47 protein-coding genes, 3 tRNA genes and 1 pseudogene (2 of these 51 cut by a window edge) are annotated in these 57,671 nt (G+C 71.2%); 24 read left to right on the forward strand and 27 right to left on the reverse strand.

Features of this window, described 5'->3' with window-relative positions; genetic code table 11:
• The 3 genes from IF78_RS0114650 to IF78_RS0114660 all read right to left on the reverse strand — a co-directional run.
• A protein-coding gene (locus tag IF78_RS0114650) for an alkaline phosphatase family protein (protein ID WP_037640444.1) crosses the window boundary here: on the reverse strand, positions 1–638 show its start. It extends 1,162 nt beyond the left edge of the window; only the first 638 of its 1,800 coding nucleotides appear in the window; its start codon is at positions 636–638; the stop codon falls past the left edge of the window.
• A gap of 187 nt (positions 639–825) precedes the next feature.
• Positions 826–2,763 (reverse strand): amylo-alpha-1,6-glucosidase, encoded by a 1,938-nt coding sequence (locus IF78_RS0114655; RefSeq protein WP_031477055.1) that lies wholly within the window; start codon positions 2,761–2,763, stop codon positions 826–828.
• Complete coding sequence (locus IF78_RS0114660) at positions 2,760–4,232, reverse strand: MGH1-like glycoside hydrolase domain-containing protein (protein ID WP_037640445.1); 1,473 nt, start codon at positions 4,230–4,232, stop codon at positions 2,760–2,762. Before IF78_RS0114660 ends, IF78_RS0114655 begins: the two co-directional genes overlap by 4 nt.
• A gap of 120 nt (positions 4,233–4,352) precedes the next feature.
• Here IF78_RS0114660 and IF78_RS0114665 point away from each other — a divergent pair, with 120 nt between their 5' ends.
• The 3 genes from IF78_RS0114665 (at position 4,353) to IF78_RS45000 (ending at position 11,433) form a co-directional block, all read left to right on the forward strand.
• Positions 4,353–5,555: an ROK family transcriptional regulator gene (locus tag IF78_RS0114665; protein WP_031477059.1), complete on the forward strand. Its 1,203-nt coding sequence runs from the start codon at positions 4,353–4,355 to the stop codon at positions 5,553–5,555.
• 431 nt (positions 5,556–5,986) lie between these two features.
• The gene (gene ppdK / locus IF78_RS0114670) at positions 5,987–8,707 is read left to right on the forward strand and encodes a pyruvate, phosphate dikinase (protein ID WP_031477060.1); all 2,721 of its coding nucleotides are present in this window, start codon (positions 5,987–5,989) and stop codon (positions 8,705–8,707) included.
• Positions 8,708–9,216: 509 nt separating this feature from the next.
• Positions 9,217–11,433: a S8 family peptidase gene (locus tag IF78_RS45000; RefSeq protein WP_158751371.1), complete on the forward strand. Its 2,217-nt coding sequence runs from the start codon at positions 9,217–9,219 to the stop codon at positions 11,431–11,433.
• 389 nt (positions 11,434–11,822) lie between these two features.
• Here the strand turns inward: IF78_RS45000 and IF78_RS45005 are convergent, their stop codons facing one another.
• The 7 genes and pseudogenes from IF78_RS45005 to IF78_RS0114705 all read right to left on the reverse strand — a co-directional run bounded on the left by IF78_RS45005 (position 11,823) and on the right by IF78_RS0114705 (position 16,321).
• Entirely contained in the window at positions 11,823–12,491 is a 669-nt protein-coding gene (locus IF78_RS45005) for a class I SAM-dependent methyltransferase (protein ID WP_158751373.1), read from the reverse strand.
• A gap of 5 nt (positions 12,492–12,496) precedes the next feature.
• Entirely contained in the window at positions 12,497–12,988 is a 492-nt protein-coding gene (locus tag IF78_RS0114685) for an NUDIX hydrolase (RefSeq protein WP_031477067.1), read from the reverse strand.
• Between the two features lies 1 nt (position 12,989).
• On the reverse strand, positions 12,990–13,322 hold the full coding sequence (locus IF78_RS0114690) for a MazG-like family protein (protein ID WP_037640446.1): 333 nt from the start codon (positions 13,320–13,322) through the stop codon (positions 12,990–12,992).
• Positions 13,323–13,423: 101 nt separating this feature from the next.
• Positions 13,424–13,548: pseudogene (locus tag IF78_RS50425) on the reverse strand (LAETG motif-containing sortase-dependent surface protein); the annotation flags it as partial.
• A gap of 11 nt (positions 13,549–13,559) precedes the next feature.
• Positions 13,560–13,847, reverse strand: a complete 288-nt coding sequence (locus tag IF78_RS0114695; protein ID WP_031477072.1) for a hypothetical protein — start codon at positions 13,845–13,847, stop codon at positions 13,560–13,562.
• A 72-nt stretch (positions 13,848–13,919) separates the two neighbouring features.
• Positions 13,920–15,719, reverse strand: a complete 1,800-nt coding sequence (locus IF78_RS0114700; RefSeq protein WP_031477073.1) for a SulP family inorganic anion transporter — start codon at positions 15,717–15,719, stop codon at positions 13,920–13,922.
• Positions 15,716–16,321, reverse strand: a complete 606-nt coding sequence (locus IF78_RS0114705; protein ID WP_031477074.1) for a carbonic anhydrase — start codon at positions 16,319–16,321, stop codon at positions 15,716–15,718. Before IF78_RS0114705 ends, IF78_RS0114700 begins: the two co-directional genes overlap by 4 nt.
• Positions 16,322–16,510: 189 nt before the next feature.
• Between IF78_RS0114705 and IF78_RS0114710 the strand changes: the two genes are divergently transcribed.
• The 4 genes from IF78_RS0114710 (at position 16,511) to IF78_RS0114725 (ending at position 20,870) form a co-directional block, all read left to right on the forward strand.
• Positions 16,511–17,410: a winged helix-turn-helix domain-containing protein gene (locus IF78_RS0114710; RefSeq protein WP_031477075.1), complete on the forward strand. Its 900-nt coding sequence runs from the start codon at positions 16,511–16,513 to the stop codon at positions 17,408–17,410.
• Complete coding sequence (locus IF78_RS0114715; protein WP_031477076.1) at positions 17,407–18,891, forward strand: sensor histidine kinase; 1,485 nt, start codon at positions 17,407–17,409, stop codon at positions 18,889–18,891. The genes IF78_RS0114710 and IF78_RS0114715 overlap by 4 nt, the downstream gene beginning before the upstream one ends.
• Positions 18,892–19,132: 241 nt before the next feature.
• Positions 19,133–20,290, forward strand: coding sequence for an alkaline phosphatase PhoX (locus IF78_RS0114720; protein ID WP_031477077.1), 1,158 nt, complete (start codon positions 19,133–19,135; stop codon positions 20,288–20,290).
• Between the two features lie 91 nt (positions 20,291–20,381).
• Complete coding sequence (locus tag IF78_RS0114725; protein WP_031477078.1) at positions 20,382–20,870, forward strand: excalibur calcium-binding domain-containing protein; 489 nt, start codon at positions 20,382–20,384, stop codon at positions 20,868–20,870.
• A gap of 50 nt (positions 20,871–20,920) precedes the next feature.
• Here IF78_RS0114725 and IF78_RS0114730 read toward each other — a convergent pair whose 3' ends face one another.
• Positions 20,921–21,169 (reverse strand): hypothetical protein, encoded by a 249-nt coding sequence (locus IF78_RS0114730; RefSeq protein ID WP_031477079.1) that lies wholly within the window; start codon positions 21,167–21,169, stop codon positions 20,921–20,923.
• On the reverse strand, positions 21,166–22,500 hold the full coding sequence (locus IF78_RS0114735; RefSeq protein ID WP_078662441.1) for a S8 family peptidase: 1,335 nt from the start codon (positions 22,498–22,500) through the stop codon (positions 21,166–21,168). The genes IF78_RS0114730 and IF78_RS0114735 overlap by 4 nt, the downstream gene beginning before the upstream one ends.
• A gap of 259 nt (positions 22,501–22,759) precedes the next feature.
• Here IF78_RS0114735 and IF78_RS0114740 point away from each other — a divergent pair, with 259 nt between their 5' ends.
• Positions 22,760–23,686 carry an oxidoreductase gene (locus tag IF78_RS0114740; RefSeq protein WP_031477081.1) on the forward strand — a complete coding sequence of 309 codons (927 nt, stop codon included), beginning with the start codon at positions 22,760–22,762 and terminating at the stop codon, positions 23,684–23,686.
• A gap of 73 nt (positions 23,687–23,759) precedes the next feature.
• Here IF78_RS0114740 and nirD read toward each other — a convergent pair whose 3' ends face one another.
• Genes nirD through IF78_RS0114755 form a run of 3 tightly spaced genes read right to left on the reverse strand, consistent with a single transcriptional unit; the run spans position 23,760 to position 27,912 of the window.
• Positions 23,760–24,110 carry a nitrite reductase small subunit NirD gene (gene nirD, locus IF78_RS0114745; RefSeq protein ID WP_031477082.1) on the reverse strand — a complete coding sequence of 117 codons (351 nt, stop codon included), beginning with the start codon at positions 24,108–24,110 and terminating at the stop codon, positions 23,760–23,762.
• The gene (gene nirB, locus IF78_RS0114750) at positions 24,107–26,695 is read right to left on the reverse strand and encodes a nitrite reductase large subunit NirB (RefSeq protein ID WP_031477083.1); all 2,589 of its coding nucleotides are present in this window, start codon (positions 26,693–26,695) and stop codon (positions 24,107–24,109) included. Before nirB ends, nirD begins: the two co-directional genes overlap by 4 nt.
• Positions 26,695–27,912, reverse strand: coding sequence for an NAD(P)/FAD-dependent oxidoreductase (locus IF78_RS0114755; protein WP_031477084.1), 1,218 nt, complete (start codon positions 27,910–27,912; stop codon positions 26,695–26,697). The genes nirB and IF78_RS0114755 overlap by 1 nt, the downstream gene beginning before the upstream one ends.
• A gap of 305 nt (positions 27,913–28,217) precedes the next feature.
• Here IF78_RS0114755 and IF78_RS0114760 point away from each other — a divergent pair, with 305 nt between their 5' ends.
• Complete coding sequence (locus IF78_RS0114760) at positions 28,218–29,000, forward strand: sulfite exporter TauE/SafE family protein (RefSeq protein WP_031477085.1); 783 nt, start codon at positions 28,218–28,220, stop codon at positions 28,998–29,000.
• A gap of 73 nt (positions 29,001–29,073) precedes the next feature.
• Here the strand turns inward: IF78_RS0114760 and IF78_RS0114765 are convergent, their stop codons facing one another.
• A complete protein-coding gene (locus tag IF78_RS0114765) occupies positions 29,074–30,009 on the reverse strand; it encodes an NAD(P)-dependent oxidoreductase (protein ID WP_031477086.1) in 936 nt (311 codons plus the stop codon).
• 97 nt (positions 30,010–30,106) lie between these two features.
• On the opposite strand from IF78_RS0114765, the gene IF78_RS43630 reads away from it, so the two are divergent.
• Positions 30,107–30,556, forward strand: a complete 450-nt coding sequence (locus tag IF78_RS43630) for a winged helix-turn-helix transcriptional regulator (RefSeq protein WP_037640447.1) — start codon at positions 30,107–30,109, stop codon at positions 30,554–30,556.
• Here IF78_RS43630 and IF78_RS0114775 read toward each other — a convergent pair.
• Positions 30,494–31,147, reverse strand: coding sequence for a class F sortase (locus tag IF78_RS0114775; protein ID WP_031477088.1), 654 nt, complete (start codon positions 31,145–31,147; stop codon positions 30,494–30,496). The two genes, IF78_RS43630 and IF78_RS0114775, sit on opposite strands and share 63 nt — an antisense overlap.
• 135 nt (positions 31,148–31,282) lie before the next feature.
• Entirely contained in the window at positions 31,283–31,801 is a 519-nt protein-coding gene (locus IF78_RS0114780; protein WP_031477089.1) for a hypothetical protein, read from the reverse strand.
• 333 nt (positions 31,802–32,134) lie between these two features.
• Here IF78_RS0114780 and IF78_RS0114785 point away from each other — a divergent pair, with 333 nt between their 5' ends.
• Positions 32,135–32,677 carry an MOSC domain-containing protein gene (locus IF78_RS0114785; RefSeq protein ID WP_031477090.1) on the forward strand — a complete coding sequence of 181 codons (543 nt, stop codon included), beginning with the start codon at positions 32,135–32,137 and terminating at the stop codon, positions 32,675–32,677.
• A gap of 56 nt (positions 32,678–32,733) precedes the next feature.
• Here IF78_RS0114785 and IF78_RS0114790 read toward each other — a convergent pair whose 3' ends face one another.
• Together IF78_RS0114790 and IF78_RS0114795 are read right to left on the reverse strand one after the other, a co-directional pair.
• Positions 32,734–33,663, reverse strand: a complete 930-nt coding sequence (locus IF78_RS0114790) for an aminoglycoside phosphotransferase family protein (protein ID WP_031477091.1) — start codon at positions 33,661–33,663, stop codon at positions 32,734–32,736.
• A gap of 126 nt (positions 33,664–33,789) precedes the next feature.
• Positions 33,790–35,436 (reverse strand): M4 family metallopeptidase, encoded by a 1,647-nt coding sequence (locus IF78_RS0114795; RefSeq protein ID WP_031477092.1) that lies wholly within the window; start codon positions 35,434–35,436, stop codon positions 33,790–33,792.
• Positions 35,437–35,547: 111 nt separating this feature from the next.
• On the opposite strand from IF78_RS0114795, the gene IF78_RS0114800 reads away from it, so the two are divergent.
• Positions 35,548–35,973: a gamma-glutamylcyclotransferase family protein gene (locus tag IF78_RS0114800; protein ID WP_031477093.1), complete on the forward strand. Its 426-nt coding sequence runs from the start codon at positions 35,548–35,550 to the stop codon at positions 35,971–35,973.
• A 147-nt stretch (positions 35,974–36,120) separates the two neighbouring features.
• Here IF78_RS0114800 and IF78_RS0114805 read toward each other — a convergent pair whose 3' ends face one another.
• On the reverse strand, positions 36,121–38,313 hold the full coding sequence (locus IF78_RS0114805) for a molybdopterin oxidoreductase family protein (protein ID WP_031477094.1): 2,193 nt from the start codon (positions 38,311–38,313) through the stop codon (positions 36,121–36,123).
• A 370-nt stretch (positions 38,314–38,683) separates the two neighbouring features.
• On the opposite strand from IF78_RS0114805, the gene IF78_RS0114810 reads away from it, so the two are divergent.
• The 3 genes from IF78_RS0114810 to IF78_RS0114820 are packed head-to-tail and all read left to right on the forward strand — an operon-like array spanning position 38,684 to position 42,289.
• Entirely contained in the window at positions 38,684–40,252 is a 1,569-nt protein-coding gene (locus IF78_RS0114810) for an amino acid adenylation domain-containing protein (RefSeq protein ID WP_031477095.1), read from the forward strand.
• The gene (locus IF78_RS0114815; protein WP_031477096.1) at positions 40,249–41,496 is read left to right on the forward strand and encodes a ferredoxin reductase domain-containing protein; all 1,248 of its coding nucleotides are present in this window, start codon (positions 40,249–40,251) and stop codon (positions 41,494–41,496) included. The genes IF78_RS0114810 and IF78_RS0114815 overlap by 4 nt, the downstream gene beginning before the upstream one ends.
• A 25-nt stretch (positions 41,497–41,521) precedes the next feature.
• Positions 41,522–42,289 carry an enoyl-CoA hydratase-related protein gene (locus IF78_RS0114820; protein WP_031477097.1) on the forward strand — a complete coding sequence of 256 codons (768 nt, stop codon included), beginning with the start codon at positions 41,522–41,524 and terminating at the stop codon, positions 42,287–42,289.
• Between the two features lie 56 nt (positions 42,290–42,345).
• Here the strand turns inward: IF78_RS0114820 and IF78_RS0114825 are convergent, their stop codons facing one another.
• A complete protein-coding gene (locus tag IF78_RS0114825) occupies positions 42,346–43,047 on the reverse strand; it encodes a SanA/YdcF family protein (protein WP_031477098.1) in 702 nt (233 codons plus the stop codon).
• Positions 43,048–43,270: 223 nt separating this feature from the next.
• Between IF78_RS0114825 and IF78_RS0114830 the strand changes: the two genes are divergently transcribed.
• The 6 genes from IF78_RS0114830 (at position 43,271) to IF78_RS0114855 (ending at position 50,813) form a co-directional block, all read left to right on the forward strand.
• Positions 43,271–44,191, forward strand: a complete 921-nt coding sequence (locus IF78_RS0114830) for a sirohydrochlorin chelatase (protein WP_031477099.1) — start codon at positions 43,271–43,273, stop codon at positions 44,189–44,191.
• A gap of 101 nt (positions 44,192–44,292) precedes the next feature.
• The gene (locus tag IF78_RS0114835; RefSeq protein WP_031477100.1) at positions 44,293–44,685 is read left to right on the forward strand and encodes a nuclear transport factor 2 family protein; all 393 of its coding nucleotides are present in this window, start codon (positions 44,293–44,295) and stop codon (positions 44,683–44,685) included.
• 85 nt (positions 44,686–44,770) lie between these two features.
• Positions 44,771–46,024, forward strand: a complete 1,254-nt coding sequence (locus IF78_RS0114840) for a deoxyguanosinetriphosphate triphosphohydrolase (RefSeq protein ID WP_031477101.1) — start codon at positions 44,771–44,773, stop codon at positions 46,022–46,024.
• Positions 46,025–46,182: 158 nt separating this feature from the next.
• Positions 46,183–47,448, forward strand: coding sequence for an NAD(P)/FAD-dependent oxidoreductase (locus tag IF78_RS0114845; RefSeq protein WP_031477102.1), 1,266 nt, complete (start codon positions 46,183–46,185; stop codon positions 47,446–47,448).
• Positions 47,449–47,486: 38 nt separating this feature from the next.
• Entirely contained in the window at positions 47,487–49,391 is a 1,905-nt protein-coding gene (gene dnaG, locus IF78_RS0114850) for a DNA primase (protein WP_031477103.1), read from the forward strand.
• Between the two features lie 114 nt (positions 49,392–49,505).
• The gene (locus tag IF78_RS0114855) at positions 49,506–50,813 is read left to right on the forward strand and encodes an RNA polymerase sigma factor (protein WP_031477104.1); all 1,308 of its coding nucleotides are present in this window, start codon (positions 49,506–49,508) and stop codon (positions 50,811–50,813) included.
• 52 nt (positions 50,814–50,865) lie between these two features.
• On the opposite strand, the gene IF78_RS0114860 is transcribed toward IF78_RS0114855, so the two are convergent.
• From IF78_RS0114860 to IF78_RS0114875, 4 genes are all read right to left on the reverse strand, one after another.
• Positions 50,866–52,794: an ABC transporter ATP-binding protein gene (locus tag IF78_RS0114860; protein ID WP_031477105.1), complete on the reverse strand. Its 1,929-nt coding sequence runs from the start codon at positions 52,792–52,794 to the stop codon at positions 50,866–50,868.
• Positions 52,794–54,527 (reverse strand): ABC transporter ATP-binding protein, encoded by a 1,734-nt coding sequence (locus tag IF78_RS0114865; protein ID WP_031477106.1) that lies wholly within the window; start codon positions 54,525–54,527, stop codon positions 52,794–52,796. Before IF78_RS0114865 ends, IF78_RS0114860 begins: the two co-directional genes overlap by 1 nt.
• Positions 54,528–54,688: 161 nt before the next feature.
• Positions 54,689–56,140, reverse strand: coding sequence for an FGGY family carbohydrate kinase (locus tag IF78_RS0114870; RefSeq protein WP_031477107.1), 1,452 nt, complete (start codon positions 56,138–56,140; stop codon positions 54,689–54,691).
• Between the two features lie 185 nt (positions 56,141–56,325).
• A complete protein-coding gene (locus IF78_RS0114875; protein WP_031477108.1) occupies positions 56,326–56,634 on the reverse strand; it encodes a YtxH domain-containing protein in 309 nt (102 codons plus the stop codon).
• A gap of 158 nt (positions 56,635–56,792) precedes the next feature.
• Between IF78_RS0114875 and IF78_RS0114880 the strand changes: the two genes are divergently transcribed.
• From IF78_RS0114880 to IF78_RS0114890, 3 genes are all read left to right on the forward strand, one after another.
• Positions 56,793–56,865 (forward strand) — tRNA-Asn (locus IF78_RS0114880).
• Positions 56,866–56,870: 5 nt separating this feature from the next.
• Positions 56,871–56,943: transfer RNA gene (locus IF78_RS0114885), tRNA-Asn, on the forward strand.
• Between the two features lie 181 nt (positions 56,944–57,124).
• Positions 57,125–57,198 (forward strand) — tRNA-Ile (locus IF78_RS0114890).
• A gap of 151 nt (positions 57,199–57,349) precedes the next feature.
• Here the strand turns inward: IF78_RS0114890 and IF78_RS45010 are convergent.
• Positions 57,350–57,671: the 3' portion of a tyrosine-type recombinase/integrase gene (locus tag IF78_RS45010; RefSeq protein WP_051827837.1), read on the reverse strand. It continues 1,568 nt past the right edge of the window; only the last 322 of its 1,890 coding nucleotides appear in the window; its start codon lies beyond the right edge, outside the window — the gene reads right to left on this strand; its stop codon occupies positions 57,350–57,352.

Below are 57,671 nucleotides of genomic sequence, written 5' to 3' on the forward strand. Positions count from 1 at the left end.
AGGGCGCCTCTCGACGCGTCCGCCTTGCGGCGGGCCAGGACCTCGCCGACGCGGATGGTGGCCAGGGCGACGAGGGCGATCAGGGCGACGACCAGGAGGATCAGGCCGATCGTGAGGAGCGTCGTGGTCGTGCCGCCGAGGGAGTCCTTCATGTACGACTGGGCGTCGTCGAGGAGTTCCCAGTCCAGGACTACGTTGAAGTGCCTGCCCAGGAATTCGTTGTAGCCCATGTCGAGGACGTTCAGGGCGGTCAGGGCGCCGAGGGCCGCGCCGGTGGTCGCCGCGACGATCAGGCGGGGGCGGCGGGGGAGGGTGAGGAGTACGGCGGCGCCGATGATGGCCTCCGCGGGGAGGCGCATGAACTCCGTGGCCTTGAGGTTGCCGAGGGTGTTCGGCATTTGCAGGCAGACGTGGATGAGGACGGCGGCGAGGGCGGTGAGTGTCCAGCGGAGGTACTTCCTGAACTCGCCAGCTCCGGGTGCCGGGTCGCTTTCGTCGTCGAGTGCGGGCGGCCCCTGTGGGGCATCCTCGCCGTCGGCGGCTGCCACTACGTCGTCGGTCTCGGCGTCCGCGGTTGCCTCGACGGGCAAGTCGTCCTTCTTGCCGGGCAGTTGACGTAGGCGCGTGAAGACGGGCACCCGAAGGTCCTTCCGTGCGAGGCCCCTGGTGGAGTGGTGTGGCGGGCCGCGCTGGGGAGGCTGGGGGCCCGCCGTCATCCCGTACGGTCGGCCCCCGGCCGGTGTTCAGCCCTGGTGCCCCAGCGCTCGGCAAACGCTGGGCAAACACCAGGCCAACAGGCCCGCCGCCCTCCTCCCGCGCTCCCTCCTACGCCCCTCCCACCGCCGTCAGCAGCGCCAACGGGGCCGCCGCCGAGCGGGATTCGCGTACGCAGGCGTGCGGGTACGGCACCGGTTCCGTGTGCGTGTCGCGGCCGTAGCCCGCGAGGACCTCCGGCAGACGGTGGCCGGTCGTCGTCGCCGCGTCGACCAGGGCGTGGGCGACCGTGCGGGCCTCGTCGTGGAGGCCGTAGCGGGCCAGGCCCAGCGTGATCAGGGCGTTGTCGTGCGGCCAGACCGAGCCTCGGTGGTAGGAGAGGGGGTGGTACGCCGGCTGGCCGGAGGCGAGGGTGCGGACGCCCCAGCCCGAGAAGAAGTCCGGTTCCAGGAGGCGGCGGCCCACCAGTTCGCCGTACTCCTTGTCCAACAGGCCGGACCAGAGCAGGTGTCCCGCGTCCGAGGCCAGGGCGTTCACCTGGTGGCCCGCGCCGTCCAGCGCCAGGGCGGGGAACGCGTGCTCCGGCATCCAGAAGTCCCGCTGGAAACGGTCCCGTAGGTCGCCGGCCGCCTGTTCCAGGAGGGCCGCGTAGGTCTCGTCCTGCCACACCGTGCGGGACAGCCACGCCGTGCGGCGCAGGGCGTCGTACGCGTAGCCCTGGGCGCCCACCGCCATCACCGGTCCGGCGGGGCGGGTGCCGTCGGCCGAACAGATGGCGCCGGGGGAGTCCTTCCAGTTCTGGTTGGCGAGGCCGCCCTCGTCGGCGCGGTACACCAGGTAGCCGCGGGAGGTCAGGCCGCCGTGGTCCAGCATCCAGCCGATCGCCGCCCGCGCGTGCCGCTCCAGCCGGCGGGCCGGTGCCGTGTCGCCGGTCTGCTCGACGTACGCGCCCAGCAGGATCAGGAACAGCGGCGTCGCGTCCACCGAGCCGTAGTAACGGCCGTACGGCACCTGCCCGAAGTGCGCCAGCTCGCCGTGCCGTACCTCGTGCACGATCTTGCCGGGCTGGGCGACCGACTCGGGGCCCGTCTCCGTCGCCTGGGTCGCGGCCAGTGCGGGGAGGGTGGCGGCGGCCAGCTGCGGGCGGTAGGGGAGGGCGAAGAGGGAGGTCAGGAGGGCGTCTCGGCCCAGGAGGGTCAGGAACCAGGGGGCGCCGGCGGCCGGGACGCGCAGTTCCTCGCCGTCGGGGCCCGTCGCCGGGACCTGCAGCGAGGCCAGATCGGCCAGGCCCCGGGCGCACGCGGCGGCCAGCTCCGGCCAGCCGGTCGGGAAGGCCACGCCCTCCACGAACTCGCCCTCCAGCGCCAGGAGTTGATCGTTGCGGGCGGCGGGGGAGTGCGGTACCCGCAGCGCCCGTTTGTCGCCGTGCGGGCGGGCCATCACCCGCAGGGTCAGTTCCGTCGTGCCGTGGGGTTCCAGCTCCAGGGCCCAGACGAGGCGGCGGGCACCGGTGCCGGTCTCCTCGACGCCGTCGGGGGCGGGGTCGGCCGTCACGGTCGTGATCGAGCGCCACTCGCCGCGCTGGTAGGTGAACTCCACGCCGTGGTCCAGGACCTGGCGGGAGCGGGTGGCGCCGGTCTTGGCGTAGGTGCGGTGGTCGGAGCGGAGCTCGAACTGGTCGGTGAAGTCGGCGTCGGCGGTGACGGCGAGGTGGACCGTCGTCGGCACCGGGCGGTTGCTCGTCACGCGCAGGGACTCCACGAACGAGCCGTCGCCGACGGCCTGTTCACGGAAGAGCGTGTACGCGGGCGGTTCGTTGCGGCCGCCGCGCGGGACCAGGACGCAGCGGGCGGTGTCCCCGTCGGCGACCGGGCTGAGCGTCTCGGGCACGGCCCCGTCGACCGTGAGCTGCCAGCGGCTCAGGTGCCGGGCGTCACGGACGAACAACCCCTCCGGGGAGCCGACGCCCCGTACGCCGCTGATGTCCCCACGGTCGCCCACGGCGGCGAACGTGCCCCCGTACACGAGCAGATGATGGCGGTCCGTCATCCCCGGTTACCTCCCTTGAATCCCGTCATCGCAGTGGCTTCGGTTTCCGGCTGTGGGCCGGTCTCGCTGTGCAGCAGGTCCAGCGCGAGCGCCGCGGTCCAGCCGAAGCCGGTGGCTCCGCAGGCCTCGCCGGTGTACGGGTCGACGTACTCGGCGAAGTCGGAGGCGGCGGCGAGCTCCAGCACCGCCGCGCGCAGGGCGTCGGCCCGCTCCCGCTCGCCGTGCGTGCGCAGCCCGCGCTCCAGCAGCCAGCTCGTGTTGAACCAGGCCGGGCCCCGCCAGTAGCGGTGCCGGTCGAAGGCCTCGCCGAGGAGGTCGTACGACGGGGCGAGGCGGGTGGTGTCGCCGAGCCCGAAGTGCCGTCCGTGGGCCGTGCGGACCAGGGCGGCGGCGATGTCGCGCGGGAGGGTGGGGAGGAGGAGGGGGATCAGGCCGGAGACGCTGCGCTCCGGGATCAGCTCCCCGACCGGGCCGCCGCTCCTCCCCTCGCCCCGCCCGTCGCTTCGGCCGCCGCTGCGCACGTCGCGGCAGAAGAACATCCCCTCCGCCGGGTCCCACATCCGCTCGATCAGCGCCGCCGTCAGGCGCTCGGCGCGCGCGTGCCGGGCCGTGGCCGTCGCCCCCAGCTCCCCCGCGATCCGGGCCAGCGCGTGCTCGGAGGCGATGAGCAGGGCGTTGAACGCCGGGTCCTCGACCGCGAAGTCGCTTGCGCCATCGGCGTATCCGCCGTCCCGGTAGTCGGTGGCCAGCCGCACATACCGCCCGTAGTCCAGATCCGTCGGCCGGTCCTCGGCGGAGCCGTGGTCGAGGTCGGCGCGGCGGAAGGAGCGGGCCGGGGCGGGCGTGACCCTGCTCAGGGGCGCGTCCCAGCAGGGGCTGTTGTCCATCCCCTGTTCCCAGGGGTGCACGACGGACGCGAGACCGCCTCCGCCCAGGTCGCGCCCGTGCAGCAGATAGCGGTGCCAGGCGGCCAGCCGGGGATACACCCGGGTGAGGAAGCCGCGCGCACGGGACAGTCCCGGGTCGGCACGGTGCACCAGCCACGCGGCCAGCGCGTGCACCGGTGGCTGCACGATGCCGGAGGTCTGTACGGTGCGCGGGGCGCCCGCAGCGCGCCCCGCGGTCGAGGAGCGCCAGAAGTCGGGGCTCGGGAAGTAGGCGTCGAGCGGCACGGAGGGGTTGAAGACGATGTGCGGCACGCGCCCGTCACCCCACTGGGCGTCCAGCAGCGTCTCCAGTTCCGTCTGCGCACGGTACGGCGAGATGTGCCTCAGGCCGATCGCGATGAACGCCGAGTCCCAGGACCACTGGTGCGGATACAGGCTGCGCGAGGGCACCGTCGAGGTGCCGGTCCAGTTGGCCTCCAGCACCTGCGCGGCCCTGACGTGCGGTGAATCCGCCGCAGGGGGCGGATCGTATGCGATGTCACGCTCCGTGGGACGGGCTGTGAGCTGGGCAGTGCGATCCACTCGGGGCTCCCCGAAAGACGTCCGGCCGACCGGTTCGGTCATGGCTACCGTAGAGTTACGTCTATTTAACACGCAAAACTCAATATGTAATGCAGAGTTGAGAAACACAAGGGGGTGTGCATGAGCGCACGGGGTCAGACCGGCGTCGGAGAACTGCTCGGACTGGTGCGGAGCGGACGGGCCGTCACGCGCGGAGCGCTCCAGCAGGCCACCGGGCTGTCCCGTGCCACCGTCGGCCAGCGCCTCGACCGGCTCTTCCGCGCGGGCTGGCTGCGCGAGGGCGCCGGGGGTCCGGTGGACTCCCCGCTCGGCGGCCGTCCCTCCATCACCCTCGAGTTCGACGACGCCCACGCCGTCGTCCTCGCCGCCGACCTGGAGACCCGGCACGCGCGCGCCGCCGTCCTGTCACTGACCGGCGAGATCCTCGCCGAGCACACCGGCACGCTGGTCATCGAGGACGGGCCGGACGCGGTGCTGGGTGAGCTGGGCCGCTGGTTCGCCGAGCTCCTGGAGAAGGCCGGCCACCGCGCCGAGGAGGTCTGCGGCATCGGGCTGGCGGTCCCGGGCCCGGTCGACACCGAGACCGGCCGGGTGGTCCAGCCGCCGATCATGCCGGGCTGGGACGGCTACGACATAGCGGGGCGCCTCGCCAGAGCCTTCACCGAGGCCACCGACGCCGCCCCGGTCCCGGTCCTGGTGGACAACGACGCCAACCTCATGGCGTACGGCGAACAGCGCACGGCTTTCCCCGACTGCTCGGCGTTCGTCCTGGTCAAGGTCTCGACCGGCATCGGCGCCGGAGTCGTCGTCGGCGGGTCGATCTACCGGGGCATCGACGGGGGCGCCGGCGACATCGGGCACATCCGGGTGCCGGCGGGCGCCGACGCGCTGTGCCGGTGCGGTTCGTACGGCTGCCTGGCCGCCGTCGCCAGTGGCCGTGCCGTGGCCCGGCGGCTGGCCGAGAGCGGGGTGCCGGCGGCCTCGGGTGCGGATGTGCGGGACCTGCTGGCGTCGGGGGACCCGGGGGCGGCCGCGCTGGCGCGGGAGGCCGGGCGGCAGGTCGGGGACGTGCTGGCGACGGTCGTGACGCTGCTCAACCCCGGGGTCCTGATGATCGCCGGAGATCTGGCCGGAACGCCCTTCCTCACCGGCGTACGGGAGTTGCTGTACCAGCGGGCGCTGCCGCGCTCCACCGCTCATCTGGACGTCGTGACCTCGCGGCTGGGGGAGCGGGCGGGGCTGGTGGGTGCCGGAGCGCTGGTCGTGGAGCATCTCTACGCGCCGGAGCGGGTGGAGGAACGGCTGCTCGCGATGGGGCTGTGAGCTGGGATGTGTGACGGGCGCGTTTCGGTCCTGGGGCGTGTCCGGAGCATGTCCGCATGGTGAAATCCGGTCGGCTGTGGCAGCGTGATTCTCGCCACCCTTGATAAGGGTTGCGCTCAGATGAGCGGATCTTGAGCGGTTGCACTTCTCCAAGGGGTGGCACTCGGTGCCACCCCTTGATCGTTCATCGATCGAAATCAGACGTGCAGGATGGCTGCTCATCTGAGCGCAAAACCGTACCCGTGGAAGGTCTTGCGTTCAAGAAGTGAAAACATCCGTCCGTCACCGCTTGCCAAGCCTTGACTTTCGATCCACTGGCGGACGACTGGTTACGGGCGCATGACACGCGAGTAGACGTACCCAGGCGCCTTCGATCTGGGTATGTTCCTCGCCGTCAGGGCAGCCACCGCGTCCTCGAGGGAGTCGAGACCGTGTCGGAAAACAAAGAACCCCACGTAGCGAAGTTCGTTTACGACTTCACCGAGGGAAACAAGGACCTCAAGGACCTCTTGGGTGGCAAGGGCGCCAACCTCGCCGAGATGACCAACCTGGGACTCCCCGTTCCCCCGGGCTTCACGATCACGACGGAAGCCTGCAAGGTCTACCTCGACAGCGGCGAGGAGCCGGCGGCACTGCGTGACGAGGTGAGTGCGCACCTCGACGCCCTCGAGACCAAGATGGGCAAGAAGCTCGGCCAGGCCGACAACCCCCTGCTGGTCTCCGTCCGTTCCGGCGCGAAGTTCTCCATGCCCGGAATGATGGACACGGTCCTCAACATCGGGCTCTCCGACAAGTCCGTGAAGGGCCTCGCCGACCAGGCCGGCGACGAGCGGTTCGCCTGGGACTCCTACCGCCGTCTCATCCAGATGTTCGGCAAGACGGTCCTCGGCGTCGACGGCGAGCTCTTCGAGGAAGCCCTCGACAAGGCCAAGGAGGCCAAGAAGGTCACGGTCGACACCGACCTGGAGGCCGCCGACCTCAAGAAGCTGGTCACCTCCTTCAAGAAGATCGTCAAGAAGGAGGCCGGCCGGGACTTCCCGCAGGACCCGCGCGAGCAGATGGACCTCGCCATCAAGGCGGTCTTCGACTCCTGGAACGGCGACCGGGCCAAGCTGTACCGCCGCCAGGAGCGCATCCCGCACGACCTCGGCACGGCCGTCAACGTCTGCTCCATGGTCTTCGGCAACCTCGGCCCGGACTCCGGCACCGGCGTCGCCTTCACCCGTGACCCCGCCTCCGGCCACCAGGGCGTGTACGGCGACTACCTGCAGAACGCCCAGGGCGAGGACGTGGTCGCGGGCATCCGCAACACCGTTCCGCTGGCGGAGCTGGAGACGATCGACAAGAAGTCGTACGACCAGCTGATGCAGATCATGGAGACGCTGGAGAACCACTACAAGGACCTCTGCGACATCGAGTTCACCATCGAGCGCGGTCAGCTGTGGATGCTCCAGACCCGCGTCGGCAAGCGCACGGCGGGCGCGGCCTTCCGTATCGCCACGCAGCTGGTCGACCAGGGCGTGATCGACGAGGCGGAGGCGCTGCAGCGCGTCAACGGCGCCCAGCTCGCCCAGCTGATGTTCCCGAAGTTCGACGAGGAGGCGAAGGTCGAGCAGGTCGGCCGGGGCATCGCGGCGTCGCCGGGTGCGGCGGTCGGCAAGGCGGTCTTCGACTCGTACACCGCCGTGAAGTGGTCGCGCTCGGGTGAGAAGGTCATCCTGGTCCGCCGCGAGACCAACCCCGACGACCTGGACGGCATGATCGCGGCCGAGGGAATCCTGACGTCGCGCGGCGGCAAGACCTCGCACGCCGCCGTGGTGGCGCGCGGCATGGGCAAGACCTGCGTGTGCGGCGCGGAGGAGCTCGAGGTCGACACCAAGCGCCGTCGTATGACCGTCCCCGGCGGGCACGTGGTGGAGGAAGGCGACGTCATCTCCATCGACGGGTCGTCCGGCAAGGTCTACCTGGGCGAGGTTCCGGTGGTCCCGTCCCCCGTCGTGGAGTACTTCGAGGGCCGCATGCACGCGGGCGCCCAGGACGCCGACGAGCTGGTCGAGGCGGTGCACCGCATCATGGCCTTCGCCGACCGCAAGCGCCGGCTGCGGGTGCGCGCCAACGCGGACAACGCCGAGGACGCGATGCGCGCCCGTCGCTTCGGCGCCCAGGGCATCGGCCTGTGCCGCACCGAGCACATGTTCCTCGGCGACCGCCGTGAACTGGTCGAGCGCCTCATCCTGGCGCACACCGAGGACGAGCGCGAGGAGAGCCTTAAGGCGCTGCTCCCGCTGCAGAAGCAGGACTTCGTCGAGCTGTTCTCGGCGATGGACGGCCTGCCGGTGACGATCCGTCTCCTGGACCCGCCGCTGCACGAGTTCCTGCCGGACATCACCGAGCTGTCGGTCCGCGTCGCCCTCGCCGAGTCCCGCCAGGAGCCGCACGAGAACGAACTGCGGCTGCTCCAGGCCGTGCACCGCCTGCACGAGCAGAACCCGATGCTGGGCCTGCGCGGTGTGCGCCTCGGCCTGGTCATCCCCGGCCTGTTCACGATGCAGGTCCGCGCGATCGCCGAGGCCGCGGCCGAGCGCAAGAACGCCAAGGGCGACCCGCGCGCCGAGATCATGATCCCGCTCGTCGGCACGGTCCAGGAGCTGGAGATCGTCCGCGAGGAGGCCGACCAGGTCATCGCGGAGGTCGAGGCGGCGACCGGCACGAAGCTCAAGCTGTCGATCGGCACGATGATCGAACTGCCGCGCGCCGCGCTGACCGCCGGTCAGATCGCCGAGGCGGCGGAGTTCTTCTCCTTCGGCACCAATGATCTGACTCAGACGGTGTGGGGCTTCAGCCGGGACGACGTGGAGGCCTCGTTCTTCACGGCGTACCTGGAGAAGGGCATCTTCGGTGTCTCCCCGTTCGAGACGATCGACAAGGACGGCGTGGGCTCGCTCGTCGCCGCCGCGGCGAAGGCGGGGCGTGAGACCCGGCCGGACCTGAAGCTCGGCGTGTGCGGCGAGCACGGCGGCGACCCCGAGTCGGTGCACTTCTTCCACGAGGTCGGCCTCGACTACGTCTCCTGCTCGCCGTTCCGGATCCCGGTGGCGCGGCTGGAGGCGGGGCGGGCGGCCACGCAGTCGGAGGGCAGCGACCACCGGTAGGGGCAACGCCGGTCAGCGGCAGGCCCTACGGCCACCGGTAGGCCGTACGGCCACTGAAACTCCGGAGTCGTCGCCCGTCCCCGACCCTCAAGACCGATGGGCGGCGACTCCGGTGCACTAAAGAGGGCGGCACCCTGTGCGGGGGTGCTGCCCTCTCCTGCATCAGCTGCGGAGGCAAACTCCCGCCGGCGTATCGGCCGCTGACGCCGATGGTGCCGCGGTCGAGGGCTGACACAGGCTCTTAGTGGCTCGCGCCCGGCGGATGCAGGCCGCGGGAATCCGCACGTCGGCGTAGCGTGCCAGGTCGGCCCGCCAGGAGGGTTGGCCAAGTAATTCCGTAGCACGGTCGTCGGAATCCCCGCGCGACCTGCACCGCCCGTCGGGCGGCGGGGTTTGGTACGGCCGCGGCCCTGGGCCTGTTCCGGTGCGGCGGAGCAGTGTGTCCCGTGCGACTCGTTGCCCCGCGCCAGGAGGGCAGGGGCACGGCGCATCAACCAGGGGGGTACGTGATGAGTTCTCACCCGTCGGACGCCTTCGCGGGCGGACTGGGGTACGTGGACAAGTCCAGCGGCCGGCGCAAGGTCTTCCGCCCGTCCACGGGCGAGGCCATGGTGCGCCTGGAACCAGGCATCACCAGGGAGGCCGTGGAAACTCTCGTGGAGAGTGGTCCGCTCCTGGAGATCAGTGAGGGTGTCAACCGGGCACGGGGGTTCGCTGCGGTGCGGCTGGACCCGGCCGCGGGCGGCGATGCCGCAGCCCTGACCGCGCAGCCGGCCGTCACCGACGCCCTGCCGGTGATGATCGACGAGGACGGTGCGACGAGGTACTTCGTCCCCGGTGAGCTCACCGTCCGTTTCGACGACACCGTCGACTCCGAACGGGCGACGGCGCTCATCTCCAGGCAGGGCAGCGCCGTGGTCACCGTCCAGCGCACTCCCGGGTACTACACGGTCACCGTTCCGCAGGGCCAGGACCTGTTCGCTGCTGTCCGGGCCTACTCCGCCCTGCCCGAGGTACGGTTCGCCGAGCCCTCCGAGGCGGGTTTCAATGACGCGTTGTACCTGCCCGACGACGTCGACTTCGCCCGCCTGTGGGGCTTACGCAATGCCGGGCAGCCCGTGCGCGGCGTGCTGGGCACCGCCGGTACCGACATCCGGTCCACGGACGCCTGGGACGTCACCCGCGGCGTGCCGGACGTCGTGATCGCGATCATCGACACCGGCGTCACCCTCACCCACCCCGACCTCGCGGCCAACCTGCTGCCCCAGGGCGGCGAGGACTGGGACTTCGCCGACGGCCCCGACCGCGTACCCGAGGACCACGACGGCCACGGCACGCACGTGGCCGGCACCGCCGCGGCCGTGGACAATACCCGCGGAGTGATCGGCGTGGCACCGGACTGCCGCATCATGCCCCTGAGGATCGACCTCACCACGGGCATGAACCAGAACCGCGCCGACGCCATCGCCTACGTCGGCCGCCAGGCGCGGGCGCACCGCGAGCGCCGCTACGTCATCAACTGCAGCTGGCGCACCAGCGGCGACCACGCGGGCATCCGCACCGCGATACGCGAGACCGTCGCCGAGAACGTGGTCATCGTCTTCGCAGCAGGCAACGACAACGTCGACACCGCTGTCACGCCGCGGTACCCCGGCGTCTACTCCGAGGTCATCGCGGTCGCCGCGCTGGACAGCCGGAACAAGAAGGCGTCGTTCTCCAACTACGGTACGACCGTCGACATCAGCGCCCCCGGCGTCCACACCTGGTCCACGTACCGGGGCGGCGGATACGCCTTCCTCAGCGGTACGTCCATGGCCGCGCCGCATGTCGCCGGTGTCGCCGCCCTGGTCTGGTCGCGCAACCTCGAACTGACCCAGGAACAGGTCCGGGCCGTCGTGGAGAGCACCTGCGACGACACGAACCAGGACAACCCCGGTTACGCCGGAAAGCTCGGCCGCGGGCGCGCCAACGCCTTCCGCGCGGTCACCAGTCGTCTGATCGCCTTCACCCCCGAACGGGCCGGTGCGGAGATCGGCGGATTCGACGTGTGGGACGGACGGGACCAGGCGATCGCGTTCGACTACGACCACAGCGGCAGGCAGGACCACCTGGTCTTCTACCGTCCTGGGACGGGCACGCTGTGGATTTTGAAGCACGGGGCCGGGAACAACTTCACCCCCGTCTACGCGGAGGGTTCGCCGGGCAAGGGCATCAGCGGCTACGACCTGGCCGACGACCGGGACCGGGTGTTCGCGTTCGATTACGACCACAGTGGCAAGCTCGACCACCTGGTGCTCTACCGTCCTGGGACGGGCACGCTGTGGATTTTGAAGCACGGGGCCGGGAACAACTTCACCCCCGTCTACGCGGAGGGTTCGCCGGGCCGGGGCATAGGGGGCTACGACCTGGCCGACAGCCGTGATCAGGTGTTCGCGTTCGATTACGACCACAGTGGCAAGCTCGACCATCTGGTGCTCTACCGCCCCGGTACCGGCACGCTGTGGATTCTGCGCCATGAGGCCGGAGGGGGCTTCACTCCCGTGTACTCCGAGGGTTCGCCGGGCCGGGGCATAGGCGGCTACGACCTGGCCGACAGCCGTGATCAGGTGTTCGCGTTCGATTACGACCACAGTGGCAAGCTCGACCATCTGGTGCGATTCTGCGCCACGAGTCCGACGACACCTTCGGTCAGGTCTACGCGGAGGGTTCGCCGGGCCGGGGCATAGGCGGCTACGACCTCGCCGACAACCGGGACCGGGTCCTGGCCCTGGACTACGAGCACAACGGCAAGGCCGACCACCTCGTCCTCTACCGGCCCGGCGCCCGCGTCATCTGGAACGTCCGGCACAGCGGAAACGTCTGACGCCGGCCGAGCGCGGGAGTGCTGCACGGCCTCGAAGGGCTTCGGCTCTCCGATGCCGCGCAGCCGCGGGTCGAGCACCCGCGCCCTGCACCGAAGTCGATGGCCTGAGAAGGACTCGGCCCGCTCGGCCGGGATCGCCGCGTGGCGGAGCTGGGTGCCGAGATCGGTGGCCTGTGCACGACGTGACGAGACGGGTAGCTATGTCGCAGACCGAGGGCGCTCGGCTCGGCCCCGCCCGCTGAGTGCCCCCACCTACCCGCGCCGCAGGGCCCTCACGACGACCGAACCCCAGAACGCGTTCACCGGATCCGCGGGCCGGAACACGTAGTCGACGGCATAGCCGTACTCGCCGAGGAGGCGGGCCCACCCGGTCAGTGAGTACATCCACCGCACCGTCCACATGGACCGAGCCGGCCCCGTCCGCACCAGCATGCGTCGCCTGCCCTCCGGCATGCCCGGTGAGCGGGTCAGGCAGGAGAACACCAGGCGTCCGCCGGGGCGGAGGCGGTCGGTCAGGGCGGGCAGGATGCGGTGCGGGTCGGCGAACCACAGAGCGCCGAAGTTGGAGAACGCCGCGTCCAGGAGGGGGAGGCGGGAGATGATCGGCACCGCGTCACCCAGCCACCACTCCAGGGTCCGTATGTGTCCGAAGCTGGTCATGGCGTGGTGGATGCGCACCGGAGACACGTCGATCCCGATGCCGCGTGCGAGGCCGTGCTCGGTGAGGCCGGCGAGCTGTGCTCCGTGACCGCAGCCGAGCTCCGCTACGGTCGCGCCGGTCAGGGGCCCGAGGAGTTCCGGACCGGGGCCGGGGGCCGTACGGAACGTCCAGGCCATGGCCTTCGGGCGAGCCCGGTTCGGGCGGCCGATTCCGTCCCAGGTGGCGGCGTTCAGGCGGGCGTCGGCGGCGTGTTGCGTCATCGCGGTCACAGGGGCCGCCCTTCCCGGAGACACACGACGGTTCCGCAGCGGGCGGCGGTGTGCAGGGCGGTGAGTGTCGGCAGGTGTGCCGACAGGGGCGTCGTCTCCAACTCGGGCAGGGAGAAGAGGCCGTCCTGGTTGTGTTCGGGGCTGCGTCTGATGGTCTGCCCGGTTGCGAGGGTGCCGCCGTGGAAGAAGAAGTCGATCGCCGGGCCTGTTCCCTTCACGTCGGCTCGGTGGTCGTAGCCGAGGAATCGAAGAGGCTGGTCGAGGACGATGCCGGTCTCCTCGTACAGTTCTCGGCGCGCGGCGGTCGGCGGGTCCTCCCCGTGGTCCAGCATTCCGCCCGGCAGCCACCAGGTTCCAGCCATCGGCCGGTCCTCGGCGTAGCGGAGCAGCAGGATGCGGCCATCGGGGTCCAGGAGCAGCACGCAGGACGCGACGACGGCCTGCGGAAGGGTTCGGATCCACTCCTCGCGCGGCCGCACTCGCTCCACGTCAGCCCTCCCGGACGGCGACGGTGCGGGCCGCGGCCTGCTTCAGGTGTTCGGTGAACACGGCCTCGGGGTCGGGTACGCCGAGGCGGTGCAGCGTCACCATCGACGTGATGATCACGTCGCAGACCTCCGCCGTCACGTCGTCCCAGGTATGGCTCGCTCCCTTCCGCGGGTTCGTGCCGGTCGCTCCGATGACGGCCTGGGCGGCTTCGCCGAACTCCTCCCCGATCTTCAGCACTTGGAGTACGCGCCGCTCGGCGGCGGGCACGTGCGCTGTGGAACGGTCGAGGAACGCGGCGAGTTCGGCCGTGGTCTGCCACGCGGTCGTGTCCAACGTCGTTGTTCCTTCCCTCGGTTGGGCGAGGCCGGGTCAGCCGCCCACCCGAAGGAACGTAGCGCGACGCAGAGGGGCACCGGCAGGGCGTCAGTGGGGCGTCAGCGGGGCGCGCGACGCCTGCGCACCGCCAGCAGCACCCGCCCCCGGCGAGCAGGGCGGCCGCACCGCCCGCCGCGATGTACGGCGTGCTGTCGTCGCCCCCGGTCTCGGCCAGGTCGGTGCCGCCCTCTCACGTCAGGCGCGGTCCGACTCGTTCATCCCCTCCGTGGCCGCGACCCGGTCGCCACGGCGGCCCAGAAGGGAGCTTCCCGCGACCACCAGGCCGACGGCGACGACCTTGGCGGCCGCGTGGTAGCCGCCCGCCATCTCCTCCGGGGCGCCGGGCAGCCGGAAGAAGCCCCACGCCGCTACGAGACACCCGAAGGCGATCAGTCCGACAGCCCCCCAGGTGCCGAGCTCCGCCCACCAGGGCCCGGAGCCGTGACCCCGTTCGTCGGTCTGCTCGGCGTCCTTGCCAGTCAAGGTCTGTTCTCCTCCGCGTGTGGTGGTCACGAGGAGAGACGGGAGGACGGTGCGGTGGGTTCACTGACCCGCTCAGCCCACCAGCGGCGGGCGCTCCGCGTACTCGTCGTAACCGCCGGGCAGCGGGCGCGTGTCCAGGTAGAACCACTGGGCGTCCGGGCCGGGGGCCGAGGCCGCGGTCGGTGTCGGGCTCGGTGTCGGCTCGGGTGTCCTGGCCGCCGGTGCCTCCGCCTTCGGCGGTCCCGGCATCAGAAGCTCCACGCGCAGTCCCATCCCCCGCTGCTGTGCCGTGAACTCCTCCACCTGGTTGCGGCACGCGTGGTCCAGATGTGTCACCCCGGTCAGGTCCAGGCGGATGCGAGGCTTGCCCGAGGCCGCCGCGGACTCCAGGGCCTCGATGACCTGGGGAAGGCGTAGGAAGGTCGCGTTGCCCGCCATGACGACCTTGGCCGTGTCGTCCTCGATGTGCTGCCGGATGACGGTCTGGGACATGCGCAGGGCCGCGAGGACGATGCCGGCTGCCAGGCCGAGCAGGACGCCCTCCAGCAGTGCCGTCGCCACGATGACCAGTGTCGTCACCGTCATGACGACGAACTCGCCCCTGTCCTGGCGCCACATCTTCGGGAACTCCTCCGGCGCGAACAGCTTCCAGCCGCTGTGGACCAGGACCCCTGCCAGCACCGAGATCGGGATCAACGCCAGCACCTGCGGCAGCAGCAGGGCGAAGGCCAGCAGCCACAGGCCGTGCAGGGTGCGGGAGATGCGGGTCTTCGCGCCGGCCTGGACGTTGGCCGAGCTGCGGGCGACGACCGCGGTGATCGGGAGGGCGCCGAGGACGCCCGCGACCGTGTTGCCGGCGCCCTGGGCGATGAGTTCGGTGTTGTAGCGGGTGCGCGGACCGCTGTGCATACGGTCCACGGCGGCCGCGGTGAACAGGCTCTCCGCGGAGGCGATGACCGTGAAGGTGAGGATGGAGCCGATGATCGCGGTGTCCGCGAGGCCCGCGAACTGCTCGGCTCCGGGGACCTGTACGGCCGCCAGCAGATTGCCGACCTGGAGCGTCTTGACGTCCACCCCGGGCAGCGCCGCGACGGCGATGCCGATGCCGACCGCGACCAGCGCGGCGGGGATCCGCTTCGCCGGGCCCGGCACCTTCTTCCATACGAAGCTCAGCACGATCGTGGCGACGCCGAGCAGCGTGGCGATCATCGCCTGGCGGTTGGTGAGGATGTCGGCGAACAGGGCCGGGATGCCCGCCATGTTCTCGATCGGCGTGCCGGGGGCCTTGCTGTCGGCCATCGGGTAGGCCTGGCTGAACATCAGCGGCAGCCCGATGCCGGCCAGCATGCCCTGGACGACCGCGATGGAGATCGCCTGGAACATCCGGCCGAGGCGTACGACGCCGAGGACGATCTGCAGGATGCCCGAGAACAGCACGATCACGCCGAGCATGGCCACGCCGTGCTCCAGCACCGTCTCCGCGACGAGCGCGGCGAGCCCGGCGGCCGGCCCGCTGACCTGGAGCGTGCTGCCCCGCACCACGCCGACGACCAAGCCGCCGATCACCCCGGAGATGATCCCGAGCTCGGCGGGGACACCGGAGGCGACGGCCACGCCGATGCACAGGGGCAGGGCGACGAGGAAGACGACGAGGGAGGCGGTGATCTCGTTGGCGAGGTCGGGCTTGGCGGCGCCGGGCTTCGCCGACGGGGCGGTGGGGCTCTTCGCCGCGGCGCTCTTCGCCGGGGCGCTCTGCGTCGGGACACTCCTCGCCGGGGCTCCGGCGGTCGTCGGCGCGGCCGTCTGCGTGCGCCCCTTCGTGAGCCCCCTCGTCCGCCCGGACCCGCGCCCTCGCGCATGCGCCCCGCTCATCCGCTATGCACCCGGAACAGACCGTCGCCCTCCAGCTCGTGCACCTGCCCGGTGTCCACCTCGTAGTACCAGCCGTGCAGCCGCAGCCGCCCCGCGTCCAGCCGCTGGCGTACGACGGGGTAAGACCGCAGTACGGCAAGCTGGTTGACGACATTTCCCTGCGCCACGTCGGGCAGCGACGGGTCGTCGGAGGCGGTCGTGAGGACCGGTGCCAGTTCGGGGCGGGCCAGTCGCAGCCAGGCGTCCACGCCGGGCAGCGCGGAGAGGTCGTCGCCGGACTTCAGCGCCCCCATCGCGCCGCAGTGTGAGTGACCGCACACGATGATGTCCTGAACGCCGAGCACCTCCAGTGCGTACTCGACGGTGGCGGCCTCTCCCGACGCGCCGGGGCTGCCGTACGGCGGCACGATATTGCCCGCGTTGCGGAGTTCGAATATCTCTCCGGGCCGTGCCCCGGTAATCAGTGCGGGTATGACCCGCGAGTCCGAGCAGGTAATGAAGAGCGCCTCGGGATATTGCCCCTCGGCCAGTTTCCGGTATTCACCGCTCTCGAAATCGACCCGCCGTTTGAACGAGCGGGCGCGGTCCAGCAATGCCTTCAACGGTGTCTCCTCGGTTGGGAGTTCGGCCAGGTCATCACACCGTAGAGAGGGCCACACCAGACGAAGGTTAAGCGAAGGCCAGAGCGCGCCCAGGAATTGGACATTCTTTGTCGCGCGGCCATGCAAGCGCTTGTCCCCTGTAGCGTGTTGACTTCAGGGCAGAGAATGTTAATTCGAGAGACAGGGTCAATGGGCATACGAGTACTGCTCATAGAGGACGACGAGACGATCGCCGAACCGCTCGTCGAGGGGCTGGCCAATTTCGGCCTGACGGTGGATCACGTCACCACCGGCGCCGAGGGGCTGAGAAGGCCGTACGGCGATGTCGTGCTGCTCGACCTCGGGTTGCCGGACATGGACGGCATCGACGTCTGCCGCCGCATCCGCCAGGTCTCGGACGTGCCGGTCATCATCCTGAGTGCGCGGGGTGAGGAGGCCGACCGGGTGCTGGGGCTGGAGCTCGGTGCGGACGACTATCTGGCGAAGCCGTTCAGCGTACGGGAGCTGGTGGCACGCGTGCGGGCGGTGACCCGGCGGACCCAGCGGACGGAGGCGGTGGCGGAGCAGGGGCGGGCGGGGATGGTGGCGGACCCGGTGCGCCTCGGTGCGGTGGCGGCGGAACCGCTCGCTCCAACGCCGCCTCGGCCGTACGAGACCACGCCGCCCCGGCCGTACGAGGCCGCGCCGACACCGTCGTACGAGATCGCGCCGCCCCCGTCGCACGAGGCCGCGCCACCCTCGTCGTACGACGACACCGCGCCCCAGCCCATGTACGTCCCGGGCCCCCTCGTCGTCGACCGCCGCACCCGTCAGGTCTGGGTCGGCGAGGCGCCCGTGACGCTCACGCCCAAGGAGTTCGAGCTGCTGGCGCTGCTGGCCGAGGACCCCGGTGCGGTGTACTCCCGGCAGCAGATCCTGGACCGGGTGTGGGATCCGCACTACGAGGGCCCGACCAAGACACTGGACGTCCATGTCGCCTCGCTGCGGCGGAAGTTGGGCGACCCGGCGTGGATCCAGACGCTGCGCGGGGTCGGCTTCCGGCTGGCGGTGCAGGCGGAGCCGGGCGGGCAGCAGGTGTCCTCGCCATGACCCGCCGGCTGCTGCTCAGCTATCTGAGCCTGGCCGCGCTCGTCCTGCTCTGTCTGGAGATCCCGCTGGGCTTCGTCTACTCGCGCAGCGAGCGGGAGCGGGTGGTGAACGCGGCGAAGGACGAGGCGGAATCGGTGTCGGCGTACGCCTCGCTGTCCCTCAGCGCGGGGCGGGCGGAGCGGGACCTGCCCCGCCGGGTCGTCCACTGCGCCGAGCGCATCGGCGGGAAGGTGGTGATCGTGGATGCCTCGGGCGCCCTGCTCGCCACCTCGCACCCGCTGGCCGCCGTCATGTCCGCCGACCTCGCCTCCCGGCCCGGCATCGCGGCCGCCCTGCACGGCACCTCCACGGTGGACGTCCGTACGTCGACCATCGGCGGGGTGGAGTACCTGTCGGTCGCCGCGCCCATCCGGCACACCTCGGGTCTGCAGGGTGCCGTATGGCTGACGGTGCCGACCCGGACGGTGCACGAACGCGTCCATCACGTCTGGCTGTTGCTCGGGCTCGGCGGGCTCGGGGTGCTCACCGCGGTCGCCGTGGTCGGCTTCGCCATCGCCCGCTGGACCGGGCGCCCGATCCGTGAACTGGAGGTCGCCACGCACGAGTTGGCGGACGGTGGCGTGGCCACGCCGGTGACGATCACGAAGGGGCCGCCCGAAGTGCGTCGGCTCGCCGCCGCGTTCAACCGTACGGCGGCCCGGCTCGCCCATCTCCTCGACGCCCAGCACGCGTTCGCGGGCGAGGCGTCCCATCAGCTCAAGACGCCGCTCGCGGCGCTGCGGCTGAGGCTGGAGAACCTGGAGCCGAACGTCGCGGCCCGCGGCCGGGGCAGTCTCGCCGCCGCGGTGACCGAGACGGACCGGCTCTCGCGGATGGTGGAGGGCCTGCTGGCGATGGCCCGCCTGGAGGAGAGCGCCGCGACGCCCGGCCCGGTCGACGTGGGCGCGGTCTGCGCGGAGCGGCACCGCACCTGGCAGCCGCTCTTCGAGAAGCAGCGGGTCTCGCTGGTGCTGTTCGCGGGCAGTGTGGGGCCCGTGCTCGCCGTACCCGGCGGGGTGGAGCAGATCGTGGACAACCTGCTGTCCAACGCCCTGCGCGCCTCCCCGGCCGACAGCACCGTGACCATGGAGCTGCGGCTGTATGTGCCGGCCCGCCGGGCCCTGCGCGACGCCCGCCCCGCCTGGGTCGACCTGCACGTCACCGACGAGGGCCCCGGTATGACGCCGGAGCAGCGCGCCCGCGCCTTCGACCGCTTCTGGCGTGCGCCGGGCGCCCCCAAGGGCGGGACGGGACTGGGTCTGTCGCTGGTCCAGCGGCTGGCGCACGCGAGCGGCGGTGAGGCGAGCCTGCACGCGGCGGCCGCGGGCGGGCTGGACGCGGTGATCCGGCTGCCGTCGGCTCAGGCGCCGCGCGAGGGACACGGCCCGGCGCCCGACAAGCCGGGGCAGCGGAAGCGGGTGGTACCGGCGTTGCGTGCGTGAGCGCACATGGGCTGCAATCAGAGGGGGCGCATACCAGCGGCGTCGCTCCGGGGAGCGCGCGCGGGTGGCACTCAGCTGAGCACTCAGGGACAGCGCACAGGCAGCACCCAGGTATGCCGTCCGACGGTCATGCGCCGGTCACGGTCCGTCCACCCTCCGCCCCTAGGTTCCATGCCGCCCCCCAGGCACGACCCCCGCCGTCGACCGGCGGCGGGGCGGTACGACACCTCTTGGAGAGAGAGTGGAACGTCGTAGCCTTCTCCGTGCGGCCGTCCTCGGCGGCTCTACCGCCGTCCTCGGCGGCACCCTGTGGCGCGGCGCCGCGTACGCGGCCCCGGCCCAGCCCGGCACCGGCCCCTACGGGGCGCTGGGCTCCCCCGACGCCAACGGCATCAGACTCCCCAGCGGCTTCACCAGCCGCGTCATCGCCCGCTCCGGCCAGACGGTCTCCGGAACCTCCTACACCTGGCACAACGCCCCTGACGGCGGCGCCTGTTACACCGACGGCACCGGCTGGATCTACGTCTCCAACTCCGAGATCAACCCGTCCGGCGGCGCGAGCGCGGTGAAGTTCTCGTCGACGGGCGCGATCACGGGCGCGTACCGGATCCTGTCCAACACCCGCCAGAACTGCGCGGGCGGAAAGACCCCCTGGAACACCTGGCTGTCCTGCGAGGAGGTGTCCCTCGGCTACGTCTACGAGACCGACCCCTGGGGCACGAACGCGGCGGTCCGCCGGGACGCGATGGGCCGCTTCAAGCACGAGGCGGCGGCCGCCGACCCGGTGCGCAAGGTGATCTACCTGACCGAGGACGAGTCGAACGGCCGCTTCTACCGCTTCGTGCCGACCACTTGGGGCAACCTGGCCTCCGGCACGCTGCAGGTCATGGTCGCGGGCAGCGGCACGTCCGGCTCCTTCACCTGGGCGAACGTCCCCGACCCGGACGGCTCCCCGACGTCCACCCGCACCCAGGTCTCCGGCTCCAAGTCCTTCAACGGCGGCGAGGGCTGCCACTACGCCGACGACACGGTCTGGTTCACCACCAAGGGCGACAACCGCGTCTGGCAGCTCAACCTCACCAACAACACCTACGAGTTGGCCTACGACGACTCCCTCGTCAACGGCACGGCCCCCCTCACCGGCGTCGACAACATCACCGGGTCCTCCTCCGGCGACCTCTTCGTCGCCGAGGATGGCGGCAACATGGAGATCTGCGTGATCACCCCGGACGACGTGATCGCCCCGTTCCTGCGGATCGACGGCCAGTCGAGCTCGGAGATCACGGGTCCGGCGTTCTCGCCGGACGGGACGCGGCTGTACTTCTCCAGCCAGCGTGGCACGAGCGGCAGTTCGTCGGGCGGGATCACGTATGAGGTGAGGGGTCCCTTCCGCTCGTAGTCGCAGCGGTCACGAAACAGACACATCTCCTCCACATCCGGACGCTGGGCATTACGGTCATCCCCTCACGCAACACCAGTGGGGGGATGACATGACCAATCCGTACACGACACCGCATGTACCGCAGCCGCCGCAGCGGCCGTTCCGCCCGGCGCCGAGGTGGGCACGCAAGCGCTACGTACTTCCGGCTCTGGGGCTCGCCTTCTTCATCGGCATTGGCGCGGGCGGCACCTCGAGCCAGGCCACGTCCTCGGCCGGCGCCAAGCCGAAGGCGGCCGCACCGCAACCCACGGTGACCGTCACGGCGACCACGACGGCCCCGGCGGAAGAACCCGAACCGGCGCCGACGGTGACGGTGACGGCCACGAAGACGATCAAGGTCACCACCACCGTCACGGCGGCGCCCGCGGCGGACAGCGGCTCCGTCTCCGACGACAGCGGCGACTCGTCCGGCGACGACGTCTACTACGCCAACTGCAGCGAGGCCCGTGCGGCCGGTGCCGCCCCGATCCACCGGGGCGAGCCCGGCTACGCCTCCCACCTCGACCGCGACAACGACGGGGTGGGCTGCGACAGTTGACGGGCGGACGGCTGCCCCGGTCCTCAGGCTCCGGGGCAGCCGTCTCGGTCTCACTGGATCGGGGAGTCGGGCGGCGGAAGCTGGACGATCCGCTCCAGATCGACGGATTCGACACCGTCGACCGCCTGAAGGGCCGGTATCCGGTCCCCGGCCACGGTGCCGGAGAGCGTGCCGAGGGTCGGCTGCTCACCCGTGACCGTCAGGCCCGCCCGCCGCAGCGCTTCGACGACTTCCGCGAACCGGTCGGGGTCGACCGCGAGGATGACCCCGACCGGTGCGGGCCGGGAGGGCTCGTTCACGGGGCCTGGAGGAGGCCCGCGCCGACGTCGCGGACGGGCTGCGTCAGCGGGAACGCGCCGGCGAGCAGGGCGGCCTTGAGGTCGGCCGCGGAGGCGTTGGGGTTCGCCTCGGCGAGCAGGGCGAGGACGCCCGCGACATGCGGAGTGGCCATGCTCGTGCCCTTCATGTGGGTGTACCCGCCACCGGGGGCGGCCGAGCGAACGTCCCAGCCGGGCGCGGCGATGTTGACCTCACCGCCCTGGCCGTTGATGCCGCCGTTGGAGAAGAACGCTGGCGCGATGGCCTTGTCGAGCGCGCCCACCGCCAGGATCGACGGACAGTTGGCGGGCCGGCTGACGGGGTCGATGTCCTGGGGCCGGTTGCTGTCGTTGCCCGCCGCGGCGACGATCAGCGTCCCGCGCTCGAACGCGCGCTTGGCCAGAATCTCGTACGTCTGCGGGAAGAGCTCGTTCTTGCGGACCGGTGCGCCGAGCGACATGGAGATCACTCGTGCGCCGCGGGCGATCGCCCAGGCCATGCCCGCCAGGATCTGGCCGTCGGTGCCGGTACCCCGATTGCTGAGGACCTTCCCGGCGAGGATCCGGGCGTCGCAGGCCACGCCGTAGCGGGGTTGCTGCTGTGGATTCTTCGGACCGGCAACGGTGCCGATGCAGTGCGTGCCGTGGCCGTTGGCGTCCTCGACGGACTCGCCGAGCACGAACGACATCGTCTCCTCGAGGCAGCCGACCAGGTCCGGGTGGTCGGTGTCCACGCCGGTGTCGAGCACGGCGACCTTCACGCCGCGTCCGGTCAGGTGGGACAGGTTGGCCCGGATCGCCTGCAGGCCCCAGGTGAAGGCCTTCTCGTCCCAGGCCGAGCCTTGTGCTACGGCCATCTCGGCCCTGGAGTGGCGGGCGACGACTTCCTCGTCGCTGCGGTAGGCCGGGAAGAACTCGGTCGGCGCCTGCGTCGGGGCGGTGATCGGCATGGCGTACACCATGCGCTCGGGCTCCGCCGCGATGATCGCCTGATCGGCTTCGGCCGTGGTCACCAGCGCGTGCCGCTGCTCGGGCCGTACCTCGACGACTGCGGCGCCGAGTTCCTCGAAGTGCACCGAGACGTCGGGGCGCTCGAGGAGTTCGGCTATGTTCGCGGTCTCGGTTCCTCGGACGCGTTCGACGGACGCGATGTCGGCGGAGGAACGCAGCGCGTTCAACCCGCTCTCCTGATTGCTCGGGTCGAGCAGGACCACGTACCGGCCGGTGTACTCCGTGCGCTGGTCAGGGGTGTGGCCGTTGGGCCGGTCGGGCTGCCCGCCGAAGGAGCGCCTGTCCATGGGTCCGTTCGCCATTGAATCTTCCCGCTTTCTGTGTGCTTCCCTGTGCGTGGACACACGTCGACACACGGAGTCGCGGGCGTCGGGGTTGGTCGGCGCGATGCGGTCGTGATATCGACGTGAAAATGCCGTGACCTGCAAGGACGTGCCCTACCGGGGTCTCGGCAGTGCCCCCTCGAATACGTTCGCATCGGACACTGTTGTACGCAACAGAACAAAGTGGTACAGGGCACAACAAGTAGGCGTTTAATCTGCCACCGGAAGGAGCCTCGTCATGCCCGGCTGGACCGCACACGACATCCCCGACCAGAGCGGCCGCGTCGCCGTCGTCACCGGGGCCAACAGCGGGCTCGGGTACGTCACGGCGCGGGAACTCGCGCGGAAGGGCGCGCGGGTGGTGCTCGCGTGCCGGAGTGAGGCGCGGGGGGCTGAGGCGCGGGACCGGCTGGTGCGCGAAGTGCCAGCTGCGCGGGCCGAGTTGAAGCGACTCGACCTCGGAGACCTCGGCTGCGTACGCGACTTCGCCGCGGCGTTCCCGTACGACCGCCTCGACCTGCTCGTGAACAACGCCGGCGTGATGGCGTTGCCGTACGGCACCACGGTGGACGGGTTCGAGACGCAGTTCGGCGTCAACCACCTCGGGCACTTCGCGCTCACCGGTCTGCTGCTGCCCGCACTGCTCGGGACGCCGGGCGCGCGGGTGGTGACCGTCTCCAGCCCGATGCACGCGATGGCCAACATCGACATCGCCGACCTCAACGGCGAGCGGCGGTACCGGCGTTGGGTCGCCTACGCCCGGTCCAAGACCGCCAACCTGCTCTTCACGCACGAGCTGGCGCGCAGGCTGGCGGCGCAGGGGGCGGAGGTGGTGGCCGCCGCCGCACATCCCGGGTACGCGGACACCAACCTGCAGACCGCGGGCCCGCGCATGTCGGGGCGCCGGGCCGGTGAGTGGTTCATGCGCGTCGGCAACCGCGTCTTCGCCCAGTCCGCCGAGGCCGGCGCGCTTCCCACGCTGTACGCCGCGACCGCCCCCGACGTCCGCCCCGACTCCTTCACCGGCCCGTCCTTCGCCATGTGGCGCGGCTCACCCGCTCCGTCGTGGCGGGCACCCTGGACGCTCAACGACCGTGCTGGGGAACGACTTTGGGACGAATCGGAGCGGCTGACCGGGGTGACGTACGACGCCCTGAAGGTGTGAAGGGGCGGGGGCGTGCGCTCCGGCCATCGCCCCCCGCCCCTCTTCGCGAGCCGTCCAGAGCCCTTCCGAGCTCTTACGACGCCCGCACTTCGTACGTCGCGATCCGCACCGTCTCGTCGTCCAGGCACTGCCCGGTCTCCAGGTCGAACCGCTGCTTCAGCAGGGGCGAGGCCACGAACGGGCGGCCCTGGTGGGTTCCGGTCAGGCCGCGGGAGAGGACGGCCGCGCCGCTGAACGGGTCGCGGTTGTCGATGGCGTACAGCTGTCCGGCGCGGTCGCGGAACAGGGCCACCTGGTCGCCGTTCGGCAGCAGGGCCGCCACACCGCGGCCGGGGAGCAGCCGGGTCAGGTCGCAGACCGTGAACCAGTCCTCGTCCAGCCGTACTTGGACCTTCAGGTCGGTCGTCTCGGGTGCCAGGGTCATCGCTGGGCGCTTCCTTCCAGGGGGCGCTGGCCGATGGTCAGCAGCGGCAGGTCGGGCTTGATCTGGTCGCGCTCGGGGACGAAGCCGACGACCGGGTCGGGGGTGTCCGGCGCGTTGATGAAGGAGACGAAGCGGGCCAGCTTCTCCGGGTCCTTGATGGTCTCCGCCCACTCGTCGCGGTAGTTCGCGACATGGGCCGCCATCAGGGACTCCAGCTCCTCGCAGATGCCGAGGGAGTCCTCGACGACCACGTCGCGGACGTGGTCCAGGCCGCCGGGGATCCGCTCCAGCCACACGCTCGTGCGCTCCAGGCGGTCCGCCGTACGGATGTAGAACATCAGGAAGCGGTCGATCAGGCGGATCAGCTCGGCGTCCGACAGGTCCTGTGCGAGGAGGTCCGCGTGGCGCGGGGTCGCGCCGCCGTTGCCGCCGACGTAGAGGTTCCAGCCGTTGGCGGTGGCGATCACGCCGAAGTCCTTCGACTGGGCCTCCGCGCACTCGCGCTGGCAGCCGGAGACCGCCGACTTCAGCTTGTGCGGGGAGCGCAGGCCGCGGTAGCGCAGCTCCAGGTCGATCGCCATCCGGACCGAGTCCTGGACGCCGTAGCGGCACCAGGTCTGGCCCACACAGGACTTCACCGTGCGCAGGGCCTTGCCGTACGCGTGACCGGACTCGAAGCCCGCGTCCACCAACCGCGCCCAGATCAGGGGGAGTTGCTCGACGCGTGCGCCGAACATGTCGATGCGCTGGCCGCCGGTGATCTTCGTGTAGAGGCCGAAGTCGCGGGCGATCTCGCCGATCACGATCAGGCCCTCGGGGGTGATCTCACCACCGGCGATCCGCGGTACGACCGAGTACGAGCCGTTCTTCTGGATGTTGGCGAGGAAGTGGTCGTTGCTGTCCTGCAGCGCCGCCTGCTCGCCGTCCAGGACATAGCCGCTCGCGCCGATCGTCGGGGCGAGGGAGGCGATGATCGAGCCGACCGCCGGCTTGCAGATCTCGCAGCCGTCGCCGCCCTTGGCGCCGTCGCGGCCGTAGCGGTCCAGCAGGTCCTGGTAGGTGTTGATGCGCAGGGCGAGGACGATCTCGTACAGCTCCTCGCGGGTCTGCGAGAAGCAGCCGCACAGGCCCTTGTCGACCTCGACGCCGGACGCCTCCAGCTCGGCGTTGATCAGCTGGCCGAGGACCTTGACGCAGCTGCCGCAGGTCGTACCGGCCTTGGTGCACTTCTTCACCTCGGGCACGGTCGTGCACTGGTGGTCGTTGACCGCGCCGCGGATCGTGCCCTTGGTGACGTTGTTGCAGGAGCAGATGATCGCCTCGTCCGGCAGCGCGGACGGGCCGAGCTGGGCGGGCGCCCCGGCACCGGCCGGCAGCACCAGCGACTCCGGGGAGACCGGCGGGACCGAGCCGGTGAACGCCTTCAGCGTGCCGTACGCCTCCGCGTCGCCGACCAGGATGCCGCCGAGCAGCGTGCCGTCGCGGCCGATGACCAGCTTCTTGTACAGGCCCGCCCGGGAGTCGGAGTAGACGACGTCCAGGCAGTCCTCGGCGGTGCCGTGCGCGTCACCGAAGGACGCCACGTCCACGCCGAGCAGCTTCAGCTTGGTGGAGAGGTCGGCGCCGGTGAAGGAGGCCTCGTCGGCGGCGATCGTCGCGGCGGCCGTCTCGGCCTGCTCGTAACCCGGGGCCACCAGGCCGTACACCCGGCCGTCCGAGGCCAGCGCGCACTCGCCGATCGCGAACACGTGCGGGTCGGCGACCGTACGGCACTGCTCGTCCACGGTGATGCCGCCGCGCTCGCCGACCGTCAGACCGCAGTCGCGGGCCAGCTGGTCGCGGGGGCGGACACCGGCGCTGAACACGACCATGTCGGTGGCGAGTTCGGAGCCGTCGGACAGCTTCATGCCGGTGACGGCGCCCTCGTCGTCGACGACGACCTCCTGCGTGCCCACACCCGTGTGCACGCTCAGACCCATTTCCTCGATCGTGCGCAGGAGGGCAGCGCCGCCGCCCTCGTCCACCTGCACCGGCATCAGACGCGGCGCGAACTCCACGATGTGCGCCTCGACGCCCAGGCCCTTCAGCGCACCCGCGGCCTCCAGGCCCAGCAGACCGCCGCCGACCACGGCACCGGTCGTGGCCTTGGTCTTCGCGTACTCCTCGATCGCGAGCAGGTCCTCGATCGTGCGGTACACGAAACAGCCGGTGGCGTCCTTGTTCGGGACCGGCGGCACGAACGGGTACGAGCCGGTGGCCAGGACGAGGGTGTCGTACTCGAAGACCTCGCCCGACTTGGCGGTGACCTTCTTCGCCTCGCGGTCGACGGAGACCGCAGGGTCACCGATGCGCAGCTCGATGCCGTGCGTGTCGATGAACTCCATGTCCGTCATGGACAGGTCCTCGGGCGTCTTGCCCGAGAAGTACGAGGTCAGCGCTACGCGGTCGTACGCGGGACGCGGCTCCTCGCACAGCACGACCACGCGGTGCGTGGCGGTCAGGCCGCGCTCGGCGAGCGCTTCGAGGAAGCGCTGGCCGACCATGCCATGGCCGACGAGCACGATTGTGGGGGTGGCCGTGGACATCAGGAGCCTCCATCGTTGGTGAGCAGGTGGAGCAGGGGGCCGTCGTCGGGGAGCGGCTCTGCTCCCTCCCAGGCGCGGGCGAGCGCGCCGACGGTGCCGAGTTCGCCGACGAGAACCCCGCCGACCAGGCGGTCGTCGCGGACGACGACCTTGCGGTAGGTGCCGCGGGTGGCGTCGGCGAGCTGCACGACGTCGTCGCCGGGCCGGGCCTCCGTCTCGCCGAACGCGGCGAGGTCGAAGGGGGAGTCGTGGCCGGCGAGCGTGAGCCGGGTCAGCGCGCGGGTGCCGGTGTAACGGGCGTCCGTACGGCGTCCCGACAGCAGCTCGGCCAGGACTTCCGCCTGTTCGAGCGCCGGGGTGGCGAGCCCGTAGACCGTGCCGTCGTGCTGTGCGCAGTCGCCGATCGCCCGGATGTGCGGGTCGGAGGTGCGGAGCTCGTCATCGACGACGATCCCCTTGCGCACCTCGAGTCCGGCGGTCTGCGCGAGGCCCGCACGGGGGTGCACCCCGCAGGCCAGCACCACGAGATCGGCGTCGAGGGCGTAGCCGTCGTGCATCTCCACGGAGCGGACCGCGCCGCCCACGCAGCGCACGTCACGCACTCGGCACTCGGTGTGGATCTCGACGCCGAGGTCCTTCAGATGCCGCTGTACGAGCTTCGAGGCGCTCGGGTCGAGCTGGCGCTCCATGAGCCGCTCGCCCTGCTGGGCGAGCACGACCTGGGCGCCGCGCTGGGCGAGCGCACGGGCCGCGGAGACCCCGAGGAGACCGCCGCCGATCACGACCGCCTTCACACCCGGCCGGACCGCCTTGGAAAGCCCCAGGCAGTCGTCCATCGTCCGGAAGGCGTGGACGCCCTCCGGCAGCACGTGGCCCGGCGTGAACAGGCCACGCAGCGGCGGCAGCACCGAGTTGGAGCCGGTGGCCAGCACGAGCGTGTCGTATGCGATCTCCGAGCCGTCCGCGAGGTGTACGGTCCGCACCTCGCGGTCGATGCCGGTGACCCGGCCGCGGGTCAGCTCCGCGGGCGCCGGCAGGGCGATCACATCGGGGCTGTACCGTCCGGCCAGCACCTCGGCGAGCAGCACCCGGTTGTACGGGCGGTGCTCCTCGTCGCCGACGAGCGTCACGGGCGTGCCGAGCTCGCCGAGCCGCCGGGCGAGTCGTACGCCCGCGAGTCCGGCGCCGATCACCACCACACGCGTATTCGAGGTCATGCCTAGGAGCGTGCGGTGCGGGTGTTACCCGACCGCATCACGTCTGTTTCCCACGAGGAACGCTGCCCTCAGCGGGGGCCGGGGGCCGGTGTGAGGGTTCGGCGAGGGCGGCGGGGGCGGGCTGTGAGGTGGGCGTTCGCGGTGGTGGGGCGGGGTGGACCGGAGCCCCGGTTTCCGTGCAGCCACCATCGTCTACGACCGGGTGCGTCCTGCATGACCTGCCGCACACCCCTCCCTGTCCTGAACCTCAGGAGCCCCTCAAACAAGATGGACACCCCACGCATCACCTGCCTAGGGTCGCGATCATGCCCGACATATCGCTGACCATGGTGGCCGTCCTGTGCCTCGCGGCCCTCGCGGCCGGCTGGATCGACGCCGTGGTCGGCGGTGGCGGCCTGCTCCTGCTCCCGGCCCTGCTGCTCGGCCTCCCCGCGAGCACCCCGGCCGCGTACGCGCTCGGCACCAACAAGGCCGTCGCGATCGTCGGCACGACGGGCGCCGCGGTGACGTACGCCCGCAAGGCACCCGTGGATGTGCGCCTCGCCGTACGCATCGGACTGGCGGCACTCGCGGGCTCCTCCGCCGGTGCCTTCTTCGCGGCCGGTATGAGCACCGAGGTGCTGAAGCCCGTGATCATGGTGGTGCTGCTCGCCGTCGCCGCGTTCGTGATCCTGCGCCCCGCCTTCGGCACGGCCCCGGCGACGGGCCCGGCCACCCGCCGCCAGATCCTCGCGGCGATCGGCCTCGCCGGCCTGGGCATCGGCTTCTACGACGGCCTGATCGGCCCCGGCACCGGCACGTTCCTGGTCCTCGCCCTCACCGCCGTACTCCACCTGGACCTCGTCACCGCCTCCGCCACCGCCAAGATCGTCAACTGCTGCACCAACGCGGGCGCCCTGGCCACCTTCGCCTGGCAGGGCACGGTCCTGTGGCAACTGGCCGCGCTGATGGCCGTGTTCAACCTGGCGGGCGGCACGCTGGGGGCCCGTACGGCGCTGAAGAAGGGCAGCGGCTTTGTGCGGGGCGTGCTGCTGACGGTGGTGTTCGCGTTGGTGGCGAAGCTGGCGTACGAGCAGTGGGTCGCCTAGCGACAGGTGTGGTTCCGGAGCGTGGCCGGGAGGCTTGACGCCGAGGTCGCGCCGGCCGAAGGTCAGGAGCGACCTACGAAACGCCCGGCGCGCCCCCGCGCCGCACATCCAGCAGTTCGATCGCACCGGTGGTGTCCTCGTCGCCGTGCCCCTCGGCCAGCCGGCGCTCCAGGAGGGTCAGATACGGCGTCAGCAGCTCCGGACTCACGCCCTGCTCCTCGGCCGTGGCCAGCAGTGTGGCGTTGGCCGCGACCTGCATCGCGAGACTGGAGACGACGTCCTTGCCGTAGTCGCCGCTCTCCAACTGCTCGGCGGCCTGGTGCGCGGCGGGCGCCATGGCGCCGAGCCAGGAAACCAGCAGCGGCGCGAAGTCCTTCGGGGCGATGTCCTCACGGCGGACCAGCGCGAAGGCGTGCAGGACGCCGGCGAACATGCCGTACATCGCGCTCAGCAACGCCACGTCGTGCAGCGCCGCGAAGCCCGGATCCGCGCCGACATAGCGGGTGCCGGCCGGGACGGCGAGGGTGTCGCCGTGCTCCTCGAAGAGGCCGCGCGAGCCGCTGTAGAAGACGTACGCCCCCGACTCCGCGTCCCCGATCATCGGCGGTACGGCCATGATCCCCGCGTCCAGGAAACGGGCGCCGCGCGCTTCGGCCCAGGCGGCGCGGGCACGGCCCTGGGCGGGCGTGCCGGTGGTGAGGTTGACCAGGTCGCGGCCGGTGAGATCGGCGCCGTCGAGGGCCTCGCCGACCGAGGTGTCGTCGAGCAGGCAGACGACGACCAGCCGGCTCGCGGCCACCGCCTCGGCGGCGCTCGCGGCGACGGTCGCGCCCTCGTCGGCCAGGGGCTCGGCCCGGGCCGGGGTGCGGTTCCAGACGGTCACCGGGTGCCCGGCGGCGAGCCAGGCGCGGGCGAGGGCGGTGCCCATCTCGCCGGTACCGAGGAGGGTCAGAGGGGTCGGAGTCGGGGCCGGGGTGGGGGTCGTGGCGGCAAGTGCGTTGTCAGTCATGGCGTTTAGGCTCGTCGCAGGGGAACGGCCTGCTCAAGTACGTACTTCGGAGTGGGTGGTTACCACGGGGAAAGAGTCCAGGCAGGGGAGGGGCAGCATGCCGATCGGACGGCGGCCGGGGGCGTACGTCTGCGGGACCGACGCGGCGATGGACGTGGTCGGCGGCAAGTGGAAGGTGGTGATCCTCTGGGCGCTGGGCGAGCGTCCGCACCGTTTCGGCGAGCTGCGCCGGGAGCTTCCGGGCGTGACCGAGAAGGTCCTCGCCGCGCAGCTCCGGGAGCTGGAGGCCGACGGGATCGTGCACCGGGAGGCGTACGACGAGGTGCCGCCGCGCGTGGAGTACTCGCTGACGGCGATCGGCGTCTCGCTCAACGCGGCCCTGGCTCCGCTCGGGGCCTGGGGCCGGGAGAACATCCTGGGGGCGGGCGCCGAGAGGGTTGCGACCGCCGGTGAGGAGGGGGCGGCGGCCGCCGGCGCGGAGGGGTCAGCGGCTGCCGGTGAGGTGCGCGAAGACGACGACGTTGCCCTGATACCCGGTCGTCCGTGAGTAACCGCCGCCGCAGGTGATCACCCGCAGTTCGGGGCGCCGCGCCGCGCCGTACACCTTCTCGTCCGGGAAGGCCTTCGTGTCGTAGACCTCGACGGCGTCCACGGAGAACAGCGCCGTGCCGCCGTCCCGCCGGTCCACCTCGATCGTGCTGCCCTTCTTCAGGGCGCCGAGGCGGAAGAAGACGGCGGGCCCGTCGGCGTTGTCCACATGGCCGGCGACGATCGCGGTGCCGGTCTCGCCGGGCGTGGTGCCGGCCTCGTACCAGCCGGCCAGGTTCCTCCGCTCGGCGGGCGGCACGTCGAGGCTGCCCGTCTTCGTCAGGCCCAGGCCCATGAGGGGCGCGGAGACCCGGATCGAGGGGATGCGGATGCGGTCGGGTGGGGAGGGCGGGAGTGCGGGGGCGGCCGAGCGTGCGGCCGGGGAGCGATCGGTGTCCTCGCCCCGCGCGATCTCCCTGCCCTGCGCCGCCGACGGCTGCGGCGGGACGTGTTTCCCGGCGCCGTTGCTCAGCAGCCAGGCGCCGGAGCACAGGGCGAGGACGGTGACGGCGGATATGGCGGCGTCGCCGACGCCGCGGTGACTGCGCACGGGAGCCTCCTGGGGCTATGCTGGGCCGCCCGGACTGTGCTGGGCGGCCCGTTCCCCCTCCGGGCCGCGAGGGGCGTCGGACCCGGAGGGGGAGGGGACGTGCGGTACCGGTGGACGGACAGCGGAGGGTGTCCGTCAGATCCCGTCGCCTCTCGCCCGGCGATGCAGGAGCCAGGTACCGCCCGCGGCAGCGACGGCGAGAGCCGACACGCCGGCCGCGGTCTGCACGGGGTCGCCGCCGAGAGCGCCGCCGACCCCCGTCTTCACACTTCCTCTCGGATGCACCTGTTCGCGCGGGGCCGTCAGCGTGACCACCAGGTCCCCGCTCACCCGCCGGCCGCCCTCGGCGCAGGTGGCGACGATCTCGTACGTCCCCGGCTGCGCGCTCGGCGGCACCCGGAACCCCCCGCTCGCGTCCTGCTCGGCCGTACCCGGCACGAGGGAGAAGGCACCGGCGCCCACGGCGCTGGCGTCGCCCGCCGCACCGCTGTCCTCGCACGCGCCCGTATTCACCCTCACCTGCCCGCCCGGCACGACCGAGGACGGGGACACCCCCAGGTCACCGCCGTCGTCGCCGTAGGCGGGCGTGACCACGAGACCGGCGGCTGCGGCGGCGAGCGCGCTCCCGGTCAGCAGGCGGGTGGTACGTCGCATCGATGCTCCTCCGCGCTGGATCACGGCCCGCGGCACCCCCATGTGCCGCTGCCTCGGCCGAGCCCTGCCCTTTTGAGGTAAGTGGCAGCGGGGCGGGAGCGCTTCCTGAGCGGGCGTCAGAAATGGGATGAACGGGTGTCGGGAGGGAGTGCGTATGGCTGGTTCACAGCGCTGTTTCAGCAGGTCATCGCCGTAGCTCGGGCGCTTCGCGGAAAAGGGCCCGGCGGGGGTGTGAACGGGTGACAACTCGCTGTCGCTCAGGGAGTCCTCGACGCTAGGTTGCACGGAGGGGCAGGCGGCGGACCAGCGGCATGAGGACGAAGAGGGGCGGACATGGGCGGAACGGTCACGGCGGTCAGCAGCAACGGCGAGTACTCCTTCACCAAGCCGAACCGGGAGAGCATCACCCTGCTCACCGGACTCGGCGTCGAGGGGGACGTGCACGCCGGTGTGACGGTCAAGCACCGTTCCCGCGTGGCACAGGACCCCACGCAGCCGAACCTGCGCCAGGTCCACCTCATCCACGAGGAGCTCTTCGACGAGGTCGGCGGCGCGGGTTTCCGGGTGGCACCCGGCGAGCTCGGGGAGAACATCACGACCCGGGGCATCGACCTGCTCGGCCTCTCCGTGGGGACACTGCTGCGCATCGGTGACGAGGCCGTCGTTGAGGTGACCGGCCTGCGCAACCCCTGCCTCCAGATCGACAACTTCCGGGCCGGGCTGCTGAAGCAGGTCGTCGGGCGTGACGATGCGGGGAAACTCGTGCTCAAGGCGGGAATCATGGGCACCGTGAAGAGCGGCGGTGCGGTGCGCCCAGGCGACATGATCAAGGTTGAACTCCCGGACGGGCCGCACCGGCCGCTGGAGCGGGTCTGACCGAGAGTCCCGGCCGGCCCACGGGCCGGCTCGACCCCCGTTGCATCGTCCCGCCGTTACGTCGCCCCGCCCGCGTACTCCGCCAGCACTTCCCCGACCGTCCGCCGCCCCACCTCCGCCAGCACCGGATTGGTCCCGTTCCCGCACAGTTCGCCGTAGTAGTGCTCCGCCATCAACCCGAAGCACAGCGCCCAGCCCTGCCCCCGCGCCCACGTCGCGTCGTCGACGTCGGCCGCCGCGCGGAACACCTCGCGGGTCCCGGCGTCGAATACCGCCCACGCCGCGAGGGTGTCGGCGGCCGGGTCCCCGACTCCGATGCCGCCGAAGTCGATGACGGCGGTGAGGCGGCCGGAGCAGGTCAGCAGGTTGCCCGGGAGGAGGTCGCCGTGCAGCCAGACGGGAGCGGCGTCCCACTGGGGGAGACGGAGGGTCTCCTCCCAGACCGCTGCGGCGACCTCGGGGTCCAGTAGGCCGGCGGCACCCAGTTCCCGGATCGCGGTCCGGACGTGGGCATCGTTCTTGATGACCGGGTTCCCCCGCCAGGACGGCGGCCCGCCCACCGCGTCCACGGTCCGCAGCGCCGCCACGAACCGTCCCAACTGCGCGGCGGCGTCCCGCAGTTCGGTGAGCGGCGCGTCGTAGGCGTTCTCACCGTCCAGCCACTCGTACACACCCCACGGCAGTCCGTACCCGGCACCGGGCTCGCCCTTCGCGAGCGGCGTGGGGACGGCGAGCGGTAGACGCGGAGCCATACGCGGCAGCCAGCGGTGCTCCTTGTCGATCTGCCGGGCCCCACCGGGAAGCCGAGGAAGCCGTACGACCATGTCGTCGCCCAGCCGGTACATGGCGTTGTCGGTCCCGGCGGAGGCGACGCGCACCACCGCCAGCCCCGCCCACTGCGGGAACTGCTCCGCGACCAGCCGGGAGACGAGCTCCTCGTCAATGTCGAGCTCGTCGGGGTGCATTTTGGCGGGTGAGGACGACATACGGCTCCATGGCGGCTGAGGGTGATCCAGCCAACCTAGGGGCGCGGGGAACTGCGCGACCAGCCAATTATCCACCGGCAGCCGGCCACGCAGCTCCCCCCTCAGCGGCGCTCGACCGCGTACAGCTCAGCCCACGTTCACCGCACTCCAGGCCGCAGCCACCGCGCCGTACTCCGCACTCCCCGCCCCATACAGATCCCGCGCAGCGTTGAGCGTCGCCGTCCGCGCCCCCGCGTAGTTCGTCGAGGACGTCATATACACGGTCAGCGCCCGGTACCAGATCGCCCCGAGCTTCTCCCGCCCGATCCCGTCCACCGAAGAACCGTTACAGGTGGGCGAGTTGTACTGGACCCCGTTGACCGTCTTCGCCCCGCTCCCCTCGGCCAGCAGATACGCGAAGTGGTTGCCGATGCCGGACGAGTAGTGGACGTCGAGCTGCCCGGCCGTCACGCTCCAGCAGTCCACCGAGCTGCCGTCCTTCGACGGCTTGTCCATGTAGCGCAGGGCGTTCCGTCCGAAGCCCGACCGGACGATCTTCTCGCCGATCAGATAGTCCCCGGGATCCGAGGAGTTGCCCGCGTGGAACTCCACCAGCGTGCCGAAGACGTCGGAGGTCGCCTCGTTCAGGCCGCCGGACTCGCCCGAGTACGTCAGCGCGGCCGTCTTCGAGGTGACCCCGTGCGTCATCTCGTGGCCCGCCACGTCCAGCGACACCAGCGGACCGAGCTGCGTCCCGTCACCGTCCCCGTACGTCATGCAGAAGCAACTGTCGTCCCAGAAGGCGTTGTTGTACTTGTTTCCGTAGTGCACGCGGCTGAAGGAACCCTTGCCGTCGCCCGCGATGCCCTTGCGGCCGTGGACGTCCTCGTAGTAGTCCCACGTCACGTCCGTGCCGTACTGGGCGTCCACCGCGACCGTCGAGCGGTCGGCCGTCGTGCCCGTGCCCCAGTGGTTGTCGGCGTCCGTGAAGACCGTCGAGGGGGCGCGGTTCAGGCAGACCGTCAGGAGGCACAGGTCCGTCTTGTTCGCGGCGTCACCGGTGTACGTGCCGCCGCGCGTCGGGTCCTTCAACTGGTACGTCGACCCGGACGCCGTCGTCTCCAACGGCACCGTGCCGCCGTACAGGGACTTGCCGTCACCGCTCGCCGTCTCGATGCTGTCCCACGCGTCGATCTGCGCGCCGGTGCGGGCGTCGGTCAGCACCGTGCGGGCGACCGGGTTGCCGAGGGAGTCCTGGGCGACGGCGTCGGTCCGCCAGGCCAGCTTCGGGGTGCCGTGCAGGGCGTCGACGACCAGCTGGGGCTTGGCCGTCAGCCGCTTCAGCGTCTCGCCGAGGTTCACGGCGCGCAGCGCGTTCGCCGCGAGGTCGGCCGCCTTCGGTGCCGAGACCTTGGGCGTGATGTCCGCCAGGGAGATCGGGCCCTTGGTGGCGCGGGAGGCGCTGCGGTACGTGCCGTCCTTGGCCAGGTGGACGACGAAGTCGCCGCCGAGGACGGGGAGTTGGCGGTAGGTGCGGTCGTAGCGGACGTGCTGCGTACCGTCCGCGTCGAGGACGACGTCCCGTACGGTCGTGTCCTGCGCGGCGGTCAGCCCCAGGGCCGCGGCCCGCTCCAGCAGGACCGATGCCGCGTTCTCGAGCGCGCTCGCCCTCGTCGGCCTGTCGTCCGCGCCGGCGGCGGGGGAGAGCGCGGTGGCCAGCAGGGCCGTGGCCGCGGCGGCCACCCCTGCGGTGGTGAGACGGGAACCTCGGACATGCAGCCGTATCCGACTCATCGGTCTCCTTGAACTGGGCGGTAACTAGAGATGACCCAGATTCAAGGGGGCGTGCACATGCCATGACCAGGGTGAATACGTGGAGGTGTGTGAGGGGAGAGAATCGTTTCCGTGACCCTCTCTCCTCGACTCCCGTTCTTCGTCTACGGCACGTTGCGCCCCGGCGAGCCCAACCATGACCGGTTCCTGCGTGGGCGGACGCGGGTGGAGGAGCCGGGGCGGCTCTCGGGAGCGGTGCTGTACGACGGACCTGGCTACCCGTATGCCGTGGAAGCGGCGAGGGGTGTGGTCCGCGGGGAGTTGGTCACGGCGTTGCCGGAGGCATACGGGGAACTGCTCGTAGAGCTCGACCGGTTGGAGGAGTACGCGCCGGGTGACCTGCGCAACCTGTACGAACGCGTCGAGCGGGAGGTCACGCGGGACGCCGACGGCACAACTGTGCGGGCCTGGGTGTACGTGGCCGCGCCCGCGGTGGCCTCACAGCTGCGGGCGCGGGGGAGGGTGATCGGGAGCGGGGACTGGCGGGAGCGGAGTTAGGCGCGGGGCTGTTGCCTGGCGACTACGGAAGTGCCGCGACATGTCGTCGGTCGTGTGCGGCGTCGTCGTGGTTGGTCGCGTCCGCGCGGCGGAGCCGCCTATTCAATGCAGCCCCGCGCCCCTTCGGTGCGCTCCAGCCCCCTCCTGCTACGACCTCACCGCCTCCACCCGCACCGCACACGCCTTGAACTCCGGCATCCGCGACGTCGGGTCCAGCGCCGGGTTGGTCAGGGTGTTGGCGCGGCCCTCGCCCGGCCAGTGGAACGGCATGAAGACGGTGTCCGGGCGGATGCCGGTCGTGATGCGGGCGGGGGCCACCGCCCGGCCCCGGCGTGAGACCACGGCCACCGGGTCGCCCTCGGCTGCCCCGAGCCGCGCCGCCAGCCGGGGGTGCAGCTCGACGAACGGGCCCGGCGCGGCGGCGTTCAGCTCGTCGACGCGGCGGGTCTGGGCGCCGGACTGGTACTGCGCCACCACCCGGCCGGTCGTCAGCAGCACCGGGTACTCGTCGTCGGGCTCCTCGGCGATCGCGCGGTGCGAGACGGGGACGAACCTCGCCCGTCCGTCGGGCGTGGCGAAGCGGTCGAGGAAGAGGCGGGGCGTGCCGGGGTGCACCGAGGCGGCGGCTGCCTCCTCGTCCTGCGCCGGGTCGTCGGCCCCTGCGGTCGCATCCAGCGAGGCGTCCTCACAGTCCTCGGAGCTCTCGGCGTCGGCTGCTTCGGGCACCGCCGGGCACGGCCAGAACACCCCGTTCTCCTCCGCCAGCCTCCGGTACGTGATCCCCGAGTAGTCCGCCGCCCCGCCCGCGCTGGCCCGGCGCAGCTCCTCGAAGACCTCCTCGGGGTCGGTCGGGAAGCCCTTCTCCAGGCCCCGTTCCCCGCCCAGCCGCGCCGCGAGCTCGTGCATGACCTCCAGGTCGCTGCGGACGCCCTCGGGCGGGGTGATCGCGCGGCGGCGCAGCAGGACCCGGCCCTCCAGGTTGGTCGTCGTGCCCGTCTCCTCCGCCCACTGGGTGACCGGCAGGACGACGTCCGCGAGCGCCGCCGTCTCCGACATTACGACGTCGCACACCGCCAGGAAATCCAGGGACTTGATCCGCTCCTCGATGTGCGCGGCACGCGGCGCCGACACCACCGGGTTGGAGCCCATCAGCAGCAGCGACTTGATGTCCGTACCCAGCGCGTCCAGCAGTTCATAGGCGCTGCGCCCCGGCCCGGGCAGGCTGTCCGGGTCCACGCCCCACACCTCGGCCACATGCCGCCGCGCCGCCGGGTCGTCCAGCTTGCGGTAGCCGGGCAACTGGTCGGCCTTCTGGCCGTGTTCGCGCCCGCCCTGCCCGTTGCCCTGCCCGGTCAGGCAGCCGTACCCGGACAGCGGCCGGCCCGCCCGCCCCGTCGCCAGGCACAGGTTGATCCACGCACCCACGGTGTCCGTGCCCTTGGACTGCTGCTCGGGCCCGCGCGCGGTCAGCACCATCGCGTGCTCCGGCTCGCAGAACAGCCGTACGGCTTCCCGCAGTTGGGGAACGGACACCCCCGTGATCCGCTCCACGTACTCCGGCCAGTGCGCCATCGCGGCGGCCCGGGCGTCCTCCCAGCCGACCGTGCGCTCCTGGACGTACTCCTCGTCCACCCGCCCCTCGGCGACGACCAGGTGCAGCAGGCCGAGGGCCAGCGCGAGGTCGGTGCCCGGGCGGGGGGCCAGGTGCAGGTCGGCCTGCTCGGCGGTCCTGGTGCGGCGCGGGTCGATGACGATCAGCGTGCCGCCGTTCTCGCGCAGCTCGGTGAAGTAGCGGAGCGACGGCGGCATCGTCTCCGCGGGGTTGGAGCCGACCAGGATCACGCAGCCGGTCTTCGGGATGTCCTCCAGCGGGAACGGCAGCCCCCGGTCCAGACCGAACGCCTTCATCCCGGCCGCGGCCGCCGACGACATGCAGAAACGGCCGTTGTAGTCGATCTGCGAGGTGCCGAGCACGATCCGCGCGAACTTGCCCAGGCTGTACGCCTTCTCGTTCGTCAGGCCGCCCCCGCCGAAGACCCCGCACGCGTCCGGGCCATGTTCCGTACGCGTGCGTGCCAGGCCCTCGGCGACGCGGTCCAGCGCCTCGTCCCAGGTGGCCGGCACGAGCTCGCCGCCCGACCGCACCAAGGGTGAGGTCAGGCGGACGCTCGACGACAGCACCGCGGGCGCCGTACGGCCCTTGCCGCACAGCGCCCCCTTGTTCACCGGGAAGTCCGGGCGCTCGACCACCGCGACACCCCCGTCCTGCTGGGGCGTGAGGTTCATTCCGCACTGCAGGGCGCAGTACGGGCAGTGCGTGGGCGTCGCGGAGTTCGGCATACCGTCCAGCGTGAGTCGGGCGTGTTACGTGCGGGACGGCGCCCTGTTACACGGCCGGGACGGTGACCTCCCCGTCGCCGCCCGGCCGCGGTGAGGCGCACAGCGCCCCGCTCTCAGTCGCCGCCGGGCGGTGCGTGGGTTGCCGCTGTTTCGAAAATCGCCTCGTGTGTCTCATTCCGTACCGTAGTTGGCCGATCACGCCTTGTTGAGTATTGAAGAGTCACGGCTACAGTCGTGCGCACGTCCAGCACCGCGCCAGCGCTTACGACGCATGGACTCCGCACGGCGTTCGATATCCCGGGCATGTCCGCCGCTCATCCGGCCGCACACGGCAAACCGTCATTCGAAACAGCCAGGAGGTCCCCCGACCATGCCCCTGCGCCCTCCAGGCCCCCTGGGCCACCTCTCCCCCCGTGACCAGCGCCTCTTCTGGCGGTACGGCCGCGGCCCCAGCGTCCCCGTCCCCGATCCGCTCGTCCACCGTGCCGTCGAACGGCAGGCCGCGGCCGCCCCGCACGCCGTCGCCGCCGAGCACCTGGGCGACCGGATCACCTACGGCGAGCTGGACCGCCGCGCCGACGCCCTTGCCGCCCGGCTCGCCCGCGAGGGCGTACGCCCCGGGGACCACGTGGGTCTCTTCGTACGCCGCTCGATCCCGATGCTGGTCGGCCTGCTCGGCATCCTCAAGGCAGGCGCCGCCTACGTCCCGCAGGACATCGGCCTCGTGCCCCCGAACCAGCTCGCCCACATCGTCCGCACCGCCCGCACCCGCGTCGTCCTCACGGTCGCCGAGCACGCCCACCGCGTGCCGCTGCCCGACGGCCACTTGTTGATCACGCTGGACGAGCCGCAGTCGTACGCCCCGAAAACCCGGGCCCTGACACCACGCACCCCGACACCCCGCACCCCGATCCACCCCGACGACGACTGCTACGTCCTGTTCACCTCCGGCACGACCGGCCGCCCCAACGGCGTGAAGGTCACCCACCGAAACGTCGCCAACATCCTCCTCACCGAACCCGGCGGTCTCGGCATCCGTCCCGGCGACCGGGTCGCCCAGCTCCTCAACGTCGCCTTCGACATGGCCGCCTGGGAGATCCTCGGCTGTCTCACCCACGGCGGCACTCTCGTCATCCGGGGCAAGGACATCGCGGCGGCGGCCCGCACGGCCGACGTGCTGATCGCGACCCCGACCGTGCTGTCCGGCATCGACCCGGCGGCCTGCCCACGCGTCCACACGGTCGCGGTCGCCGGAGAGCCCTGCCCGCGCCCGCTCGCCGACCGGTGGGCGCGCCGCGCCGCGTTCCACAACTGCTGCGGCCCGACCGAGACGACCATCGTCAACACGATGCACCGCCATCGCCCGTCCGACCCACTGCTCACCATCGGCCGCCCCACCCCCAACAACACGGTCTACGTCCTCGACGCCGACCGTCGCCCCCTGCCCATCGGCGAGGTGGGCGAGATGTGGGCGGGCGGCGACTGCGTGTCGGCCGGCTATCTGGGTAACGACGCCCTCAACGCCGAGCGCTACGCGCCTGACCCGTTCCTCGGCGACGGCCACCGTATGTTCCGCACCCGCGACCTCGGCCGCTGGACCCCGGCCGGCGAACTCGAACACCTCGGCCGCACCGACGACCAGGTCAAGGTGCGCGGCTTCCGGGTCGAGCTCGACTCCGTCTCCTCGGTGCTGGAGCGGGTCGAGGGCTGTCTGCGCGCGGTGACCCTGAAACGGGACGCCCGCACCCTCGTCTCCTTCGTGTGCCCGGCGGACGTCGACCCCGACACGGCCCGGCGCGCGGTGGCGGACGCGCTGCCGTACTACTGCGTCCCCGAGCATGTCATGCCCCTGCCATTCCTGCCCGAGACCGACCGCGGCAAGATCGACAAGCAGGCGCTGCTGCGGATGGTCGAGGAGCACATGGCGGTGGCCCGATGACCACCTCCCTGGAACGGCAGTCCACCGAACTGCCCCCGCCCACCTCGCTCCCGCGCCGCCTGCTCAAGCACCCCCGCCTGATGCACTACAACCGGCTCGCGGCCCTGGTCCTGACGGCCAATCTGGCCTTCCTGTGGGCGAGTTGGCCCCACTCCCCGCAGGCCATGGGCCACGCGGCCCTCGCCAACCTCGCGCTCGCCGTCGTCGTACGCCAGCAGTACGTCATCAACCTCTTCTTCCGGCTGGCCACTCGGGCGCCGACGACCTGGCCGCTGAAGATCCGCTGGACGCTGGGCAAGGTGTACCACTTCGGCGGACTGCACGTGGGCGGTGCGCTGGCCGGATCGGCCTGGTTCCTGGCGCTGGCGTTCACCGGAGCCGACGGCCCGCAAGCCGTGGTGAGCTGGACTCTGGTCGCCCTCCTTGCCGTCATCGTCGCCACCGCCCTCCCACCCTTCCGCTCCCGCCACCACGACCACTTCGAGAAGATCCACCGTTTCGGCGGCTGGAGCGCCCTCGCCCTGTTCTGGGCGCACACCCTGCTCTCCACACCACAGCCGGTCCCGATCACCGTCCTGGCGGTCGTCACCTTCAGCGTCGCCCTGCCCTGGCTACGGCTGCGCAAGGTCGACGTCCGCCTCGAACGGCCGTCCCGACATGTCGTCCTGGCCCGCTTCGACCACGGCGAGACCCCCTTCGCGGGCTCCTCGACGGCGGTCAGCCGCAGCCCGCTGAAGGAGTGGCACTCCTTCGCCAACGTCCCGGCCCCCGGCGAGTCCGGCTTCCGGCTCACCATCTCGCGCGCCGGGGACTGGACGGGCGCGTTCATCGACGACCTGCCGTCGAAGGTGTGGGTCAAGGGCATCACCACGGCGGGCGTCGCCAACATCGAGACACTGTTCAAGAAGGTGGTCTACGTCGCCACCGGCAGCGGCATCGGCCCCTGCCTGCCCCATCTGCTGGCCGCCGAGGTCCCCGCCCGCCTGGTCTGGGCGACCCGCGACCCCCGAGCCACCTACGGCGACGCCCTGGTCGACGAGATCCTCGCCGTCCAACCGCATGCGCTCGTGTGGGACACCTCCCGGCGCGGCAAGCCCGACATGGTGCGGCTGGCCTACGAGGCGTACCGCGACTTCGGGGCCGAGGCCGTCATCTGCATCTCCAACAAGAAGCTCACCTGGCAGGTGGTGCACGGCCTGGAGCGGCGCGGGATTCCGGCGTACGGCGCGATCTGGGACTCGTAGACCCCGCGGCAACCTGGAGGCACTCATGGACAACCTGAAGATCGAACGCGACGGCGCCGTGGTGACCGTACGCCTGCACCGCCCGCACGTGCTCAACGCCCTCAGCAGCGGACTCCTGGCCGAACTCCTCGACGCCCTGCGCCCGTTGGACGCCGACCCTGAGGTGGGCTGCTTCGTCGTCACCGGCTCGGAGCGGGTCTTCGCGGCAGGCGCCGACATCAAGGAGATGGCGGGGAAGACGGCCGCGGAGATGGCGGCCGAGGACTACTTCGGGAACTGGGAGGAGTTCACAGCGCTCCGCACCCCGAAGATCGCGGCCGTCAACGGCTATGCGCTCGGCGGCGGGTGTGAGCTGGCGATGATGTGCGACCTGGTCATCGCGGGGGAGTCGGCGGTCTTCGGCCAGCCGGAGATCAAGCTCGGTGTGATCCCCGGCATCGGCGGCACCCAGCGGCTGACCCGCCTCGTCGGCCGGGCGAAGGCGATGGACCTGGTCCTCACCGGCCGCACGATGGACGCACGGGAGGCTGGAAGCTGCGGTCTCGTCTCCCGCGTCGTCCCGGACGACCAGGTCCTGCCGGAGGCCCTGGAAGCGGCGGCGACGATCGCCTCGTACGGCCACGCGGCGGTCACGGCGGCCCGCGAGTGCGTCGACCGAGCCCTGGAAACCGGGCTTCGCGACGGCATCCTCTTCGAACGCCGCGTCTTTCACGCCCTGTTCGCCACCGACGACCAGACGGAGGGCATGAGCGCGTTCCTGGAGAAACGCCGGCCGCGTTTCACCGGCCGCTGAGGCCGGGACCCGCACACGGAGGGCGGGAGCAGGGCGAGGGCCCCGCTCCCGCCCGTTCAGGGACGGGCCTCGGTCCGGGGGCTTCGCAACGCGTTCGCCACCCCCGGCTCCTGCGGTCCGAGAAACCGGGGGTCCGGCTCGAAGACGGCGTCAAGAGCGGCCTTGCCCGCCGCGAAGATCTCCCGCGTACCGCCGTAGTACCAGGTGGCGTCGTGCTTTGCCTCGACCCCCACGCCGTACGACGCCACCCCGGCCTCCTGGCACAGCGCGACCGCGCGCCGGATGTGGAAGCCCTGGCTGATCAGCACCGCCTCGTCGACGCCGAAGATCTTCTTGGCGCGGACGCAGGAGTCCCAGGTGTCGAAGCCGGCGTAGTCGCTGACGATGCGGGAGTCCGGCACTCCGTGCCGCGTCAGGTACGTGCGCATGGCGTCGGGCTCGTCGTAGTCCTTGCGGCTGTTGTCACCCGTGACGAGGACGACCTTGATCCGCCCCGCCCGGTACAGCTCGGCCGCCGCGTCGAGCCGGTGGGCGAGGTACGGGGAGGGCTCGCCGGCCCACAGTCCGGCACCGAAGACGACGGCGACGTCGGTGCGCGGCACGTCGGCCGTGGTGCGCAGCCGGTCACCGGTCACGACGTACATCCAGGTGGCCGGAAGCAGCGCCAGCACGCACCCGGCCATCACGGCCTGCACCAGCCGTCGCTGCCCGGTGCGGGTGCGTGGAAGTCTTGGTCGGCGCAGCTTCGGTCGGCGCATTCGGATGGTCCCTCCCCGGTCGGCACACGGCCCGTTCTCGACAGTCAGGGACGTTCTGTCGGCCCCCGCGGTTCACCGCACTGGACGTGACCAGCTTCACTCCGACAGTCGAAACCGCAGGTCAAGCCGCCTCACAAACCTTGGGGTCCCATCGTGAACCCGGCGTAAGAACCCGTCATTCCTGCGAAACGGGGCGGCAACGTGCCGCGGCCACCATCGGTTCATGACGGCGTCGAACCCGCTTCACGACGAGTCCACGAACCTCCCCGGCCAGGGGGCCCACCTCGACAGTACGGCGCACATCATGAACCGGATCAGCAGCCAGCTCGCCAGCCAGCTCAGCCTCGTCTCGCTCGACGGCAGCCGGCGCCCCGAACCTCCCCCAGTGCCTGAACGGCCTGGGCGGTACCCCCATGCGCTCGTCGTCGTGGCCCATGGCAGCCGTGACCCGCGTGCCCTCAGCACCGTACGCGCGCTCCTCGACAAGGTCCGCGAGCTGCGCCCCGCCCTGCCGGTCCACCTCGGCCACATCGAGCTGAACGAGCCCCTGCTCCCCGACACCCTCGCCTCCCTCGGCGACCGCGAGGCGATCCTCGTCCCGCTCCTGCTCAGCCGCGGCTACCACATCAAGCGGGACATCCCCGAGATGGCCGCCGAGTCGCGGGTACGCGCACGCGTGGCCGGCGCACTCGGCCCGCACCCCCTGCTGGTGGAGGCCCTGTACACCCGCCTGGTGGAGGCCGGCTGGCGTACCCGCATGGACGAGCCGACCCGCCGCAGGAGCGCGGTGGTCCTGGCGGCGGCGGGCTCCCGCGACCCCGAGTCGAAACTGGACACCTCCCGCACGGCCCAGCTCCTCGCGGGCCGCCTGGGCGTCCCGGTGATCCCGGCGTACGCGACGACGGCGGCCCCGACGGTCCCGGACGCCGTTCGCTCGCTGGCCGCCCGGGGCCGCACAAGGGTCGCGGTGGCGTCGTACTTCACGGCCCCCGGCCGCTTCGCCACGGAGTGCGCGGAGGCGGCCCCGTGGATCGCGTCGGATCCCCTCGGCACCCACCCGGCGATGGCGAAGCTGCTCCTCCACCGCTACGACCGCACCCTGGCGGCCCCGGCCACCACGACCCCCGAACTGGCATCGGCCTAGCGGTCGCGCGCCGCTCCCGGCTCCCCACCGGACGGAGTAACGACGGCGAGTCCCGGTCCGCCGCCGGCCTTACGTTCGTCAGGAGGCCGAGGGAGGCACCGATGACCGACCATCCGAACATCGCCGTCTTCCAGCGCGCCATGACCGCCTTCTCGACGGGCGACATGGACGCGTTGGCGGAGGTCTTCCATCCCGACGTGGTGTGGCACATCGGAGGCAGGAATCTCCTGGCGGGCGACCACCGGGGGCGGGACGAGACCTTCGCCCTGTTCGGCCGCGAGTTCCAGCTGACGGGCGGCACCTACCGCCCGGCGCTCCACGACGTCCTCGCCAACGACGACCACACGGTCGCTCTCCTCCACGTGACGGCCTCACGCGAGGGCAGAACGCTCGACCTGGACTACGCCCTCGTCCTCCACATCGACGACGGCCGGATCACCGAGGGCTGGGTGGCGACGACCGACCCGGCGGTCTACGACGAGTTCTGGTCCTAGCGGCTCGGCCGTGTCACAGAACCCGGCGGACGACCAGGCGCAACACAGCCCTCCGTTTGTCACTGCCTGCCCTTACTGTCGGTGCATGTACTACGACGAGTCGGCAGTCGAACGCTGGGCCCCCGAACCCGACAAACGACCGGGCCGCACGGCCTTCCAACGCGACCGCGCCCGCGTACTGCACTCCGCCGCACTCAGAAGGCTCGCCGGCAAGACCCAGGTCGTCACACCGGGCACCCACAGCAACGCCTGGGACCCCAGCCCCCGCACCCGCCTGACCCACTCCCTGGAGTGCGCCCAGGTGGGCCGGGAGCTGGGCGCGGCCCTCGGCTGTGACCCCGACCTCGTGGAAGCCGCCTGCCTCTCCCACGACCTCGGCCACCCCCCGTTCGGCCACAACGGCGAAGTCGCCCTCAACGAATTCGCCGAGGACTGCGGCGGTTTCGAGGGCAACGCCCAGTCCCTGAGGCTCCTCACCCGCATCGAACCCAAACGGTTCACCCCCGAGGGCTCCGTGGGCCTCAACCTCACCCGAGCCACCCTCGACGCCGCCACGAAGTACCCCTGGCCCCGCGGCGCCCACCCCACCGACCCGACGTCCCCGAAGTTCGGCGTCTACGAGGACGACCGCCCCGTCTTCGACTGGGTCCGCAAGGACGCCCCCGGCGCCCGCACCACCTTCGAGGCCCAGGTCATGGACTGGTCCGACGACGTGGCGTACTCCGTGCACGACGTCGAGGACGGCCTGCACGCCGGCCACATCGACCCCAACTGCCTGCACGCCGAGCCGGAACGCCGGGCGGTCTTCGCGGTGGCCATCGGACGGTACGTCCCCGAGGACACCGACCCGGCCGAGCTGGCCGCCGCCCTCGACCGGCTCCAGGACGAGGAGTGGTGGCCGCACGGCTATGACGGTTCCGCCGTCGCCCAGGCCCGCCTCAAGGACGCCACCAGCCAGCTCATCGGCCGCTTCTGCCTGGCCGCGGAGAGCGCCACGCGCGCGGCGTACGGTGACGACCGGCTCACCCGCTACGGCGCCGAACTCGTCGTACCGCACGAGACCCGGCTGGAGTGCGCGGTCCTCAAGGCGGTCGCCGACCGGTACGTCATGCAGCGCGCCGAACAGGAGCGGCTGCGCGCCGACCAGCGGATCGTGGTCGCCGAACTGGCCGAGGCGCTCACCGCCCGCGCACCCGACGGGCTCGACCCACAGTTCCGGGCCCTGTTCGACGCGGCCGCCGACGACCGCGCCCGCAAGCGCGTCATCGTCGACCAGATCGCGTCCCTGACGGACGCCTCGGCGCGCTCGCTGCACGCGCGGCTCACACGCCGGGCCTGAGCGCGGCCGCCGTCACCCGCGCGCGACGGGTGGGACACCGGAGGCGAACGGGCACTCGAAAGTGACCCTGCGTGGCCTGATCGGGTCACCCCCTCTTCCCGCATCACGCTGCGTGCGGGACGCTCGCATGTGGCGGCACCCTTACGAGGAGGCATCAAGTGGTCGACGCGGATCAGACATTCGTCATCGTCGGCGGCGGACTCGCCGGCGCGAAGGCGGCCGAGACGCTGCGTTCGGAGGGCTTCAGCGGGCGGGTGATACTGATCTGCGACGAGCGCGACCACCCGTACGAGCGGCCGCCCCTCTCCAAGGGTTACCTCCTCGGCAAGGAGGAGCGCGACAGCGTCTTCGTGCACGAGCCCGCCTGGTACGCGCGCAACGACATCGAGCTCCACCTGGGCCAGACCGTCGACGCCATCGACCGCGAGGCGAAGTCGGTGCGGTTCGGCGAGGACGGCACGGTCGTCCACTACGACAAGCTCCTGCTGGCCACCGGCGCCGAGCCGCGCCGCCTGGACATCCCCGGCACGGACCTGGCCGGCGTCCACCATCTGCGCCGCCTCGCGCACGCCGATCGCCTCAAGGGCGTCCTGACCTCGCTCGGCCGTGACAACGGGCACATCGTGATCGCCGGCGCCGGCTGGATCGGCCTGGAGGTCGCGGCGGCGGCGCGCGAGTACGGCGCGGAGGTCACCGTCGTCGAGCACAACCCGACCCCGCTGCACGGCGTCCTCGGCCCCGAGCTCGGGGCACTCTTCGCCGAGCTGCACCGCGAGCACGGGGTGCGTTTCCACTTCGGCCGGCAGCTGACGGAGATCGTCGGCCAGGACGGCATGGTGCTGGCGGCCCGGACGGACGACGGCGAGGAGCACCCGGCGCACGACGTCCTGGCGGCGATCGGCGCGGCGCCCCGGACCGCCCTCGCGGAGGGGGCCGGGCTGGAGATCGCCGACCGCATGTACGGCGGCGGTGTCGTGGTGGACGAACGGCTGCGCACCTCCGACCCCGACATCTACGCGGCCGGCGACGTGGCCTCCTTCCCGCACGCGCTCTTCGACACCCGGGTGCGGGTGGAGCACTGGGCCAACGCGCTCAACGGCGGTCCGGCGGCGGCGCGGGCGATGCTGGGCCGCGACGTCCTCTACGACCGCGTGCCCTATTTCTTCTCCGACCAGTACGACCTGGGCATGGAGTACAGCGGGTGGGCGCCGCCGGGGACGTACGACGAGGTGGTGATCCGGGGGGATGCCGGGAAGCGTGAGTTCATCGCGTTCTGGGTGAAGGAGAACCGGGTGCTGGCCGGGATGAACGTGAACGTGTGGGACGTCACAGAGCCGATCCAGCAGCTGATTCGTTCGAGGGCACAGGTGAACACCGAGGCGCTGGCGGACCCGCATGTTCCGCTGGACGGCCTCGCCTCGTAGCCGACAGGAGTGTCAGTTCGGCCCCGTAGAATTCACGCGTGGCAGGACGGATCAACGACGAGGACGTGAAAGCGGTACGGGACGCGGTCCCGATCGACGCCGTGGTGTCCGAGTACCTCCAGCTGCGGGGCGCGGGCGGGGGCAACCTCAAGGGGCTCTGCCCGTTCCACGACGAGAAGTCGCCGTCGTTCCAGGTCAGCCCGAGCAAGGGGCTCTTCCACTGCTTCGGCTGCCAGGAGGGCGGCGACACCATCACGTTCGTGATGAAGGTCGACCACCTCTCCTTCTCCGAGGCGGTCGAGCGGCTCGCCGCGCAGGCCGGCATCACCCTGCGCTACGAGGAGGGCGGCTACAACCCCTCCCACCAGCGCGGCGAACGCATCCGCCTGGTCGAGGCCCACAAGATCGCCGCCGAGTGGTACGCCGAGCAGCTCGCGACCAGCCCCGAGGCCGACACCGGCCGCATCTTCCTCGCCGAGCGCGGCTTCGACCAGGCCGCCGCCGTGCACTTCGGCGTCGGCTACAGCCCCCAGGGCTGGGACCACCTCACCCGCTTCCTGCGCGGAAAGGGCTTCTCCGACAAGGAACTGCTCCTGTCCGGGCTGTCGCAGGAGGGCCGCCGGGGGCCCATCGACCGCTTCCGGGGCCGGCTGATGTGGCCGATCCGCGACATCGGCGGTGACGTGGTCGGCTTCGGCGCCCGCAAGCTGTACGAGGCGGACAACGGCCCGAAGTACCTCAACACCCCCGACACGGCGATCTACAAGAAGTCCCAGGTCCTCTACGGCATCGACCTCGCCAAGAAGGACATCGCCAAGGCATCCCGCGCGGTCGTCGTCGAGGGCTACACGGACGTCATGGCCTGCCACCTCGCCGGGGTCACCACGGCCATCGCGACCTGCGGCACGGCCTTCGGCGGCGACCACATCAAGATCCTCCGCCGACTGCTGATGGACAACGGCTCGGCCCGCGTGATCTTCACCTTCGACGGCGACGCGGCGGGCCAGAAGGCGGCCCTGCGCGCCTTCGAGGACGACCAGAAGTTCGCCGCCGAGACGTACATCGCGATCGCGCCGGACGGCATGGACCCCTGCGAACTGCGCCTGGCGAAGGGCGACGAGGCGGTCGCCGACCTGGTCGAACCGCGCACCCCGCTCTTCGAGTTCGCACTGCGCCAGATCGTCGTCCGCTACGACCTCGACACCCCGGCGGGCCGCGCGGCGGCGCTGGACGAGGCGGCGCCCATCGTCGCCCGCATCAAGAACAGCGGCGCCCAGCACGAGGTGGCCGTCCAGCTCGCGGGCATGCTCGGCATCCTCGACACCCAGTTCGTCGTCAAGCGGGTGGCACAGCTGGCGCGTTGGGCGCGGGACCGGGGCGGCAGGGGCGGGGCACCGACGAACCGAGGCCCGCAGCAGCAGTACGACGCCGCCCCGGTGTCCCGGCCGTCGGGCCCGGCCCTGACCCTGCGCAACCCCGTCTACGCCACGGAACGCGAGCTGCTGAAACTCGCCCTCCAGCGCCCCGAGTTGGTCTCCCCGGCGTTCGACGCGTACGGCGTCGACGAGTTCACCGCCGCGCCCTACGCCGCCGTACGCCAGGCCATCCTGGACGCGGGCGGCGCCGAGTACGGCGTCCAGGACCCGCAGGAGTACGTGGTCCGGGTCCGTGAGGCGGCCCCCGACGACCAGGTGCGCGCGATGGTCACGGAGCTGGCGGTCGAGGCGATCATGCGCAGGACCGTCGACGAGAACTACGCGGGCGACCAACTGGTCACCGTCCGCCGCCGCGCGGTGGAACGCCGCATCCGCGACATCCAGAGCCAGTTGACCCGCCTCGGCGCGGGCGGCGACCCGGCCCAACTCGCCGCCGTACAGAACGAGCTGTGGGTGTTGCAGCAGTACGACCAGGCATTGCGGGAGCGCGGCGCGGCGGCGCTCTGAGAGATACGCGGGGATTTGCGTACGGCTGGGTAACCGCGCGGTCACGGACCGGACGCAAAAAGTCACCGCACGCCCCTCGTGGCGGCGATGTGTCGTACTCCACACTGGGTTCCGGTGCCTGAGTCCTCGGAGCGCGGCCGACCCGTCCCTCGCGGGTCCCACACCCCCGCGGTTCCGCTCATCGCGTACGGGACGGACAGCGGCGAGGCCGCCGACTCCGCCCTCGAAGCAGCGCTGCCGTATGCCTCGGCAGCGATCATCCTGGAGGTCGCCCCCGTGCAGACCCAGACCCTCGCACAGACCGACAGCAGTACGGACGGCACGGAGCCGGACGCCGACGTTCTGGTCGCGGTGCCGCCGCAGAACCGTGTCGTGCACCACCCCGAGGCGGAGCCGGAGGCCCCGCCCGAGCCGGCGGAACCGCCCGCCGAGGCGCTGGACGCCGACGCCGCCGAAACCGCCGAGCCGGTCGAAGCGCCGCTGCCGGCCCGGAGCCGCGCCGACACCAGCGGCCCCTCCTCGGACCTCTTCCGCCAGTACCTGCGGGAGATCGGCCGCATCCCCCTCCTCACCGCGGCCGAGGAGGTCGAACTCGCCCGCCGCGTCGAGGCCGGCCTGTTCGCCGAGGAGAAACTGGGCAGCACGCCCGACCTGGAGACCCGGCTCGCCCTCGACCTGGACCGACTGGTCGTCATGGGCCGGATGGCCAAACGGCGCCTGATCGAGGCGAACCTGCGGCTGGTGGTCTCCGTGGCGAAGAGGTACGTCGGCCGTGGGCTGACCATGCTCGACCTCGTCCAGGAGGGGAACCTCGGCCTGATCCGGGCCGTCGAGAAGTTCGACTACGCCCGCGGCTACAAGTTCTCGACGTACGCCACCTGGTGGATCCGCCAGGCCATGTCCCGCGCCCTCGCCGACCAGGCGCGCACCATCCGAGTGCCGGTCCACGTCGTCGAGTTGATCAACCGGGTGGTCCGCGTCCAGCGCCGCATGCTGCAGGAACGCGGCTACGAACCGACGCCGGAAGAGGTCGCGGCCCACCTCGACCTGCCGCCCGAGCGGGTCAGCGAGGTCCTGCGCCTGGCCCAGGAACCGGTGTCGCTGCATGCGCCGGTGGGCGAGGAGGACGACGTGGCGCTGGGCGACCTGATCGAGGACGGCGACGCGACATCGCCGGTGGAATCGGCGGCGTTCCTGCTTCTCAGGGAGCACCTGGAGGCGGTCCTCTCCACCCTCGGCGAACGCGAACGCAAGGTGGTCCAACTCCGGTACGGCCTGGCGGACGGCCGCCCGCGCACGCTGGAGGAGATAGGCCGCATCTTCGGGGTGACGCGGGAGCGCATCAGGCAGATCGAGTCGAAGACCCTGAACAAGCTGCGGGACCATGCATTTGCGGATCAGCTGAGGGGTTACCTGGACTGACGCCGTCTGCGGGCCGGTGGGGGCGCGACCAGCCACAACGGTCCCGCAGCCGTCAGTCCACCTCCGCCACCGCCTGCGCGAACTGCGCCTTGTACAACCGCGCATAGGCCCCGTCGGCCGCCAACAACTCCCCGTGCGCGCCCTGTTCCACGATCGAGCCGTTCTCCATCACCAGGATCGTGTCCGCGTCCCGGATGGTCGACAACCGGTGTGCGATGACGAACGACGTACGCCCGTGTGCCAACTTCGCCATGGCCTTCTGGATCAGCACCTCGGTCCGCGTGTCCACGGAACTCGTCGCCTCGTCCAGCACCAGGATCACCGGATCGGACAGGAAAGCCCGCGCGATCGTGATCAGCTGCTTCTCGCCCGCGCTGACCCCGCTGCCCTCGTCGTCGATCACCGTGTCGTACCCCTCGGGCAGCGTACGGATGAACCGGTCCGCGTGAGCCGCCCGCGCCGCCTCCTCGATCTCGCCCCGCGTGACCTCCCGAGCCGCCCCGTACGCGATGTTCTCGGCGATCGTGCCGCCGAACAGCCACGTGTCCTGCAGCACCATTCCGATCCCGGCCCGCAGTTCGTCCCGGGACATACGGGAGATGTCGACCCCGTCGAGGGTGATCCGCCCGGACGACACGTCGTAGAACCGCATCAGCAGGTTCACCAGCGTCGTCTTGCCCGCGCCCGTCGGCCCGACGATCGCGACCGTGTGCCCGGGCTCCACCGTCAGCGAAAGGTCCTCGATCAGCGGCTTCTCGGGGTCGTACCGGAAGGAGACCTGCTCCAGCGCCACCCGGCCCCGAAGCTCCTCCGGCCGCACTCCCGGCACCGGATCCGCATCCTGCTCCTCCGCGTCCAGCAGCTCGAAGATCCGCTCGGCCGAGGCGACACCCGACTGCACGAGGTTCGCCATCGACGCGACCTGCGTCAACGGCATCGAGAACTGCCGCGAGTACTGGATGAAGGCCTGCACGTCACCGATGGACAAGGACCCCGACGCGACCCGCAGACCGCCGACCACCGCGACCAGGACGTAGTTGATGTTCGACACGAACAGCATCAGCGGCTGCATCACACCGCTGTTGAACTGCGCCTTGAAGCCCGCCTCGTACAGGGCGTCGTTCTGCTCGGCGAACTGCTTCGCCGACTCCTCCTGCCGCCCGAACACCTTCACCAGGGTGTGCCCGGTGTACATCTCCTCGACATGCGCGTTGAGCTTGCCCGTGGACCGCCACTGCTGCACGAAGTGCGGCTGCGACCGCTTGCCCACGCGCGTGGCGACGAAGAAGGACAGCGGTACGGTCACCAGCGCGACCAGCGCCAGCAGCCACGACACCCAGAACATCATCGCCAGCACGCCGATGATGGTGAGGACCGAGTTGATGAGCTGGCCCATCGACTGCTGGAGCGTCTGCCCGATGTTGTCGATGTCGTTGGTCGCCCGGGACAGCACCTCACCGCGCCGGCTCCTGTCGAAGTACGACAGCGGCAGCCGCGACAGCTTCACCTGGACGTCCTCGCGCATCCGGTACATGGTCCGGTTGACGGCCCGGTTCACCAGCCGCGTCGCCACCGCCATCAGCAGCCCGGCGACGACGAACACGACGAGCGCGAAGAGCAGTACGTTCCCCACCGCGCCGAAGTCGATGCCCTGCCCCGGCGTGAAGTCCGTGCTGCGGAGCATGTCGGCGATCTCGCTGTCGCCGCGCTCCCGCATCGCCGCGAGAACCTGCTCCTTGGTCATCCCGGACTCGAACTGCCGCCCGACGATACCGGCGAAGACCAGGTCGGTGGCCTCACCGAGGATCTTCGGCCCGGCGACCGACAGACCCACGCTCACGACCACGCAGAACAGCAGCGCGTAGATGGTCAGCCGCTCGGGCTTGAACTGCGCGACGAGCCGCCTGCCCGACACCTTGAAGTCCAGCGAGCGGTGATCCGGACCGGTCCCGGCCATCATCCGCCCCATCGGCCCGGCCATCAGGCAGCCTCCGCTTCCGTCAGCTGGGAGAGCACGATCTCCCGGTACGTCTCGTTGTCCGCCATCAGCTCGTGGTGCCGGCCCGCGCCGACGACCCGCCCCTCGTCGAGCACGACGATCCGGTCGGCGTCCCGGATGGTCGCCACCCGCTGGGCGACGATGACGACGGTCGCCTCGGCGGTCTCCCGGCCCAGTGCCGCACGCAGCGCCGCGTCCGTCGCGTAGTCGAGGGCGGAGAAGGAGTCGTCGAAGAGATAGATCTCCGGGCGCTGCACGAGCGTCCGCGCGATGGCGAGGCGCTGCCGCTGACCGCCCGACACATTCGTGCCGCCCTGGGCGATGGGGGCGTCGATCCCACCCTCCAGCCGCTCCACGAACTCCTTGGCCTGCGCCACCTCCAGCGCGTGCCACAGTTCCTCGTCCGTCGCGTCCGGGTTGCCGTAGCGCAGGTTCGTCGCCACCGTCCCCGCGAACAGGTACGGCTTCTGCGGCACGAGGCCGACCGTCCTGGCCAGCAGCTGGGGGTCGATGGCCGCGACGTCCTCCCCGTCCACGAGCACCTGCCCGTCGGTCGCGTCGAAGAGGCGGGGGACCAGCCCCAGCAGCGTCGACTTGCCGCTGCCCGTCGAGCCGATCACGGCGGTCACCTCACCGGGCCTGGCCACCAGGTCGATCGCCTTCAGCACCGGCTCCTCGGCACCCGGGTAGCGGAATCCGGCGCCCCGGATCTCCAGGTGACCGTGCCGGCGCAGCTCCCGCACCGGCGCGGTCGGCGGGACCACGCTCGACGACGTGTCCAGGACCTCCTGGATGCGCTCGGCGCACACCTCCGCGCGCGGCACCATCATGAACATGAAGGTGGCCATCATCACGGACATCACGATCTGCATCAGATAGGCGAGGAACGCGGTCAGGTCACCGATCTGCATCCCGCCGCTGTCGATCCGGTGGGCCCCGAACCAGACCACCGCGATGGACGACAGGTTCACCACCGTCATGACGATCGGGAACATCAGCGCGAGCAGATTGCCGGTGCCCATCGCCATGTCGGTGAGCTCGACGTTCGCCTTCCTGAAGCGCTGCTGCTCGTACTCGTCGCGCACGAAGGCGCGGATCACCCGGTTGCCGGTGATCTGCTCGCGCAGCACCCGGTTCACCGTGTCGAGGCGCTCCTGCATCGTCCGGAACAGCGGCCGCAGCCGCCGCACGATCAAGGTCACGCTGATACCGAGCACGGGCACCACCGCGACCAGCACCGCGGACAGGGGCACGTCGAGGCCGAGGGCCAGCACGATGCCGCCCACGCACATGATCGGCGCCGACACCATCAGCGTGAACGTCATCAGCGCCAGCATCTGCACCTGCTGGACGTCATTGGTCGTACGGGTGATCAGAGACGGCGCGCCGAAGTGCCCGACCTCACGCGCCGAGAACGACTGCACCCGGTCGAACACGGCCGCCCGCACGTCCCGCCCGAGCGCCGCGGCGGTCCGGGCGCCGTAGTACACGGCACCGATGTTGCACACGACCTGTACCAGCGAGATGCCGATCATCAGGGCGCCGTAGGTGAGGATGTAGCCGGTGTCGCCGTTGACGACGCCCGTGTCGATGATGTCCGCGTTCAGCGTGGGCAGGTAGAGGGTGGCGCAGGTCTGCAGGAACTGCAGCAGCACCAGCCAGGCGATGGGTTTTCGGTAGGGCCTGAGGTAGGTCCGCAGAAGTCGTATGAGCACGCTGCTTCTCTCGGAGTCGACGGCAGGGCTATTGGTTGCCCTTGGCCCCTATCGTCGAACACTCCACCCGCGTTACCTCAACCGATTAAGCCGTCAGCGGTGCTCCGTACGGCCTTCCGGGTTCGGTTCCTACCGGACCCTTACGTTCCGCCGGACGTGTCCTACGGCCGGAACGCCCCGGGATGCGTCTGATCCCGCACCGACACGAACTGCTGCCGGACCGCCTGACCCACCGCCAGCTCCTCGCCGGGGTCCAGGACCTGCGCGGCCGCGCCCTGCCAGACGGGCGGGGTGCGCGGGTCGAGGGTGCCCTGTGAGACACCGAGCGCCCAGGCGGCCTGCCGGGCGGCGCCGATCGCCGCGTAGTCCGCGGGCTGCGGTACGACGACCTGCGCCCCGAACAGCGCGGGCGCCGCCGTCTGCACGGCCGGCAGCTCGGCGACCGCCCCGAGCAGGAAGATCCGCCGCACCTCGACACCCCGGCCGCGCAGCACGTCGAGCGCGTCCGCGAGCCCGCACAGCATGCCCTCGAACGCCGCCCGCGCCAGGTGCTCCGGCTTCATCGACTCCCGCCGAAGCCCGGCCAGCGTGCCCGCGGTGTGCGGCAGATTCGGCGTCCGCTCACCCTCCAGATAGGGCAGCAGCACTAGCCCATGAGCCCCCGGCGTCGACTTCATCGCCAGCTCGGACAGGCTCTCCAGGTCGGACACGCCAAGGAGTTCCGCGGTGCCGCGCAGGGTGCGCACGGCGTTGAGGGTGGTGACGACCGGCAGGTGCATGCCGGTCGCGTCGGCCAGGGAGGTGATCATCCCGGAGCTGTCGACGAGCGCCTCGGGGTGCACGGCCATCACCGACCCGGACGCGCCGAGCGACACGACGGCGTCCCCGAGCCCGATGCCGAGCCCGAAGGCGGCGGACATGGTCTCGCCGGTCCCCGCGGAGATCAACAGCCCCTCCGGCGTCGTACCGGCCGCATCCGCCGGCCCGATCACCTCGGGGAGCATGGCCTGGTGGCCGAGCGCCAGCTCGACGAGATCGGAGCGGTAGGCGCCGGTCGCCGCCGACCAGTACCCGGTGCCGGAGGCGCCGCCCCGGTCTGTGGTCCTTCTCACGGGCCGGCCGAGCAGCTGCCACACCAGCCAGTCGTGTGCCTGCATGAGGACGGCGGCGCGCACGGCGTTCTCCGGCTCGGTCTTGGCGAGCCAGCGCAGCTTGGTCACCGGCTGCGCGGCCTGCGGCACACACCCCACGGCCTGCGCCCACGCCTCGCGTCCGCCCAGCGCGTCGATCAGGTCCGCCGCCGCGACCTGCGCACGCTTGTCACCCCCGACCATCGCCGGGCGCACGGTGTTGCCCTGCGCGTCCAGCGGGACCACCGCGTTCTGCTGTGCCGACACCCCGATGGCCTGCACGCCCTCGAGTAGCCCGCCGCCGGCCGCCTCCCCGAGGGACAGCAGCCAGGCCTGCGGGTCGACGTCGGAGGGGCGGGCGCCGTCCGGCGATTCCACCGGGTGCGGGGCGTACCCCTGCCTGAGCACGGCGCCTGTGTCCGTGTCGCAGACGACGATGCGAGTGAAATCGGGCGAACTGTCCAGCCCGGCGACTATCCCCATGCCTCAAATTCTGCCGTAGCGCTGCGCTTGCTCGGGCCATGAGCGCCGTAGGGGTGCGTGTCTGGTTTCGGGCGCGGGTCGTGGGGGGCCGGTCGCGCACTTCCCCGCACCCCTGCGGCGATGCGGCTCCCGGCGCCAGGAGTGCCGGCGCAGTGCCGATGCACGAAGACCCGCTGAAGGTGCTGCTACGTGTTGCTCGTGCCCCAGTCGTCCTCCGCGCCGCCGTTGTGGGCGCTGCGTTCGCGCAGGCTGCGGACTCGGGCGGCCACCGACTCGGGGACTCGGTCGCCCACCTTCTCGCTGACCGTGTGGTAGGCCTTGCCCGCGAAGTGGCGGCTCTGCTGGGCCGCGGACTCCGCGGTGTTGCGGACCGCGGGGTTCTGGGAGATCTCCCGGGCGGTCTTCTTCAGCTGTTCGTAGCGCTCGCGTCCGGCGCGTGTGCCGAGGACGTAACCGACGGCGAGTCCGATCACGAACGTGATCCGGTAGCGCATGGCGGCCACCCTTCCCTTGCGTAGGTCCCTGGTGCGGCGTCGGTGCCGAGGGGAACCGATTGGCGGAGCACCCCCCTGCTTGCGCTAATGTATGTGTCGCAGCGAGCGCACGCCCCCTGGCGAATACCCAGGTAGGTACGTTCGATGCAACGAGGCATTCCTCCGTAGCTCAATTGGCAGAGCAGCCGGCTGTTAACCGGCAGGTTACTGGTTCGAGTCCAGTCGGGGGAGCTCGGTCCTCCGTAGCTCAATTGGCAGAGCAGCCGGCTGTTAACCGGCAGGTTACTGGTTCGAGTCCAGTCGGGGGAGCATGCTGAACGAGGACCCCACGCCGGGGTCCTTTTTCATGTTCGTGTCCCTGCCGTGGGAACCGCGCAGGTCAAGGCGGAGTCCTTCAGGGCATGCGAAGTCGACCATACGAAGCAGGAGATCGTATGAGCGGCTATGCTGCGGCAGACGGCGCGCACACTTGTACGCGACACGCCGCTATGGGGCGGTAGCTCAGCCGGTTAGAGCAGCGGACTCATAATCCGTCGGCCGTGGGTTCGAGTCCCACCCGCCCCACACTCACCTCTCCCAGGAGAACCGTTTCTACCTGCGGAAACGTATGAACGGGGGGCACCACTCCAAGGTGGTGCCCCCCGTTCATACGTTCAGACCAAGATCCAGGGGACACACAGGGGACACGGGGCCGGTTCAGGGGACAGAGAGGCCCTCACGCTGCCTTCCGGCGCCCCTTCGAGGTCCCGCGTGCGGTCCGGGACGCTGTGGACGGCAGGCCCGTCGGGAGCGACCAGCCGTCCACGCCCGGAGACTCGGAGCGCGCGATCGTGAAGCGCGTGAGCGAGAAGTCGGCTCGCTGCTCCTCCGGGTACCGGTCGTTGAAGTTCTCGACCCGGACCAGCTCCAGGTCGTGTGCGGTGCAGTGGTCCCGTATCCACTTCACGGCCGCGTTGGCGGCGTCGTCCTGACCCCGGCCGGCAAGGGTGATCATGCCGAGGAGATCGGAGTCGGGTTGGGTCTGCGCTCCAACGGCC

Source organism: Streptomyces bicolor, assembly GCF_000719285.1.
GTDB lineage: Bacteria > Actinomycetota > Actinomycetes > Streptomycetales > Streptomycetaceae > Streptomyces > Streptomyces bicolor.

Coding starts and splice junctions, on each gene's coding strand:
- IF78_RS0114655 (WP_031477055.1), bottom strand. CDS start 2,763: ATGACGGACCGCCATCATCTGCTCGTGTACGGGGGCACGTTCGCCGCC.
- IF78_RS0114665 (WP_031477059.1), top strand. CDS start 4,353: ATGAGCGCACGGGGTCAGACCGGCGTCGGAGAACTGCTCGGACTGGTG.
- IF78_RS45000 (WP_158751371.1), top strand. CDS start 9,217: ATGAGTTCTCACCCGTCGGACGCCTTCGCGGGCGGACTGGGGTACGTG.
- IF78_RS45005 (WP_158751373.1), bottom strand. CDS start 12,491: ATGACGCAACACGCCGCCGACGCCCGCCTGAACGCCGCCACCTGGGAC.
- IF78_RS0114700 (WP_031477073.1), bottom strand. CDS start 15,719: ATGAGCGGGGCGCATGCGCGAGGGCGCGGGTCCGGGCGGACGAGGGGG.
- IF78_RS0114710 (WP_031477075.1), top strand. CDS start 16,511: ATGGGCATACGAGTACTGCTCATAGAGGACGACGAGACGATCGCCGAA.
- IF78_RS0114715 (WP_031477076.1), top strand. CDS start 17,407: ATGACCCGCCGGCTGCTGCTCAGCTATCTGAGCCTGGCCGCGCTCGTC.
- IF78_RS0114725 (WP_031477078.1), top strand. CDS start 20,382: ATGACCAATCCGTACACGACACCGCATGTACCGCAGCCGCCGCAGCGG.
- IF78_RS0114735 (WP_078662441.1), bottom strand. CDS start 22,500: ATGGCGAACGGACCCATGGACAGGCGCTCCTTCGGCGGGCAGCCCGAC.
- IF78_RS0114740 (WP_031477081.1), top strand. CDS start 22,760: ATGCCCGGCTGGACCGCACACGACATCCCCGACCAGAGCGGCCGCGTC.
- nirD (WP_031477082.1), bottom strand. CDS start 24,110: ATGACCCTGGCACCCGAGACGACCGACCTGAAGGTCCAAGTACGGCTG.
- nirB (WP_031477083.1), bottom strand. CDS start 26,695: ATGTCCACGGCCACCCCCACAATCGTGCTCGTCGGCCATGGCATGGTC.
- IF78_RS0114755 (WP_031477084.1), bottom strand. CDS start 27,912: ATGACCTCGAATACGCGTGTGGTGGTGATCGGCGCCGGACTCGCGGGC.
- IF78_RS0114760 (WP_031477085.1), top strand. CDS start 28,218: ATGCCCGACATATCGCTGACCATGGTGGCCGTCCTGTGCCTCGCGGCC.
- IF78_RS0114765 (WP_031477086.1), bottom strand. CDS start 30,009: ATGACTGACAACGCACTTGCCGCCACGACCCCCACCCCGGCCCCGACT.
- IF78_RS43630 (WP_037640447.1), top strand. CDS start 30,107: ATGCCGATCGGACGGCGGCCGGGGGCGTACGTCTGCGGGACCGACGCG.
- IF78_RS0114780 (WP_031477089.1), bottom strand. CDS start 31,801: ATGCGACGTACCACCCGCCTGCTGACCGGGAGCGCGCTCGCCGCCGCA.
- IF78_RS0114785 (WP_031477090.1), top strand. CDS start 32,135: ATGGGCGGAACGGTCACGGCGGTCAGCAGCAACGGCGAGTACTCCTTC.
- IF78_RS0114790 (WP_031477091.1), bottom strand. CDS start 33,663: ATGTCGTCCTCACCCGCCAAAATGCACCCCGACGAGCTCGACATTGAC.
- IF78_RS0114795 (WP_031477092.1), bottom strand. CDS start 35,436: ATGAGTCGGATACGGCTGCATGTCCGAGGTTCCCGTCTCACCACCGCA.
- IF78_RS0114805 (WP_031477094.1), bottom strand. CDS start 38,313: ATGCCGAACTCCGCGACGCCCACGCACTGCCCGTACTGCGCCCTGCAG.
- IF78_RS0114810 (WP_031477095.1), top strand. CDS start 38,684: ATGCCCCTGCGCCCTCCAGGCCCCCTGGGCCACCTCTCCCCCCGTGAC.
- IF78_RS0114815 (WP_031477096.1), top strand. CDS start 40,249: ATGACCACCTCCCTGGAACGGCAGTCCACCGAACTGCCCCCGCCCACC.
- IF78_RS0114820 (WP_031477097.1), top strand. CDS start 41,522: ATGGACAACCTGAAGATCGAACGCGACGGCGCCGTGGTGACCGTACGC.
- IF78_RS0114825 (WP_031477098.1), bottom strand. CDS start 43,047: ATGCGCCGACCGAAGCTGCGCCGACCAAGACTTCCACGCACCCGCACC.
- IF78_RS0114830 (WP_031477099.1), top strand. CDS start 43,271: ATGACGGCGTCGAACCCGCTTCACGACGAGTCCACGAACCTCCCCGGC.
- IF78_RS0114835 (WP_031477100.1), top strand. CDS start 44,293: ATGACCGACCATCCGAACATCGCCGTCTTCCAGCGCGCCATGACCGCC.
- IF78_RS0114840 (WP_031477101.1), top strand. CDS start 44,771: ATGTACTACGACGAGTCGGCAGTCGAACGCTGGGCCCCCGAACCCGAC.
- IF78_RS0114860 (WP_031477105.1), bottom strand. CDS start 52,794: ATGGCCGGGCCGATGGGGCGGATGATGGCCGGGACCGGTCCGGATCAC.
- IF78_RS0114870 (WP_031477107.1), bottom strand. CDS start 56,140: ATGGGGATAGTCGCCGGGCTGGACAGTTCGCCCGATTTCACTCGCATC.
- IF78_RS0114875 (WP_031477108.1), bottom strand. CDS start 56,634: ATGCGCTACCGGATCACGTTCGTGATCGGACTCGCCGTCGGTTACGTC.